48 protein-coding genes and 1 pseudogene (1 of these 49 running past the window's edge) are annotated in these 57671 nt (G+C 57.5%); 21 read left to right on the plus strand and 28 right to left on the minus strand.

The features are described from left to right. Positions 1–112: pseudogene (locus F3I20_RS04565) on the minus strand (IS200/IS605 family transposase); the annotation flags it as partial. Positions 113–292: 180 nt separating this feature from the next. Further along, complete coding sequence (gene dtpA / locus F3I20_RS04570; RefSeq protein ID WP_150016004.1) at positions 293–1774, minus strand: dipeptide/tripeptide permease DtpA; 1482 nt, start codon at positions 1772–1774, stop codon at positions 293–295. A 679-nt stretch (positions 1775–2453) separates the two neighbouring features. Here dtpA and F3I20_RS04575 point away from each other — a divergent pair. Then, positions 2454–3149: a CTP synthase C-terminal region-related (seleno)protein gene (locus tag F3I20_RS04575; protein ID WP_150016005.1), complete on the plus strand. Its 696-nt coding sequence runs from the start codon at positions 2454–2456 to the stop codon at positions 3147–3149. Between the two features lie 40 nt (positions 3150–3189). On the opposite strand, the gene F3I20_RS04580 is transcribed toward F3I20_RS04575, so the two are convergent. The 12 genes from F3I20_RS04580 to ydgT all read right to left on the minus strand — a co-directional run bounded on the left by F3I20_RS04580 (position 3190) and on the right by ydgT (position 14668). Beyond that, positions 3190–4533 (minus strand): enolase C-terminal domain-like protein, encoded by a 1344-nt coding sequence (locus F3I20_RS04580; RefSeq protein WP_150016006.1) that lies wholly within the window; start codon positions 4531–4533, stop codon positions 3190–3192. Beyond that, a complete protein-coding gene (locus F3I20_RS04585; protein ID WP_150016007.1) occupies positions 4511–5854 on the minus strand; it encodes an MFS transporter in 1344 nt (447 codons plus the stop codon). Before F3I20_RS04585 ends, F3I20_RS04580 begins: the two co-directional genes overlap by 23 nt. 243 nt (positions 5855–6097) lie before the next feature. After that, positions 6098–6817 carry an HPP family protein gene (locus F3I20_RS04590; RefSeq protein ID WP_150016008.1) on the minus strand — a complete coding sequence of 240 codons (720 nt, stop codon included), beginning with the start codon at positions 6815–6817 and terminating at the stop codon, positions 6098–6100. A gap of 204 nt (positions 6818–7021) precedes the next feature. Next, positions 7022–7654, minus strand: coding sequence for an endonuclease III (gene nth / locus F3I20_RS04595; protein ID WP_150016009.1), 633 nt, complete (start codon positions 7652–7654; stop codon positions 7022–7024). Beyond that, positions 7651–8355 (minus strand): electron transport complex subunit E, encoded by a 705-nt coding sequence (locus F3I20_RS04600; protein WP_150038710.1) that lies wholly within the window; start codon positions 8353–8355, stop codon positions 7651–7653. Before F3I20_RS04600 ends, nth begins: the two co-directional genes overlap by 4 nt. Continuing rightward, complete coding sequence (rsxG, locus tag F3I20_RS04605; protein WP_150016011.1) at positions 8348–8980, minus strand: electron transport complex subunit RsxG; 633 nt, start codon at positions 8978–8980, stop codon at positions 8348–8350. The genes F3I20_RS04600 and rsxG overlap by 8 nt, the downstream gene beginning before the upstream one ends. Before the next feature lie 3 nt (positions 8981–8983). After that, positions 8984–10042 carry an electron transport complex subunit RsxD gene (gene rsxD, locus F3I20_RS04610; protein ID WP_150038712.1) on the minus strand — a complete coding sequence of 353 codons (1059 nt, stop codon included), beginning with the start codon at positions 10040–10042 and terminating at the stop codon, positions 8984–8986. After that, positions 10043–12622, minus strand: coding sequence for an electron transport complex subunit RsxC (gene rsxC, locus F3I20_RS04615; RefSeq protein ID WP_150059910.1), 2580 nt, complete (start codon positions 12620–12622; stop codon positions 10043–10045). Then, positions 12615–13193, minus strand: coding sequence for an electron transport complex subunit RsxB (rsxB, locus tag F3I20_RS04620; RefSeq protein WP_010245386.1), 579 nt, complete (start codon positions 13191–13193; stop codon positions 12615–12617). The genes rsxC and rsxB overlap by 8 nt, the downstream gene beginning before the upstream one ends. Next, positions 13193–13774 carry an electron transport complex subunit RsxA gene (gene rsxA / locus F3I20_RS04625; protein WP_150037153.1) on the minus strand — a complete coding sequence of 194 codons (582 nt, stop codon included), beginning with the start codon at positions 13772–13774 and terminating at the stop codon, positions 13193–13195. The genes rsxB and rsxA overlap by 1 nt, the downstream gene beginning before the upstream one ends. A 123-nt stretch (positions 13775–13897) precedes the next feature. Beyond that, positions 13898–14341 carry a DUF2569 domain-containing protein gene (locus tag F3I20_RS04635; RefSeq protein WP_150009956.1) on the minus strand — a complete coding sequence of 148 codons (444 nt, stop codon included), beginning with the start codon at positions 14339–14341 and terminating at the stop codon, positions 13898–13900. A 111-nt stretch (positions 14342–14452) separates the two neighbouring features. Then, entirely contained in the window at positions 14453–14668 is a 216-nt protein-coding gene (ydgT, locus tag F3I20_RS04640) for a transcription modulator YdgT (protein ID WP_033782999.1), read from the minus strand. Positions 14669–15351: 683 nt separating this feature from the next. On the opposite strand from ydgT, the gene ytfQ reads away from it, so the two are divergent. The 4 genes from ytfQ (at position 15352) to yjfF (ending at position 19897) form a co-directional block, all read left to right on the plus strand. Continuing rightward, complete coding sequence (gene ytfQ / locus F3I20_RS04645) at positions 15352–16308, plus strand: galactofuranose ABC transporter, galactofuranose-binding protein YtfQ (protein ID WP_150009958.1); 957 nt, start codon at positions 15352–15354, stop codon at positions 16306–16308. Between the two features lie 76 nt (positions 16309–16384). After that, positions 16385–17905, plus strand: a complete 1521-nt coding sequence (locus F3I20_RS04650; protein WP_150037152.1) for a sugar ABC transporter ATP-binding protein — start codon at positions 16385–16387, stop codon at positions 17903–17905. Further along, entirely contained in the window at positions 17898–18914 is a 1017-nt protein-coding gene (gene ytfT / locus F3I20_RS04655; protein ID WP_150037151.1) for a galactofuranose ABC transporter, ATP-binding protein YtfT, read from the plus strand. Before F3I20_RS04650 ends, ytfT begins: the two co-directional genes overlap by 8 nt. Continuing rightward, positions 18911–19897, plus strand: a complete 987-nt coding sequence (yjfF, locus tag F3I20_RS04660; protein WP_150009964.1) for a galactofuranose ABC transporter, permease protein YjfF — start codon at positions 18911–18913, stop codon at positions 19895–19897. Before ytfT ends, yjfF begins: the two co-directional genes overlap by 4 nt. 46 nt (positions 19898–19943) lie before the next feature. On the opposite strand, the gene F3I20_RS04665 is transcribed toward yjfF, so the two are convergent. The 3 genes from F3I20_RS04665 to F3I20_RS04675 form a co-directional block, all read right to left on the minus strand. Next, positions 19944–20408, minus strand: coding sequence for a GNAT family N-acetyltransferase (locus F3I20_RS04665; RefSeq protein ID WP_150009966.1), 465 nt, complete (start codon positions 20406–20408; stop codon positions 19944–19946). A 583-nt stretch (positions 20409–20991) separates the two neighbouring features. Beyond that, the gene (araA, locus tag F3I20_RS04670) at positions 20992–22491 is read right to left on the minus strand and encodes an L-arabinose isomerase (RefSeq protein WP_150037150.1); all 1500 of its coding nucleotides are present in this window, start codon (positions 22489–22491) and stop codon (positions 20992–20994) included. A gap of 203 nt (positions 22492–22694) precedes the next feature. After that, positions 22695–24398 carry a ribulokinase gene (locus F3I20_RS04675; RefSeq protein ID WP_150019362.1) on the minus strand — a complete coding sequence of 568 codons (1704 nt, stop codon included), beginning with the start codon at positions 24396–24398 and terminating at the stop codon, positions 22695–22697. Between the two features lie 365 nt (positions 24399–24763). Here F3I20_RS04675 and F3I20_RS04680 point away from each other — a divergent pair, with 365 nt between their 5' ends. From F3I20_RS04680 to F3I20_RS04700, 5 genes are all read left to right on the plus strand, one after another. Next, positions 24764–25747 (plus strand): arabinose ABC transporter substrate-binding protein, encoded by a 984-nt coding sequence (locus F3I20_RS04680; RefSeq protein ID WP_013357782.1) that lies wholly within the window; start codon positions 24764–24766, stop codon positions 25745–25747. Positions 25748–25846: 99 nt separating this feature from the next. Beyond that, on the plus strand, positions 25847–27367 hold the full coding sequence (araG, locus tag F3I20_RS04685; RefSeq protein WP_150009974.1) for an L-arabinose ABC transporter ATP-binding protein AraG: 1521 nt from the start codon (positions 25847–25849) through the stop codon (positions 27365–27367). 12 nt (positions 27368–27379) lie between these two features. Further along, the gene (araH, locus tag F3I20_RS04690; protein WP_013357784.1) at positions 27380–28363 is read left to right on the plus strand and encodes an L-arabinose ABC transporter permease AraH; all 984 of its coding nucleotides are present in this window, start codon (positions 27380–27382) and stop codon (positions 28361–28363) included. A 76-nt stretch (positions 28364–28439) separates the two neighbouring features. Then, positions 28440–29357, plus strand: a complete 918-nt coding sequence (gene araC, locus F3I20_RS04695; RefSeq protein WP_150037149.1) for an arabinose operon transcriptional regulator AraC — start codon at positions 28440–28442, stop codon at positions 29355–29357. A 101-nt stretch (positions 29358–29458) separates the two neighbouring features. Further along, on the plus strand, positions 29459–30505 hold the full coding sequence (locus tag F3I20_RS04700) for an oxidoreductase (protein ID WP_150009978.1): 1047 nt from the start codon (positions 29459–29461) through the stop codon (positions 30503–30505). 373 nt (positions 30506–30878) lie between these two features. Here F3I20_RS04700 and add read toward each other — a convergent pair whose 3' ends face one another. The 3 genes from add to manA all read right to left on the minus strand — a co-directional run bounded on the left by add (position 30879) and on the right by manA (position 34862). Next, on the minus strand, positions 30879–31874 hold the full coding sequence (gene add / locus F3I20_RS04705; RefSeq protein ID WP_033732594.1) for an adenosine deaminase: 996 nt from the start codon (positions 31872–31874) through the stop codon (positions 30879–30881). A gap of 180 nt (positions 31875–32054) precedes the next feature. Beyond that, entirely contained in the window at positions 32055–33554 is a 1500-nt protein-coding gene (locus F3I20_RS04710) for a YdgA family protein (protein ID WP_150019363.1), read from the minus strand. 123 nt (positions 33555–33677) lie between these two features. Continuing rightward, positions 33678–34862, minus strand: coding sequence for a mannose-6-phosphate isomerase (gene manA / locus F3I20_RS04715; RefSeq protein WP_150019364.1), 1185 nt, complete (start codon positions 34860–34862; stop codon positions 33678–33680). Positions 34863–35061: 199 nt separating this feature from the next. Here manA and fumC point away from each other — a divergent pair, with 199 nt between their 5' ends. Beyond that, positions 35062–36459, plus strand: a complete 1398-nt coding sequence (gene fumC / locus F3I20_RS04720) for a class II fumarate hydratase (RefSeq protein ID WP_150009984.1) — start codon at positions 35062–35064, stop codon at positions 36457–36459. 41 nt (positions 36460–36500) lie between these two features. On the opposite strand, the gene tus is transcribed toward fumC, so the two are convergent. Then, complete coding sequence (gene tus / locus F3I20_RS04725) at positions 36501–37430, minus strand: DNA replication terminus site-binding protein (protein WP_150009986.1); 930 nt, start codon at positions 37428–37430, stop codon at positions 36501–36503. A gap of 186 nt (positions 37431–37616) precedes the next feature. On the opposite strand from tus, the gene F3I20_RS04730 reads away from it, so the two are divergent. The 4 genes from F3I20_RS04730 (at position 37617) to F3I20_RS04745 (ending at position 40299) form a co-directional block, all read left to right on the plus strand. Continuing rightward, entirely contained in the window at positions 37617–38816 is a 1200-nt protein-coding gene (locus F3I20_RS04730) for an MFS transporter (RefSeq protein ID WP_190285915.1), read from the plus strand. A gap of 207 nt (positions 38817–39023) precedes the next feature. Then, positions 39024–39518 (plus strand): RrF2 family transcriptional regulator, encoded by a 495-nt coding sequence (locus F3I20_RS04735; RefSeq protein ID WP_150009990.1) that lies wholly within the window; start codon positions 39024–39026, stop codon positions 39516–39518. Between the two features lie 195 nt (positions 39519–39713). Continuing rightward, the gene (locus F3I20_RS04740) at positions 39714–39950 is read left to right on the plus strand and encodes a type II toxin-antitoxin system HicA family toxin (protein WP_150010322.1); all 237 of its coding nucleotides are present in this window, start codon (positions 39714–39716) and stop codon (positions 39948–39950) included. Beyond that, positions 39943–40299 carry a type II toxin-antitoxin system HicB family antitoxin gene (locus tag F3I20_RS04745; protein WP_150010324.1) on the plus strand — a complete coding sequence of 119 codons (357 nt, stop codon included), beginning with the start codon at positions 39943–39945 and terminating at the stop codon, positions 40297–40299. The genes F3I20_RS04740 and F3I20_RS04745 overlap by 8 nt, the downstream gene beginning before the upstream one ends. Before the next feature lie 68 nt (positions 40300–40367). Here F3I20_RS04745 and oqxB read toward each other — a convergent pair whose 3' ends face one another. Both oqxB and F3I20_RS04755 read right to left on the minus strand, forming a co-directional pair. Next, a complete protein-coding gene (gene oqxB / locus F3I20_RS04750) occupies positions 40368–43520 on the minus strand; it encodes a multidrug efflux RND transporter permease subunit OqxB (protein WP_150009992.1) in 3153 nt (1050 codons plus the stop codon). 12 nt (positions 43521–43532) lie between these two features. After that, positions 43533–44687: an efflux RND transporter periplasmic adaptor subunit gene (locus tag F3I20_RS04755; RefSeq protein ID WP_033732608.1), complete on the minus strand. Its 1155-nt coding sequence runs from the start codon at positions 44685–44687 to the stop codon at positions 43533–43535. 301 nt (positions 44688–44988) lie between these two features. On the opposite strand from F3I20_RS04755, the gene F3I20_RS04760 reads away from it, so the two are divergent. The 3 genes from F3I20_RS04760 to F3I20_RS04770 all read left to right on the plus strand — a co-directional run bounded on the left by F3I20_RS04760 (position 44989) and on the right by F3I20_RS04770 (position 46117). After that, on the plus strand, positions 44989–45330 hold the full coding sequence (locus F3I20_RS04760; protein ID WP_013357796.1) for a helix-turn-helix domain-containing protein: 342 nt from the start codon (positions 44989–44991) through the stop codon (positions 45328–45330). An 86-nt stretch (positions 45331–45416) separates the two neighbouring features. Continuing rightward, positions 45417–45851 carry a ribonuclease domain-containing protein gene (locus F3I20_RS04765; protein WP_150009994.1) on the plus strand — a complete coding sequence of 145 codons (435 nt, stop codon included), beginning with the start codon at positions 45417–45419 and terminating at the stop codon, positions 45849–45851. Between the two features lie 2 nt (positions 45852–45853). Beyond that, entirely contained in the window at positions 45854–46117 is a 264-nt protein-coding gene (locus tag F3I20_RS04770; RefSeq protein WP_150009996.1) for a barstar family protein, read from the plus strand. On the opposite strand, the gene F3I20_RS04775 is transcribed toward F3I20_RS04770, so the two are convergent. The 4 genes from F3I20_RS04775 to F3I20_RS04790 all read right to left on the minus strand — a co-directional run bounded on the left by F3I20_RS04775 (position 46114) and on the right by F3I20_RS04790 (position 54181). Beyond that, positions 46114–48480, minus strand: coding sequence for a virulence factor SrfC family protein (locus tag F3I20_RS04775; protein WP_150009998.1), 2367 nt, complete (start codon positions 48478–48480; stop codon positions 46114–46116). The genes F3I20_RS04770 and F3I20_RS04775 overlap by 4 nt on opposite strands. Then, entirely contained in the window at positions 48477–51440 is a 2964-nt protein-coding gene (locus F3I20_RS04780; protein WP_150010000.1) for a virulence factor SrfB, read from the minus strand. Before F3I20_RS04780 ends, F3I20_RS04775 begins: the two co-directional genes overlap by 4 nt. Positions 51441–51442: 2 nt before the next feature. Continuing rightward, on the minus strand, positions 51443–52837 hold the full coding sequence (locus F3I20_RS04785; protein WP_150037148.1) for an SrfA family protein: 1395 nt from the start codon (positions 52835–52837) through the stop codon (positions 51443–51445). 171 nt (positions 52838–53008) lie between these two features. Further along, positions 53009–54181, minus strand: coding sequence for a benzoate/H(+) symporter BenE family transporter (locus F3I20_RS04790; protein ID WP_150010005.1), 1173 nt, complete (start codon positions 54179–54181; stop codon positions 53009–53011). A gap of 122 nt (positions 54182–54303) precedes the next feature. Between F3I20_RS04790 and F3I20_RS04795 the strand changes: the two genes are divergently transcribed. The 3 genes from F3I20_RS04795 to F3I20_RS04805 all read left to right on the plus strand — a co-directional run bounded on the left by F3I20_RS04795 (position 54304) and on the right by F3I20_RS04805 (position 55929). Then, the gene (locus tag F3I20_RS04795) at positions 54304–54861 is read left to right on the plus strand and encodes a helix-turn-helix domain-containing protein (RefSeq protein WP_150010007.1); all 558 of its coding nucleotides are present in this window, start codon (positions 54304–54306) and stop codon (positions 54859–54861) included. Positions 54862–54927: 66 nt separating this feature from the next. Then, positions 54928–55353: a MarR family winged helix-turn-helix transcriptional regulator gene (locus tag F3I20_RS04800; RefSeq protein ID WP_150010009.1), complete on the plus strand. Its 426-nt coding sequence runs from the start codon at positions 54928–54930 to the stop codon at positions 55351–55353. Between the two features lie 15 nt (positions 55354–55368). After that, on the plus strand, positions 55369–55929 hold the full coding sequence (locus F3I20_RS04805) for an isochorismatase family protein (RefSeq protein WP_150010011.1): 561 nt from the start codon (positions 55369–55371) through the stop codon (positions 55927–55929). Between the two features lie 52 nt (positions 55930–55981). Here F3I20_RS04805 and pqqU read toward each other — a convergent pair whose 3' ends face one another. Further along, on the minus strand, positions 55982–57671 hold the 3' portion of the coding sequence (pqqU, locus tag F3I20_RS04810; protein ID WP_190286016.1) for a TonB-dependent receptor PqqU. The gene runs 431 nt beyond the window's last position; 1690 of the gene's 2121 nt are visible here — the last part of the coding sequence; the start codon falls outside the window, past its right edge — the gene reads right to left on this strand; it ends in the stop codon at positions 55982–55984.

A 57671-nucleotide genomic window follows, 5' to 3' on the forward strand; every position in this document is an offset into this window, starting at 1 on the left:
AAACCTCTTTACCAACATTTCCTTTTAATATCCTGAAGCGACACTTTGGCGTCCAGACTATATGGTATTGACAATGCCACAGCACGTGGGAAGCTTTTTGAAACCTGCTCATGTTGAATTTCCTTATCAGTTGTGGGGACAACAGATGAGGAGTTTGACATGGGCAGATCTTTACAGGCAGAGCCAGAACCGAGGCGATAACCACGTCCATAGGACGTGGTTTTAAGTTGGCAATAAAAAAGCCGGGCAGAGCCCGGCTGATTCGTGTCACGGCCGCAATGACGCCTGCACGTTATTTTTCCGTGTCAGGAGCCTGCGCCATACGGTTCAGCACCGGTGCCGTAATCAGCATCAACAAGGCGATAACGGCGGTCACAATACCGATCTGCTGGAATACACGGCTGTAGGTCGCCAGTGAAATCAGCGGGTCGGTCACGTTTTCAGGCACCGCCATCAGGTTAGCCACTTTACCGGCAATGACCGCCGCGCCTGCGGTGGTCAGGAACCACGCGCCCATGATAAAGCCCATCAGACGCTGAGGCACCAGCTGTGCCACCATCGCCAGGCCAAGACCCGCAATCATCAGCTCACCGATACTCTGCAGTGCGTAGCTCAGGATCAGCCAGTTAACAGAAACGATACCGGCATTGCTGGCAAATTTCGCGCCCATCGGCAGTACCAGGAACGCAGCGGAGCAGAGCACCATACCAAAGGCAAACTTGTGCGGCATAGGCAGCTTATCGCCCAGCTTATTATAGAGCGCAGCCAGCAGCGGGCTGGCCAGCATGATCCAGAACGGGTTCAGTGCCTGGAACTGCTCGGGCGCAAAAGTAATGCCGAGAATCGTGTGTTCAACGTTGCGGATAGCAAAGAAGTTGAGTGATGTTGGCATCTGCATATAGAGCACGAAAAACAGAATCGCTTCGACCATCAGCAGGAAGGCCACAATCATTTTACGACGCGCCGCGCCCTGCAGCGAAAACGTCTCTTTAGCAAACACCAGCACGATACCCAGCGCAATGACCGCCAGCACCAGGCGTGCAATGGCCTGATGATGCAGCATCCAGTTTGCCAGCGCTATCAGCACCACGACGCCCACCAGGGTCATCAGCAGTTTTCCAACCTGTAACGGCTCAAAATCGGGTTTAGAACCATAGTCTTTGACCATGTGTTTGCAGAACAGGAAATTAAACAGAGTAATAACCAGACCGATAACGCACAGCGAGAACGCGACGCTGTAACCATATTTCGCCGCTAACCACGGGGTCAGCATCATCGAAAACAGTGAACCGATGTTGATCGACATATAGAACATGGTGAAGGCACCATCAATGCGCGGATCATCTTTTTCATAGCAGGTGGAGAGCAGCGCAGAGGGATTAGCCTTGAACAGGCCGCTACCCACGGCGATGGTCGCCATACCGAGATAGACGATGCCTGCATGGTGACCGGAGAAGGCCACCAGCGCATAACCCAACGCCAGCACCACTACACCCAGGACGATCACGCGTTTGGTACCCAACACCTTATCGCCGAGCCAGCCACCAATGGCCATCAGTCCATACACCAACGCACTGAAAGAGGAAAACAGAGCAATTGAATCCGATTCGGACATACCAAGCTGTTTGACAAGATAAACCGCGATGATGGCTTGCAGACCATAGAAACCAAAACGTTCCCATAACTCAATTGAGAAAATTAAGTAAAACGCCTTTGGCTGTTTAAACGCATTGAGACTGACGGCCTCATCGGTGTGTTTGTTTGCAGTTGACACATATACCTCAGTTTTTTCATACCCTGTTTCGGGACAGCAATTAAGTCCGCGTCATGTGAGTTTTCATGCGCGAGATTGTTATTAGAAGGGAAAAGCGGCGACTAATTTGGCTGATTACGGGCGGCAGGGCAAGAATTTTCTGACAACCTGCCTGAGCTGATAATCCATGGTTAAAAACCTTATAATAAACTGTTGCCCAGATTTAAATATTGATGACAAAGAGCATATCAGTATAAATCAACTGAATGCGAGTGAGGCGCTGGATGAATTTAACATTAACTGCTAATAGAGGGTAATTCAGATGAAACGTTTGCCGCAGATTTAATCGGCAGCATGTACAGGAAGTTTCAGGCCATTAACCAGGCAATATGACGACAAAGTAAACGTAAGGCGTCTCATCTGGCGGCAAAGCATACAATTCCTGAACGAGAGCATAAACCAGCGATTTAATTCAGAAAGCAAAACAAGAAACCGATTGCGTTGCTGCGCAGGAAAGGTGAAAAGCCTGTGGACAGCATAAACCTGCAAAAAATTTTCCGCTGAAGAAAAGGGGAGCAGGCTGTGATGAAGAGATGATGCTTCCTGTACTGAGTAGCAACATTATGACGCGGCTTTCAGGCTGCTCGACTTAAAATTAACATTCCTGTAACCTCTCAATTTCACCGAGAAGGATCTGTTTATGTCGTCCCCCCTGCGTTTATCTCTGGCTGGTGACTACCGCGCGAATGCGGTTGCCCATCAGGCCATACCTCTTGCTCTTGAACGTGCTGCCCGCTGGCTTAACATAACGGTTGAAGCTGAATGGATTGCCAGCGAAAAACTCGCTGAATCCGACCTCAGGCGCAGTGACGCGGTCTGGGTCGTGCCTGGCAGTCCCTACCATAATGATGAGGCCGTTTTTGACACCATTCGCTGGGCGCGGGAAAGTGGAACGCCTTTCCTGGGCTCCTGCGGGGGATTCCAGTATGCGGTCATCGAGTATGCGCGCAATGTACTGGGCTGGCACGATGCGAGTCATGCCGAAACCGACGCCGGCGGGCGCATGGTCATAGCGCCGCTGAGCTGCTCGCTGGTGGAGCAGCGCGGCGCGGTCAGGTTTGAACCCGGTTCACGTATTGCTGCAGCCTACGGCACGCTGGAGAGCGATGAAGGCTATCACTGTAACTTTGGCGTCAACCCGGAATTCAGTGCGGCGCTGGGCGATAACACGCTGCGCATTACTGCCTGGGATGACGCGGGGGACGTACGCGGTGTGGAGCTGCCGGATCATCCTTTCTTTGTTGCCACCCTGTTCCAGTCAGAACGCGCTGCGCTGCAGGAAAAAGATTCTCCTCTGGTGATTGCCTGGATGCAGGCAGCGCTGGCACAACGCTAAAAAGAGAGCAGCCTGTGACACTGTCACAGGCTGCTGTTCTTCAGCGCAGCAGCGCCGGGCGTTTGGCGTTAAACGACCAGTTTTCAATCAGAAACTGCATGCCCAGCGCATCGTTACGGTTTTTATCCGGCAGCGAAGTGTAGAGTGCGTGTGCCGCTTCGACCCGTTTCATATTCAGGGTAATACCCAGCCCTGGCCCCTCTGGCAGTTCCAGATGCCCATCACGAATCTGCGGCGCATGCTGCGTCAGCTGTTGTCCATCCTGCCAGATCCAGTGCGTATCAAAGGCCGTCAGGCGATCGCCGGGTGCAGCCGCCCCCAGATGCGCCACCATCGCCAGTGAGACATCAAAATGATTGTTTGAATGGCAGCCGGTGGTCAGTCCCCACTCCTGACAGAGCTGTGCCACGGTGTGCGCATGGCGCATCGTCCAGAAGTGCGGATCGGCCAGCGGAATGTCGATAGCATTGAGCTGTAACGCATGCTGCAACTGTCGCCAGTCATTGGCGATCATATTCGTGGCGACCGGAATACCGGTGGCCCGTTTAAACTCGGCCAGCGTTTCCCGGCCGGAATAGCCCTGCTCCGCGCCACAGGGATCTTCCAGATAGGGAATGCGGCCCGCCAGCTGTTTACCATAATAAATGGCTTCATCCAGCGACCAGCTGGCGTTGGGGTCGACCGTTACCCGCGCCTGCGGAAAGCGTTGCAGCAGGGCGTTAACCGTCTCTACCTCCACTTCGCCGTGGTGTACGCCGCCCTTGAGTTTGAAGTCGCGGAAGCCATAGCGTTCCGCGGCGGCCTCAGCCAGCCGCACGACGCTTTGCGCATCCATCGCTTTTTCATGGCGCAGTTGCAGCCAGGCATCACCGCCAGCCTGGCCTGCCTGATAGTTCATGCTGGTCAGGTTGCGGTCGGCGATATAGAACAGATAGCCGAGCACCGGCACACGATCGCGCTGCCTGCCGCTGGCAAGTAAATCGGCAACCGGCAGATTGAGGTGCTGGCCCATCAGATCAAGCAGCGCGGCTTCAATCGCCGCGGCGGCGTTGTAGAACTTTTCCGGGTTCATCTGTGGAATGTGGATGTCATCGGTATGCGCGGTCTGCTGATGGCGTGCATCACTGGCAAACAGCGTGGCGATCGTCGCATTCAGCCGCAGCAGCTCGCTGCCCTCAATCTGCGATTGAAAACGTGCCAGCAGCCCCAGCGTCGAAGCGTGACAGGGACTTTCGCCCACGCCGGTACGGCCTGCGGAATCGGTCAGGATTACCAGGATGCGGGTAAAGTAGCAGTTATGCGCGCCACCAATGTTCAGCAGCATGCTGTCATACCCGGCGACCGGCACCACCCGCATTGTTTTAATGACTGGACTGTCTGACATGGTGATTCTCCATAGGGTCAAGGGACGGCGGGGATGGCCTGCGGCGCAGCAGCAGCCACAGCCCGGTCAGTAGCGAGACGCTGGTCAGGGCATAGAGACCGCCGGTAGTGGAGCCGGTCTTCATCTCCAGATAGCCAAACACCGTCGGTGCGAAAAAGCCGCCAAGATTGCCAACAGAATTCACCAGCGCAATGCCCGGTGCGACAATTGAGGCGGGCAGTTCTCCCTGTGGCATCGGCCAGAAAAAGGTGGCGCTGACTTTAGAACCGATACAGGCCACGATCATCGCCAGGAAACCAAACCACGGGGAACCCAGCGTCGCCATATAGGTGCCACAGGCGGCGACCAGCATGGCGACGCCCAGCGCTTTATCGAGTCTGTCGCGGTGGCGGTCTGAAAAGCGGCTCAGCAGGTTGATGGCGATAATGGCGCATAGCCATGGCACAGCGGTGAGCATCCCGATGCCAAAACTGCTGAAGCCCTGAATGCGCTGAATAATCTGAGGCAGCCAGAACACCAGCGTATAACCGGTCATGGTCATGGTGAAGAAGATTGCGCAGAAGAACAGCAGGCTGCGATTGCGTAACAGCGACATTTTGCCCGGCTCGCGATTAAGCGCGTCACGCTGTGTCTCTTCACTATCCAGTTGCTGTACCAGCGCCTGTTTCTCCGCGTCAGTCAGCCAGCGCGCCTGGTCGGGACGTGATACCAGTACCCAGGCGGCGAGGATCCCGACCAGCACCGAGGCACCGCCTTCGAGAAACATCACCCATTTCCAGCCCGCTATCCCCAGAAAGTTGTGCATCATCAGGATGGCACCCGTGATCGGCCCGGAGAAGAGAAAGGCACCAGCCGTGGCGCTCAGCACCATCGCGGTAGCCCGGCCGCGCCAGGCATTCGGTACCCACTGACGGAAATAGAACAGCACGCCGGGAAAGAAGCCCGCTTCGGCGACGCCAAGTAAGAAGCGCAGCAGGTAAAACTGAATGGGCGAGGTGACGAATCCGGTCAGGATCACCACCAATCCCCAGGTCATCATGATGCGTGTCAGCCAGACACGTGCGCCAAAGCGCTTCATCATCAGATTACTCGGTACTTCAAACAGCGCATAACCAATGAAAAAGAGGCCCGCACCCAGACCAAAGGCGGCGGCGCTGATCCCGGCATCGCTGCGTAGCTCGGCTTTGATAAAACCAATATTGGCACGGTCAATCTGATTAATGATCAGCATGACCACCAGCATCGGGATGATATGGATGAAGAATTTTTTGATGGCGGAGGCGATCAGCTCATCGTGCTGCGGGGACAAGGCGCTATCCATCGTGCTTCCTCATAAGAAACGTAAAGAAGAGCAAAGTGTAGAGCGCGGCTAAGACAGGCTCTATGGGCATCCGCCCTGGACCGGATGGGCGTCCGGCCTGGGCGATTTTGTTATCAAGAGGTTACCGGAAAGGCGAGGCGCAGCGGCTGAGCAAAACTGTGGCAGCGATCAACTTCGTGTGTGTCTTTCGGCCACGCGGAGCGTGCCGGCACGACAGGATAAGGTGGTGTCAGCAGGCAGACTTCAGCCGCTGAACTGGCGGCGTTGCGCAATCTCTTCAGCGCGCAGCAGCAGCGCCTGCAAATCATCTTCGTCAATATCCAGCAGTTCCCCACCCTGTAAAGCCTGATGCAGATCGGCACGCGTCAGCGGGACTGGCATGGCAACCGGCTCGGGTTTAATTTCCTGAGGCGCCAGCGGATGAGGGTAGCGACGACCGGCCAGATTATTTAACAGCAGGGCCAGTAGTGCCAGCGTCAGTGAGTTGAGCAGAATCGGCGTCAGGACAAACTGATAACCCAGCTGCTGCACCGACGGCCCGCCCAGAATAGCGGTCAGGGCCACTGCGCCGCCAGGCGGATGCAGACAGCGCAGCTGGAACATCAGCAGGATCGCCACACAGGCCGCGACGCCGCAGGCGATGGCTGGTTCGGGTATCAGCTGGCTGACGGTGACGCCAGCCAGCGCAGACAGGCTGTTGCCACCGACGATTGCCCACGGCTGCGCCAGCGGACTGGCAGGCAAACCAAAGAGCAGGACGGCTGATGCGCCAACCGGGGCGACAAACCAGAGGTTCAGCTCGCCCAGCATCCAGTGGCTCAGCAGGCTGGTCAGCACCAGGCCAATGCCTGCACCCAGTCCGGCAATCACCACATGTTTTTGACTCACCGCTAGCGGATGTGGCCAGAGTCGCGCCAGAAACAGGCGCAGAGGATGCCTTCCGGCAGAAGGGCTTTTCTTCATTACGTTACTCACCGTGTCATAACTTTTTCTTATCGTCAGGGGCGGCGATTTTCCATCATCAACATCGATGTAACAACCCGACAAACTGTGCCGGTATTCAGGCGCGTCAGATAGCGTGGTGAAAAGGGGGGATCGCGCAGGAGAGGTCATGCAGCGGGCACAGGCAGATAATAAAAAACCCGCCACAGCGGGTCAGGTATCAAATCACTCGACTTTGTCGGGATACTCACAGAGATCTTCAATCAGGCAGGCACCGCAGCGCGGTTTACGCGCCACGCAGGTGTAGCGGCCATGCAGAATCAGCCAGTGGTGACAATCGACCTTGTAGGCGGCCGGAACCACCTTCAGCAGCTTCTGTTCCACCTCTTCGACATTCTTACCTGGCGCAAATTTTGTGCGGTTGCTGACGCGAAATATATGGGTATCAACGGCGATCGTCGGCCAGCCAAAGGCGGTATTGAGCACCACATTGGCAGTTTTACGGCCAACGCCGGGCAGGGCTTCCAGCGCCGCACGATCTTCCGGCACTTCGCCGTTGTGCTGCTCCAGCAGAATGCGGCAGGTCTTAATCACATTCTCCGCTTTGCTATTAAACAGGCCGATGGTTTTGATGTACTCCTTTACGCCATCCACACCCAGCGCCAGCATCGCGGCGGGCGTGTTGGCCACCGGATAGAGCTTCGCGGTGGCTTTGTTCACGCTGACATCGGTCGCCTGCGCCGAGAGCAGCACCGCAATCAGCAGCTCAAACGGCGATCTGAAGTTCAGCTCGGTGGTCGGATGCGGATTGTTCTGCTGCAGCCGATGGAGAATTTCGGTGCGTTTGGTCTGATTCACACTGGCTTCCCGACAACGTTCTGAGGTGCCGCGGTTTCAGCCGCCTGAGCACGCAGCGCTGCACGCTGTTTCATCTTCTGGTCAATCAGATATTTGCCCGCCAGCATCATGCCCAGGCCGATAAACGCGCCAGGCGGCAGCATCGCCAGCAGCATCGGCGAATCGAAATGAACCACTTCGATACGCAGCGATTTCGCCCACGGACCAAGCAGCTGATCGGCACCGTTAAACAACGTGCCGCTGCCGATAATTTCACGTAGCGAACCCAGCACCACCATGGCGCAGGTCGCGCCCATGCCGATGGCAAAACCATCCAGTGCGGCAAGTGGAATGCTGCTCTTAGAGGCGACAGCTTCAGCACGGCCAACCACGATGCAGTTGGTCACAATCAGCGGGATAAAAATCCCCAGCGACTGATAGAGACCGTAGGCATAGGCGTTGATCAGCATCTGCACGCAGCTCACCACCGAGGCGATGATCATGACATAAATCGGGATACGGATTTCCGACGGCACCCAGCGGCGCGAGGCGGAAATAAAACTGTTGGTCAGGGTCAGCACCAGCGTGGTCGCCAGCCCCAGACCGAGCGCATTGGTGGCCGTTGCGGTAACCGCCAGCAGCGGACAGAGGCCCAGCAGCTGTACCAGTGCCGAGTTGTTTTTCCACAGTCCACCAACCAGCAGACTTTTAGCTTCACTCATTTGTGTCTCCACATGCTGGTAACGAAGAGAGTCTCTCCGGAAGCGTTTTCATCAACAGCGCGGTGCGTTTCGTCGCATTGACCACCGCGCGTGGGGTAATGGTGGCACCGGTAAACTGATCGAAGTCGCCGCCATCTTTTTTAACCGCAAAGGCTCTATCCGCCGGACCCTGCACCACTTTGCCATTAAAGCTGTTGATCCAGTCAGAGATGCGCAGTTCGATTTTATCGCCCAGGCCAGGCGTTTCATGGTGTTCAATCACCCGCACGCCCAGTACTTTACCCTGGAAATCAGCACCGACCAGCATCTGGATCGCACCAGAATAGCCGTCAGGCGCGGTTGTCTCCAGTGCAGCCGCGACCGGCTGGCCACCTTTACGCGCCAGGAAAAGATGATGCGGCGCACTGTTGCCCAGTGCTGCATCCGTGACAACGTAACAATCCTGCTGGATGTTATTGTCATAAAGCTCAACAGGCACCACCTGATCCAGCAGATTTTTCTGCTGTAACTGAGTCTGATGCTCTACCGTTGGTTTGGTCACCGTATTGATAACTGCCGTAGCGGCCGTGGTAATCGCAGCGAAAATCGCCAGCGTGACGCCATTTTTGCGAATCGTCTCCAGCATCGCTTAATCCTTCTGATGGCCGTAAACGCGCGGCTGGGTGTAGTAATCGATGAGCGGCACGCAAATGTTGGCCAGCAGCACAGCAAACGCCACGCCGTCAGGATAGCCGCCAAAGCTGCGGATCAGCCAGACCAGCAGTCCGATCAGCGCGCCATACACCAGACGACCTCGATTAGTGGTCGACGCGGTTACCGGGTCGGTGGCAATAAAGAACGCGCCCAGCATGGTGGCCCCGGAGAAAAGGTGAATCAGCGGACTATTCAGTGATTCCGGGGAGAAGAACCAGCCCAGCGTGGCGCAGAATGCCAGTGACAGCAGCATGGCGACCGGGATATGCCAGCGAATCGCACTCTTCCACAGCAGGAACAGGCCGCCCGCCAGATAGCCGACGTTAACCCACTGCCAGCCGAGCCCGGCCAGCACGCCGCTGTAAATCGGCTGCGCCAGCAAATGTTCGGCACTGTGACCGGCACGTAAGCCGGTTTTGAAGGTATCCAGCGGGGTCGCCTGGCTGATGCCATCCACACCCATCTGCAACTGCTGCATGGTATCGCCCGCCAGCGTGTGGCCACGGAACACCATGTTCAGACTGTCCATCAGGCCGGGTTTGATCGCCTGTAACGTGTCAGGCGGCAGCCAGCTGGTCATCTGCACCGGGAAGGAGATCAGCAGCACCACATAACCGACCATCGCCGGATTAAACGGGTTCTGGCCCAGTCCGCCATAGAGCTGTTTGGCAATGACCACCGCAAAGAGGGTACCAATCACCACCAGCCACCAGGGTGCCAGCGGCGGCAGGCTGATACCGATCAGGATGGCGGTCAGCAACGCTGAGTTATCCGCCAGCGTGCTGGCGACAGGCGCTTTGCGCAGACGCAGAATCGCTGCCTCGGTCAGCCAGGCGGTAAGGGTCGCCAGTAAGACCTGCAGAACGGTGCCGTAGCCAAAGAAATAACACTGTGCAGCAAAGCCCGGCACCGCGGCCAGCACCACCAGCAACATGATGTTGCCGGTACTGCGGCGGTTATGGGTATAGGGAGAACTTGCAATACGAAAAGCCATTTAATCCTCAAGCGTCGTAGACGACTGCGCTTTACGCGCTTTGGCACGGGCGATGGCGGCGGCAATAGCGGCCTTGCGCGCATCATCGGGTTGATTCAGTTCAGGTGCCTGTTCAGGTTCAGCATTGGCGTTGTTGGCCTGCTCCTGAGCCTGTTCCGCTTTCTCTACCGCAAAGTGTGCGGCGGTGGCGAGCGCGGCGGCGTCACGTGAAGCGGCATCCGCATCACTTTCAGCCTGCGCGGCTCTCTTCGCTTTGGCGCGGGCGATAGCGGCCTGAACCGCGGCTTTACGCGGATCGGTTTCCACGGCGGCGTCCGGTGCGGCGTCAGTAACGCGCTCCGTTACCGCCGGAGTCGTGGCATCAGCGCCTTCAGCCTGCGCGGCTTTCTTCGCTTTGGCGCGGGCGATAGCGGCCTGAACCGCGGCTTTACGCGGATCAGTTTCCACGGCGGCGTCCGGAGCGGCGTCGGTAACGCGCTCCGTTACCGCCGGAGTTGTGGCATCAGCGCCTTCAGCCTGTGCGGCTTTCTTCGCTTTGGCACGGGCGATAGCGGCCTGAACCGCGGCTTTACGCGGATCGGTTTCCACGGCGGCGTCCGGTGCGGCGTCAGTAACGCTCACCGTTACCGCCGGAGTTATGGCATCAGCGCCTTCAGCCTGTGCGGCTTTCTTCGCTTTGGCGCGGGCGATAGCGGCCTGAACCGCGGCTTTACGCGGATCGGTTTCCACGGCGGCGTCCGGTGCGGCGTCAGTAACGCGCTCCGTTACCGCCGGAGTTGTGGCATCAGCGCCTTCAGCCTGTGCGGCTTTCTTCGCTTTGGCGCGGGCGATAGCGGCCTCGACGGCGGCTTTACGCGGATCAACACTGGCGTCAGCAGCCGTATCAGCCGGTGAGACTTTCTTCGCTTTTGCCCTGGCAATCGCGGCTTCAACCGCCGCTTTACGCGGATCGACTGACTGACGCGTCACCGGCTGAGTTTCAGCCTGCGCCTCGGCCTGACGCAGACGCGCCTGCGCATGGCGGGCTTCACGCTGCGCTTCAAGCGTCGCTTCATCCGGTTCAGCGGTCTGACGGGCTTTCACCCGCGCTTTGGCTGCCGCCAGTTCGCTGGTATCGGTGCGGGCCACACGCTGTTTCGCCTCTTCATGACGCGCTTCACGGGCCTGTTTTTCACGCTCCAGACGCGCCTGACGCGCTTCGAAGCGGGCTTTGGCCTCCAGCGTACGTTTCGCTTCCAGATCGATGGCGCGCAGTTCCGCTTTTTCCTGACGGTAATATTGCACCAGCGGGATATTACTCGGGCAGACATAGGCGCAGGCACCGCATTCGATGCAGTCATCAATATGGTGTGCACGCGCTTTATCGTGATCGCCGCCCTGGCTGTACCAGTAAAGCTGCTGCGGCAGCAGCTTAGCCGGACAGGCGTCGGCACAGGCGGAGCAACGAATGCAGGACTGCTCTTCGTCGTTATTACCCATCTCACTGGAAGAGGGCGCAAGAATACAGTTGGTAATCTTCACCACCGGCACATCCAGCGATGGCAGGGTAAAGCCCATCAGCGGACCGCCCATAATCACCATCTGCCGCGGTGCAGGCGTGAAACCCACCTGATGCAGCAGATGGCTGATTGGCGTGCCAAGACGACTCCAGACGTTACGCGGCTGGGCAATCGCCTCGCCAGTCAGCGTCACCACGCGTTCGGTGATCGGTTCACCATTGATAATCGCCCGCTTAACCGCCCAGGCGGTGCCGACGTTCTGCATCAGTACACCAATATCGGTCGAACGCCCGCCATGTGGCACTTCCATGCCGGTCAGAATGCGGGTCAACTGCTTGGCACCGCCGGAAGGATATTTGGTCGGGATCACCCGGATTTGCAGATCGCGCTCGCTACCCAGCGCCTGTTTCAGTGCGGCGATCGCTTCCGGTTTATTATCTTCAATGCCAATCAACACCCGCTCAGCCTGTAATACCCAGGCGAGAATGCGGCTGCCTTCCAGCACTTCGGCGGCATAATCCTGCATCAGGCGATCGTCAGCCGTGATGTAAGGTTCACACTCTGCCGCATTGATAATCAGGGTTTTAACCCCCCGCAGGCCGCCTTTCAGTTTGGTGGCGGTCGGGAAGCCTGCACCGCCCAGACCCGCGATGCCCGCATCATGAATTCGCTGCACGATGTCGGCGCGCGGATGCTGACGGTAGTCTGGCAGCGGATCGAGCGGCATCCAGCGGTCTTCACCATCGGGCGTCAGGAAGATGCAGAGTTCGGACAGACCAGAAGGGTGCGCGGTCATATGCTGACCGATATCCTCAATCACGCCAGAGGTGGGCGCATGGACCGGCAGCATACGGCCGGTACCAAAGGTCAGGGGCTGACCGCGCAGCACCTTATCGCCAGGCGCAACGCAGATCTCACCTTCATGGCCGATATGCTGTTTTAACGGAATAACAAAACGGTCCGGCAATGGCAGTTCGCTGAGCGGCGTGCCGTTGGACTGGGTTTTCATTTCTGGCGGATGAATACCGCCCTGAAAATCCCAGACCTTCTCTTTTTTCAGGAGGTTAAACAGATTAAGCATGAGTTTCTACCGGGATCACCCGTACAGGAATGGTATTCAAATCCCACTTCCAGTTAGCTGGCGTGGTGGCGACCGGACGCATTTCAATACAGTCAGTCGGGCAGGGCGCGACACAGAGATCGCAGCCGGTGCAGACATCGCTCAGCACGGTGTGCATGGCGCGGGTTGCGCCGACAATCGCATCCACCGGACAGGCCTGAATACATTTGGTGCAGCCAATGCAGTTGGCTTCATCGATGAACGCCACGGTGCGCACCGGCTCTTTTGCTGTTTCATCGCCATCAATCGGCTGCGGTTCAACGTTAAGCAGCGCAGCCAGCTTGAGCATGGTTTGCTCCCCGCCCGGCGCGCATTTATTGATTGCTTCTCCGTTGTTACCGACCGCATCGGCATAGGGGCGGCAGCCCGGATAGCCGCACTGACCACACTGGCTCTGTGGCAGAATGGCATCAATCTGCTCAACGATAGGGTCTTCTTCGACCTCAAAACGGCGCGAGGCGTAACCCAGCAGAGCGCCGAACACCAGGCTCAGGGCACTTAATACGGCTACAGCAATCCAGATCGCGGTCATCAGAATTTCACCAGACCGCTGAAGCCCATAAACGCCAGCGCCATCAGGCCTGCGGTAATCAGGGCAATGGAGTTGCCTTTGAACGGGGCAGGCACGTTGGCCAGCACCAGTCGCTCACGCATCCCGGCGAACAACACCATGACCAGCGAGAAGCCGATAGAGGCACTGAATCCATACAGCGCAGCCTGCATAAAGGTGTGGTTAAGGTTAACGCTCAGCAGAGGCACACCCAGCACCGCACAGTTGGTGGTGATCAGCGGCAGGAAGATACCCAGCAGACGATAGAGCGACGGACTGGTTTTACGCACCACCATTTCGGTGAACTGCACGACGACAGCGATCACCAGGATATAGGCCATGGTGCGCAGATAGATCAGATCCAGCGGCAACAGGATCAGGTGGTTAACCAGCCAAGCGCAGATAGAGGCCAGCGTAATCACGAATGTCGTGGCGAGGCCCATGCCAATCGCCGTTTCCAGTTTTTTGGAAACGCCCATAAAAGGACAGAGGCCGAGAAACTTCACTAAGACGAAGTTATTCACCAGCACGGTGCCAACAAAGAGAAGCAGATAATCGGTCATTTTTTCGCCTGGGAGCCGGAAAGCGGCTTATTATCATTGATAGCGCGGCGTATCTCAATATCCGCGCCTCCTGCAAGGCGGCAGACAGCACTCAGAATTAAATTCCTGACATAACTCACAGCGTTACGGCGCGATAAAGGTGGCTTTAACCCGCTTTGAACGTTTGAAATAGGGCACAAATACCGCCGCCGCAAGCAGTGACAGCAGTAACGTCTGAAGGGCACGGCTATCGGCAACCGGCGTAAAAGCGAAGGTTTTCAGCGCCAGCAGCACGGTGATCAGCAGCCAGAGCAGATAGTGGCGCGGCAAACGGCGGGAGCGTTTAAAGAAAAGCCAGCTGATCCAGAGGCTGTAGGCCCAGACCGCCACGGCGGTAAGCAGCGAAATAGCCCAGTAAGAGAGGAGTGTGCTGCCGTGTGAAAACAGCGCCACACGCCATTCCGGATTAAAGAGAGGGGTCAGATACATCGCCAGCACCAGAACGGTGGTTAACAGGGTCATTATCAGCCAGGCCAGCGGCAGCAAAAGCCAGCCACCAATTCGCGGCGCAGCAACCTGTTCATTCATCGTGGTTATTCCTGTCTCGGGGGAGTCGAAGCGCAGCAGGATAACATGTCCAGAGGGGCACGCCCATCCGGACAAGGTCAGAGGTAAAGAGAGCGATTAACCAGCCGGAAATCAGACCACGTAGCGCCACACCGTTTTAGGGACACAGCCAAGATCATATAACCGTCCGCCAGAAACCAGCTCGGCACGACGATGATCGGCAGCCCGATACATATTGATGATTTCCATATCATTTGTAAGGGAGTAGTTAAGGTGATCGAAAAGCTTTTCCAGACTGTCTGAATTATTTACTTTGCGGAATTTAAGCAGGTAATCGTGCGCAGTCATCATTGCCATAACAGATAGAAGTACAAAGGAGTGCTCAGTATAGGGGGCAAGCCAGGGCTGTCCAGATCGAGCCGGTTAAAAAAAACGAAAATCAGACTAAAGCACCTTACCAGCGATTAAAAGTCCAAATCTGCTATTTTTATGGCAGTCAGTGCCAGCCTGCCCGCACGATGATAGTAAATAGGGCATTGGCTCACAGAAATCCCTGCCGGAATGCATCGTTGAACGCGTATTTTAAATATTATTTTACATTCCTTCAGGCCAGCCAATGCATCAACGCCTCCTTTCTGACAATTTCGGGCAGAAGAATTAATCCTTTTTAAACCACGCGCATAGAAACGTTTCGCGCCCATTCAGCACGCGCAAACGACTGTGCGGGCAATCACAAATCCCATTTTTTGTTCAACGCAGGCCGGATAACCCATTTAGTACGCCTGTCTGTAATCGTTTCCAGTGGCGTTAAGCATAAGCGATTCTGTTTATTACAATTATTTAACGAAGATTGTTTTATTACTCAGCCGTTTTATCCATAACGCCGTAGCCAGCGAACCCGTACTGCTGCACGTAAGCCCTTTAAATTGCTCTGTTTTGTGAAGTATGTCGCCATTATGCACGCTTTTTTAGTCCAGTCTAAGCAGGCTCTCTACCCTAAACAGCAAACGCCTTTCAGAGGATTAAAAACTATGTGGAAACGTTTACTTCTGACCACGCTGGTCAGCGCCGCGTTAACCGGACCGGTGCTCGCTGCAGATATGACGGTCGGCTTCTCGCAGGTAGGTTCGGAGTCTGGCTGGCGTTCGGCAGAGACCAGCGTGGCGAAAAGCGAAGCCAAAAAACGCGGAATCACCCTGAAAATCGCCGACGGGCAGCAGAAACAAGAGAATCAGATTAAGGCAGTACGTTCGTTTATAGCGCAGGGCGTTGATGCCATTTTCATCGCGCCAGTCGTACAGACCGGCTGGGAGCCGGTTCTGGAAGAAGCTAAAGACGCCAAAATCCCGGTTTACCTGCTGGACCGCGCCATCGTGGTCAAAGACAAATCGCTCTATCAGGCCGTAGTGACGGCGGACAACGTGCTGGAAGGCAAACTGATTGGCGACTGGCTGGTGAAAACCGTGGGCGACAAGCAGTGTAATGTGGTGGAACTGCAGGGTACCGTCGGTGCCAGCGTCGCGATCGATCGTAAGAAAGGCTTTGCTGAAGCGATCAGCAACCATCCAAACATTAAAGTGATCCGCTCGCAGTCCGGTGACTTTACCCGCAGTAAGGGCAAAGAGGTGATGGAGAGCTTTATCAAGGCTGAGAACAACGGCAAAAACATCTGCATGGTTTACGCGCATAACGATGATATGGCGATCGGTGCTATTCAGGCGATTAAAGAAGCTGGCCTGAAACCGGGCAAAGACATTCTGACCGGCTCGATTGATGGTGTACCGGATATCTATAAAGCGATGCTGGCAGGGGAAGCCAACGCCAACGTAGAGCTGACACCGAACATGGCGGGTCCGGCGTTTGATGCGCTGGAGAAATTCAAAAAAGATGGCACGCTGCCGCCAAAAGTCATCAAAACCGAGTCGAAGCTGTTCCTGCCTGCTGACGCGCAGGCGGAGCTGGATAAGAAAAAGGGTATGGGTTACTGATCCACAGACCCGTCCCAGACCAGCCGCAGACCGCCTCTCGGGGCGGTTTTTCATGACGTAAGGCGGAGTGAGCAGAATGACGACGCAAAATGATACACCGCTGTTATCCATCAGCGGCGTCAGCAAAGGGTTTCCCGGCGTTAAAGCGCTGAGTAATGTTTCCTTTGATATTCGCAAAGGGGAGATCATGGCGCTGCTGGGGGAAAACGGTGCGGGGAAATCGACCCTGATAAAGGTACTGACCGGTGTTTACAGCCGTGATACCGGGACGATTAACCTCAATGGTGAGCCGATTACCCCGCATAACACCGCGCAGGCGCAGGAGATGGGCATCGGCACCGTTTATCAGGAAGTGAATATGCTGCCGAACATGTCGGTGGCAGATAACCTCTATATTGGTCGTGAGCCGCGTCGCTTTGGCATGATCGACCGTCGCCGCATGGTGCGTGATGCCGATGCGCTGATGCGGAACTACGGTTTTTCGCTCGATGTGACGCGCCCGCTGGGACACTACTCGGTGGCGATGCAGCAGATTGTTGCCATCTGCCGCGCGGTGGATCTTTCGGCACAGGTGCTGATCCTCGATGAGCCGACAGCCAGCCTGGATGCCAGCGAAGTCGAAATGCTGTTTACCCTGATGGCGCAGTTAAAAGCCAAAGGGATGAGCCTGATTTTTGTGACCCACTTTCTCGACCAGGTGTACCGCATTACTGACCGGATTACCGTGCTGCGTAACGGGCAGTTTATCGCCACCCGTGATACCGCCACGCTGTCGCAGATTGAACTGATTAAGCTGATGCTGGGTCGTGAACTGCTGGAGACGGCATTACAGCGTCAGGGCAGCACGCTGCGCAGTAATCAGCCAGTGGTGTCGTTTGAAGATTACGGCAGGAAGGGCACCATCGAACCCTTTAACCTGGCGGTGCGTCCCGGTGAGGTTGTGGGACTTGCTGGTCTGTTAGGTTCTGGCCGCACAGAGACCGCTGAAGTGCTGTTTGGTATTCGTCGGGCCGATCGCGGGACCGCGAAGATCAAAGGCAAAGTGCAGAAGATTACCAACCCGGCGATAGCCTCGCAGCTCGGCATGGGTTTTTGCCCGGAGGATCGGAAGACGGACGGGATTATTGGCGCAGCCTCTGTTCGCGAAAATATTATTCTGGCGTTGCAGGCGCAGCGCGGCTGGTTAAGGCCGATTAAGAAGCGCGAGCAGCAGGTGATTGCCGATCGTTTTATTAAGAGTCTGGGCATTCGCACGCCGCACGCAGAGCAGCCGGTGGAACTGTTATCGGGCGGCAACCAGCAGAAGGTGCTGTTGTCGCGCTGGCTGGTGACTAAACCGCAGTTTTTGATTCTCGACGAACCGACGCGCGGCATTGATGTAGGCGCACACGCCGAGATTATCCGTTTAATTGAATCCCTTTGCGCCGATGGTCTGGCGCTGCTGGTGATCTCCTCTGAACTCGAAGAGCTGGTCGGTTATGCCGATCGGGTGTTGATCATGCGCGATCTGAAGCAGGTGGCCGAAATTCCGCTGGAGCAGCTTTCGGTGGCGTCGATCGTCAATGCTATCGCTGACGGAGGGGCAAAACATGCCTGATTCCTCTATGACAACTGAAAAAATGCCACGTCGTAAGCTGAAGTTCCCGCCAGGGATGCCGCAAATCGCCGCGCTGATGCTGGTGCTGCTGATCGACAGTCTGGTAGCCAATAACTTTTTTGCCGTACACCTGCAGGATGGCCGTCTGTTCGGCAGCCCGATCGATATTCTTAACCGTGCGGCCCCGGTTGCCCTGCTGGCAATTGGCATGACGCTGGTGATTGCCACCGGCGGCATCGATCTTTCCGTCGGGGCGGTGATGGCGATAGCGGGCGCGACTGCCGCCACACTGACCGTCGCCGGACACGGTGTGCCGTTTATTATTCTCTGCACGCTGGGAACCGGTTTAGCCTGTGGGTTATGGAATGGGGTGCTGGTGGCGCTGCTGCGTATTCAGCCATTTGTTGCCACGCTGATTCTGATGGTCGCCGGGCGCGGTATCGCTCAGCTGATTACGCAGGGGCAGATTGTGACGTTCGACAGTGACAGTCTCGGCTGGTTTGGTAACGGCTCGCTGTGGATGTTACCGGTGCCGGTCTGGATCACGCTGGTGGTGGCGCTGGCCGTCTGGCTGCTGACGCGCAAGACCGCGCTGGGTCTGTTTATCGAAGCCGTGGGGATTAATCTGCGCGCGGCCCGCAACGCGGGCGTGACCGGCTGGCTGGTGGTGATGTCGACTTATGCGATCAGTGGCGTCTGTGCCGCCGTTGCGGGTCTGATTGTCACGGCGGATATTCGCGGGGCGGATGCCAATAACGCCGGTTTGTGGCTGGAGCTGGATGCGATTCTCGCCGTGGTGATTGGTGGCGCATCGCTGATGGGTGGCCGCTTTAATCTGGTGTTGTCGCTGATTGGCGCGCTGATTATTCAGTCGATGAATACCGGGATTCTGCTCTCCGGCTTCCCGCCGGAGCTGAATCAGGTGGTGAAAGCGGTGGTGGTGATGTGTGTGCTGTTGCTGCAGTCACCGCGGTTTATTGCGATGTTGAAACGGAGACGCCCGACATGATTAAACGTCATCTTCCGCTGATGATCACCTTGCTGGTGTTTGTGGCGGGTTACCTGTTTTGTCTGAGTCAGTTCCCGGGCTTTGCTTCAACCCGGGTCATCTGCAATATCCTGACCGATAACGCCTTCCTCGGGATTATCGCCGTCGGCATGACCTTTGTGATTTTGTCGGGTGGTATCGATCTGTCTGTCGGCGCGGTGATCGCCTTTACCGGCGTTTTTCTGGCGCGGGCAATTGGTGATTTTCATATCGATCCGTTGCTGGCGTTTGCACTGATTCTGTCACTGGGTGCGCTGTTCGGTGCCATGATGGGCTGGCTGATTGATGCCCTGAAGATCCCGGCCTTTATTATTACGCTGGCGGGGATGTTTTTCCTGCGCGGCTGTTCTTATCTGGTGTCCGAGAATTCGATTCCCATCGATCATCCGTTTTACACCCTGCTGTCCAGCCTGGCGTGGAAAGTGCCGGGCGGAGGGCGTCTTAGTCTGCTGGCGGTGATTATGCTGGTGGTGGTGTTGGGCGGGATTATTCTGGCGCACCGCACGCGGTTTGGTAACCGGGTTTACGCCATCGGCGGCAATATGACGTCGGCTCAGTTGATGGGGGTTTCAACCCGAGCCACCACCATTAAGATTTATATGCTTTCCACCACGCTGGCGACGCTGGCGGGCATCGTGTTCTCGATCTATACCTCGGCAGGTTATGCGCTGGCCGGGTTGGGTGTGGAGCTGGATGCAATTGCGTCGGTGGTGATCGGCGGCACGCTGCTGTCGGGTGGTGTGGGGACGGTGCTGGGCACGCTGTTTGGTGTGCTGATTCAGGGGCTGATCCAGACCTGGATTAATTTCGACGGCACGCTGAGTTCGTGGTGGACCAAGATCGCCATCGGGGTCCTGCTGTTTGCGTTTATCGCGTTGCAGCGGTTGCTGACGGTAATCTGGGATCGTCAGCAGAACGCGCCGGTTAAACGCATCCCTACCTGAGTACTGAGTATCCTGGATAAAGGCGGCTCTCAGGAGCCGCCTTTTACTACGCCAGATGCAACACCATCACCGTGACGTCTTCACCCGCTATGTGCCGCTGTTCGACCACCCGCCATCCTGAACGCTGATAGTATGCCTGTTGATCGGGTGTATAGAGCCAGAGCTCGCCAATCTGCTGGTGTTTTGCCCGGGCAATCGCCCGCTGGATCAAGGCTTTCGCCACGCCCTGGCCCCGGAATTTCTTATCCGTCACCACTTCGCCAATCCAGTATTCCCGTGCCGCGATGTCGTCCAGTTCATAACGGATGACGCTACAGGTCGCGATAACCGTTTCGCCGTCCGATGTGGCGACGAGGGTAAATTCTGCCCAGGCGGTCTGATTCCGTTTAGTTAAACGCGTAAGTATAGTGGGCTGATGCGACCATGCAGGAAGATGTGACCATTCGGTGTGCAGCAGTTGTGCGGTTTGTGAGGCGTAGTCAGGATGCTGGTTCAGATCGGCAATTTGCATGGCGCTTTCACCTTGTTTTATCAGGTATGTAGCAATACAGGCTGATGGAGGAAAGTTCAAGATGATGAAAGAGTAGGGTTATAGCAAAGACTAAAACGCTCTTTTGTATGTCCGTAAAAACAATCGCTATGGGATTTGGGTGCAAGGTCAGGAATGGTATGCCTGATCGCAAAGAATTCCCGCATCCATGCGGATCGGCCGCGCCATCCCTGGCGCGGACGCTTTGCTCTTCAGGCATACCATTCCTTCCCGATTGGGCTTAATCATTGCTGTAAAAGGCAGTGCGAAATTGAAAGAGTGGAGTGCACAGTTGCAGCGAAATGGGACTTTCGCAGTAGGGGCTTTTATTACATGCTGAGCTTTTGAATATTCGCAAAAATGCAAAATTAAGGAGGGGATGGCGGGCAGTGGAGTAAAGCGTCCGCCGCATGGATGCGGCGGCAGAGCCTACAGGGATGTATTTACGGCGTCTTTACGCAACGCCCGCCATTTCCGACTGAATTGCACTGATTCTCAACCAAACGGCGCTTTGCCTTTCCTGAAACTATCTTTTAAAGAGTCCTAAAGTGCCAATGATCGCTAATTAACGTTTTAACCGGTAATAAGCTTCATTCCAGCGCAGCGCGTCTTTAAACGCAGGCAAGGTGGTGTGCTCATCAATCACCAGCACTTCGATATCGTTCATCTCACCGTACAGATACATATCGTCGAGCGTCAGCGCCTGACTGAACACCGTATGGTGCGCACCGCCGCCCAGAATCCACGCTTCGGAAGCGGTCGCCAGTGAAGGCTGCGCTTTCCACAGTGCGCGGGCAACCGGCAACTTCGGCAGCGGTTTCGGCTGCTCGATAGCATCTACCACGTTAACCAGCAGACGGAAACGGTCACCCATATCGATTACGCTGGCGTTAACCGCACGGCCCGCTGGCGTGGAGAAAATCATCCGCGCCGGGTCGGCTTTATCGCCAATGCCGAGGAACTGCACATCAATCAACGGTTTCTCTTCAATGGCGATCGACGGACAGACTTCCAGCATGTGTGAGCCAAGCACCAGATCGTTGCCCGGTGAAAAGTGATAGGTGTAATCCTCCATAAATGAAGTACCACCTTTACGGTCGCCAGCCAGCACTTTGAAAATGCGCAGCAGCGCAGCGGTCTTCCAGTCACCTTCGCCGGCGAAACCATAACCCTGACCCATCAGACGCTGAACCGCCAGACCGGGCAACTGCGTCATGCCGTGCAGCGTCTGGAAGTTAGTGGTAAAGGCGTGGCAGCCTTCCGCGTCCAGGAAACGCTTCAGGCCCAGCTCGATGCGCGCGGCATCCAGCACGTTCTGACGTTTTTCGCCGCCAGATGAAGCAACATCGGTAAAGCGATACAGGCTTTCATATTCGTCGATCAGTGCATTCACGTCGCCATCGCTGACGCCATTGATCACCTCAACCAGATCGCCCACGCCCCAGCCATTCACTGAATAGCCGAACTGAATCTGTGCGGCAACCTTATCACCTTCGGTCACGGCCACTTCACGCATGTTGTCGCCAAAACGGGCGACTTTCAGCTGCTGGCTGGCCTGTTTTGCCAGCGCTGCACGCATCCAGTTCCCCAGACGCTGCTGACTGGCGCTGTCTTTCCAGTGACCGGTCACCACGCTGTGCTGGAGGCCCATGCGCGCCCCGATGAAACCGAACTCACGGCCGCCGTGCGCGGTCTGGTTCAGGTTCATAAAGTCCATGTCCATGCTGTCCCATGGGATCTCCGCATTGAACTGGGTATGGAATTGCAGCAGCGGCTTATTCAGCACGCTCAGACCGCCAATCCACATTTTGGCCGGAGAAAAGGTGTGCAGCCAGGTAATGATCCCGACGCACTGCTTGTCATAGTTGGCGTCGCGGCACAGGGCCAGGGCTTCATCCGGTGACTTCACCAGCGGTTTCAACTCCAGATGCACGGGTAAGCCGGCCTGATTCAACCCTTCGACGACCTGACGTGCATTCTGTTCAACCTGGCGTAACGTCTCCGGCCCGTAGAGGTGCTGCGTGCCGATGACAAACCACACGCTGTAGTTGTTTGACTGTTCCATAAAACCACTCCTTTACTTTGAGCCGACCTTAGTGGGCTAATTTATTTGTCAGTCTGAACCCGGGCAGTGCTCACACAGGCTGCTTTAGCAACCCGAACGCCCTGAAGTGCGACCCTGAAGGACCGAGCACCGCGAGTAATCCTCACGTACTCCGTGTACGCCTGCTTGTTCCGCGCTGTCCGTGTCCAGACTGCCTGCAACAATTACGCCTGTTGGGCCAGGCGCGTAGCGGAAGCGGGGCGGGCGGCGTATTGCGGTTCTGCCGTCACGCACCATTGTTGATAGCGTTGATAAAGTTGTTGATAGCGGGCGACGCGCGCCGGATCAGGCTGCAGCGTCACGGCAATCGGACTGGCCATGACCTGCTGTGCATCCGGGACGCTGGCGTGAACGCCGGCGGCGACGGCGGCGAAAATGGCTGCACCCAGCGCACAGCACTCGTCAGAAGCGACGATATCCAGTGGCCGGTTCATCACATCGCAGCAGGTCTGCATAATTGCCGGGGATTTCCGCGCGATGCCACCGAGTGTCAGAATGCTCTCTACCGGGATCTGCTGCTGCTCGAAGCACTCCATGATGGCGCGTGCGCCAAACGCGGTTGCCGCGACCAGACCACCAAACAGCGCGGGGGCATCGGTGCCCAGATTCAGGTCAGTAATCACCCCTTTCAGCCGCTGATTGGCGTTTGGCGTGCGCCGACCGTTAAACCAGTCCAGCACCACCGGCAGATGGTCGAGTTGCGGATTGGCAGCCCAGGCCTCGGTCAGATCTTTAATCAGATTCTTTTGCATCTCCGCCAGCTGAGGCTTCAGCTCAGGATGCTGCTGCGCCGCCAGCTGTAACGGCCAGCCCAGTAAACGGCTGAACCAGGCGTAGATATCACCAAAGGCAGACTGACCCGCCTCCAGTCCGATAGCACCTGGCATGACGCTGCCATCGACCTGACCACAGATGCCTTTGATATCGCGATCGCCGACTTTATCTGCGTCAGCAATCAGGATGTCGCAGGTGGATGTGCCGATCACTTTCACCAGGGTATAGGGTTTAGCTCCGCCACCGACTGCGCCCATATGGCAGTCAAACGCGCCACCGGAGAGCGTGACGGTTTGCGTCAGGCCCAGACGCTGTGCCCACTCCGGGCTGAGCGTGCCAACCGGCAGATCGGCGGTCCAGGTATCCCTGAACAGCGGCGAGTCGAGCTGCTGGGTTAACAGCGGGTCGAGTGCATTAAGGAAATCAACATCGGGCAGGCCGTTCCAGTCGCCGTGCCACAGCGCTTTATGCCCGGCCGCACAGCGACCACGGCGCAGCTTATCTGGCGCGGTCGTGCCGCTTAACAGGGCAGGTATCCAATCGCACAGCTCGACCCAGGAGACCGCGGCCTCACGCACTGCCGCATCTTCACGCGACACGTGCAGAATCTTCGCCCAGAACCACTCCGAGGAGTAAATGCCGCCGATATAGCGGCTGTAATCCTGGAAGCGGCCGCTGTGACACAGCTGATTGATCTCTTCTGCTTCTTCTATCGCCGTGTGATCTTTCCACAACACAAACATCGCGTTGGGGTTCTCCGCGAACTCCGGGCGCAGCGCCAGCACGTTGCCGTCGCGGTCAATTGGCGCCGGGGTTGAGCCGGTGCTGTCAACGCCAATGCCGACCACGGCGGCGCGTTGATCGTCGCTCAGTGCATTCAGCACGCCGAGCAGCGCCTGCTCCATCGCGTCGATGTAATCCTGTGGATGGTGACGAAAACGGTTAGTGTGCGGATCGCTGTATAAGCCCTGCTGCCAGCGCGGATAGCTGCACACCGCACTCTGCAGCTCTTTGCCGCGATGACAATCTACGGCCAGCGCACGCACCGAATCACTACCAAAGTCCAGCCCAAGGGTGATGGCTCCAGCACGCATCGGAATCTCCTGTCGTTAGTTAACTCCTGTATCCTGGGTTCGGCGCGCCAAATCAGTTAGTCATGACTGGCTGACAATATGCACTTTCCTGCCATCGGCAGTGATTTTGTGATCCATTGCAAAAGTTAATCTCCGGTTAAATTTGCTGAATATATGGATCATTTTGTCGTGATTTTAAGATGTGATACCGCTCTACATTTTTCTCCGCTAATACCGCTAAAACTAGCCCAGCGTCTGGACAGGCTGACAACACATAGCAACCTAACGCACTGATTTATGGCTGTACCCTCAAAACAAGACCAACTGGTAGCGCTTACACCGATTCGTTATGAGCAGCGAAAAATAACCTGGTACCGGAGAGCATCATGCATAAATTCACTAAAGCATTCGCGGCCATCGGCCTGGCAGCGGTTATGTCACAATCCGCTATCGCCGAGACCATGAAGCTGGGTTTTTTGGTCAAGCAACCCGAGGAACCCTGGTTCCAGACTGAATGGAAATTCGCCGACAAAGCGGGCAAAGATCTTGGCTTTGATGTCATCAAAATTGCCGTGCCGGATGGTGAAAAAACCCTGAATGCCATCGACAGCCTGGCGGCGAATGGCGCGAAAGGTTTTGTTATCTGTACCCCCGATCCGAAACTCGGCTCGGCCATCATGGCGAAAGCACGTGGCTACGGTCTGAAAGTCATCGCCGTGGATGACCAGTTCGTGACTGCCAAAGGCAAGCCAATGGACACCGTGCCGCTGGTGATGATGGCGGCCACCAAAATTGGTGAGCGCCAGGGCCAGGAACTCTATAAAGAGATGCAGAAACGCGGCTGGGATGTGAAAACCACCGGCGTGATGGCGATTACCGCGAATGAACTTGATACCGCACGTCGTCGTACCGGCGGCTCAATGGACGCGATCAAAGCTGCAGGCTTCCCGGCAGCGCAGATCTACCAGGTGCCAACCAAATCTAACGATATCCCAGGCGCGTTTGACGCCGGTAACTCCCTGCTGGTTCAGCATCCTGAAGTTAAACACTGGCTGGTTGTCGGCATGAACGACAATACCGTGCTGGGCGGCGTGCGTGCCACCGAAGGTCAGGGCTTTAAAGCGGCTGACGTCATCGGTATCGGTATCAACGGCGTGGATGCCATCAGTGAACTGTCGAAAGACAAGGCGACCGGCTTCTACGGTTCGCTGCTGCCAAGCCCGGATATCCACGGCTACAAAAGCAGCCAGATGCTCTACAACTGGGTCAGCAAAGGTGAAGAGCCACCGAAATTCACCGAAGTCACCGATGTGGTGCTGATCACCCGTGACAACTTCAAAACTGAGCTGGCGAAAAAAGGACTGATGTAACTCTGAGCCTGTCGGGCTGTCCGCAGCCTGGCATCCTTAATAGCCGATTTCGCGCCGCCCGCCCTGACAGGCCGGTGGCGCGAAAGAGTGAGGATCAACATGAACACTGATTCAGCATTTCTGTCGTTTCATGGCATCAGTAAAACCTTTCCTGGCGTGAAAGCGTTGCAGGATATCTCCTTCGACTGCCGGGGCGGTGAAGTCCATGCGTTGATGGGCGAAAACGGCGCAGGCAAATCGACGCTGTTAAAAATACTCAGCGGCAGTTATCAGCCGAGCGGCGGTGAGATTCGTATTAAAGGCAAGCCGATGAGCTTTCAGCGCACCACAGATGCGCTTGACGCGGGCGTCGCCATTATTTACCAGGAACTGCATCTGGTACCGGAAATGAGCGTGGCGGAGAACATCTATCTCGGTCAGATTCCGCACAAGCACGGGCTGGTCAATCGTAAGCTGATGCGCTTTGAGGCGGGCGTGCAGCTGAAAAATCTCGGCATGGATATCGATCCTGATATGCCGCTGAAATACCTGTCGCTGGGACAGTGGCAGATGGTTGAGATTGCCAAAGCGCTGGCGCGCAACGCGCGCATTATCGCCTTTGATGAGCCAACCAGCTCCCTGTCGGCGCGAGAAATCGACAACCTGTTCCGCGTCATCCGCCAGCTCCGCGAGGAGGGCCGGGTGGTGCTCTACGTTTCTCACCGCATGGAGGAGATCTTTGCCCTCAGCGATGCCATCACCGTCTTCAAAGATGGTCGCTACGTGCGAACCTTTACTGATATGGCCAACACTCATCATGACGATCTGGTGCAGGCGATGGTGGGACGTAACCTGGGTGATATTTATGGCTACTCACCGCGAGCCAAAGGCGACGTGCGGCTGGAGCTGGACAAGGTTGAAGCGAAGGGCGTGCGGACGCCGATTTCGCTGAAAGTTCATGCTGGTGAAATCGTCGGGCTGTTTGGCCTGGTCGGAGCCGGACGCAGTGAACTGCTGAAAGGATTATTTGGTGGCACGCGGCTGCGTGGCGGTCAGGTGATCCTGGACGGCAAACCGCTGCCGCTGCGTGAACCCATCGATGCTATTCGTGCGGGCATCATGCTCTGCCCGGAAGACCGCAAAGCCGAAGGCATTATTCCCGTGCACTCGGTGCGCGACAACATCAACATCAGCGCCCGTCGTCATAATCTTACCGCCGGGTGCCTGATTAAAAACGGCTGGGAAAACAAAAACGCCGACAGCCATATCCGCTCGCTGAACATCAAAACGCCCAGCGCCGATCAGCTGATCATGAACCTCTCCGGCGGTAACCAACAGAAGGCGATTCTGGGACGCTGGCTCTCCGAAGATATGAAAGTGATCCTGCTGGATGAGCCAACGCGCGGTATCGATGTCGGTGCCAAACATGAAATTTATAACCTGATTTATCAGCTGGCAAACCGGGGCATTGCGGTGCTGTTCGCCTCCAGCGATTTACCGGAAGTGATGGGCCTGGCCGATCGCATCGTGGTGATGCGTGAAGGTGCCATTGCCGGTGAACTGCTGCACGACGACGCCACGGAGCAGCAGACGCTGAGCCTGGCGATGCCCAAAACCACTCAAGCGGCCGCCGTGGCCTGACAGGAGATCATCATGGCTTCATCCACGACCTCAAATACGCCGCAGCCTGCTTCACGCGGCGGCCTGCAGTTAGGTCGCATCTGGGACAACTTCGGCATGCTGGTTGTCTTTGCACTGCTGTTTATTGTCTGTGCGATTTTTGTGCCGAACTTCGGCTCGTTTATCAATATGAAAGGCTTAGGGCTGGCGATGTCGATGTCCGGCATGGTCGCCTGCGGCATGCTGTTCTGTCTGGCCTCCGGGGATTTCGACCTGTCGGTCGCCTCGGTTATCGCCTGTGCGGGTGTGGTGACCGCCGTGGTGATTAACATGACCGAAAGCCTGTGGATTGGCGTGGCAGCCGGTCTGGTGCTGGGTATGATCACCGGCTTTATCAACGGCTTTGTGATTGCCCGACTCAAGATCAATGCGCTGATCACCACGCTGGCGACCATGCAGATCGTGCGCGGCCTGGCCTATATCTTCTCTGACGGTAAAGCGGTCGGGATTGAAGATGAGCGCTTCTTTGAACTGGGCTTTGCCAACTGGCTTGGCGTGCCTGCACCCATCTGGCTGACGCTGGCGACCATGCTGATCTTCGGCTTCCTGCTTAACAAAACCACCTTTGGCCGTAATACCCTGGCGATTGGCGGCAATGAAGAGGCCGCACGACTGGCCGGTGTGCCGGTGGTGCGAACCCGTATCATCATCTTCATTCTTTCCGGCCTGGTGTCGGCGGCGGCAGGCATCATTCTGGCGTCGCGTATGACCAGCGGTCAGCCCATGACCTCCATCGGCTATGAGCTGGTGGTGATTTCTGCCTGCGTACTGGGCGGCGTGTCACTGAAGGGCGGCATCGGCAAGATCTCCTACGTGGTGGCAGGGGTGTTAATTCTCGGCACCGTCGAGAATGCGATGAATTTATTGAATATCTCGCCATTCTCACAGTATGTGGTGCGCGGTCTGATACTGTTAGCTGCGGTGATATTTGACCGTTACAAACAGAAAAAAGCCTGATTGCGCGAGCCGTTGGCCCGCAGACGCTGACGCCTCTGCGGGCTATCTGAACAATAACAGACTGAGTGAGGACGCTATGTATCACCGCGAATTACCGGCCGGGCAGCAAAACCCCTTGTTGCCGGGCTATTCATTCAATGCCTGGCTGGTGGCGGGGCTGACGCCCATCACCGCTGATGGCCCGCTCGATTTCTTTATCGATCGCCCACACGGCATGAAAGGTTACATTCTGAACCTCACCATCAAAGGTAAAGGGCGGGTATTCGACGGCGAGCGGGCATTTGACTGCGAGCCCGGCGAAATGCTGCTGTTTCAGCCAAAAACCGCGCACTATTATGGGCGAGCGCCGGACAGCCCGCAGTGGTTCCACCGCTGGGTCTATTTCCGTCCACGCGCCTACTGGCACGACTGGCTGCGCTGGCAGGATGAGCAGGAGGGCGTAGGACGACTGCTGCTGCCGGAATCGCTGCGTGGCGAGTTCGACCGATTGTTTGCCAGTATCGAACAGACCCACAACTCGGGCCGCCGCTTTGCGGAAGAGCTGGCGATGAACCTGCTGGAGCGGCTGCTGCTGCGCGCCGTTGAAGAAGATCCGCGCAGCCATCAGTTAATCCGCGATCCGCGCGTCATCGAAGCCTGTCAGTATGTCACTAATCATCTTGCCAGCGAGGTCAGGATTGAAGAGGTGGCGCGCCACGTCTGTCTGTCACCGTCGCGGCTGGCGCACCTTTTTCGCGAGCAGATGGGGGTGAACCTGCTGCGCTGGCGCGAAGATCAGCGCGTTATCCGCGCGAAACTGCTGCTGCAAACCACCCAGGAACCCATCGCGTCGGTCGGGCGTGAAGTGGGTTACGACGACCAGCTTTATTTCTCACGCGTCTTTCGCAAGCGTGTTGGCGTCAGTCCCAGCGACTTCCGCCGCCGCAATCAGGATGCGCACGACAGCCTGGCGGCGCAGACAGCCTGGCCCCTGGCGCGAAGTGCTATCTCTTAGTTTTTTCGGGGGATTCCGCCTTGTTCTCACCTGGTTAATAGTCTTAAATCAATCAGGTTATCAACTAAGAGCCTGCCAGGCAGGCTCTGAGAGGAATCCAAATGAGCGATAAATTACGTGTTGGTCTGATCGGCTACGGCTTTGCCAGTAAAACGTTTCATGCCCCGCTGATTGCGGGAACGCCGGACGTCGAACTGGCCGCCATTTCCAGTAGCGACGCCAGCAAAGTCCACGCCGACTGGCCCGCCGTGAAGGTGGTGGCCGATCCTCAGGCGTTGCTGGACGATCCGACTCTGCAATTGATTGTTATTCCTACCCCCAACGATACGCACTTCCCGCTGGCTAAAGCGGCGCTGAATGCCGGTAAACATGTGGTGGTCGATAAGCCGTTTACCGTGACGTTGTCACAGGCACGTGAGCTGGATGCGCTGGCTAAAGCCAAAGGGCTGCTGCTGTCGGTATTCCATAACCGCCGCTGGGACAGTGACTTCCTGACGCTTAAATCCCTGCTTGAAGCTGGCTCACTCGGTGAAGTGCGCTATTTCGAATCGCATTTTGATCGCTTTCGTCTGGAAGTGCGCAATCGCTGGCGTGAAATGAAGGGCGCAGGCAGCGGGATCTGGTATGACCTGGGACCGCATCTGTTGGACCAGGCGCTTCAGCTGTTTGGCCCACCGGTCGCCATCCATGTTGACCTGGCCGAAATGCGTCCGGGCGCGCAGACTACTGACTACTTCCACGCCACGCTGACTTATCCGCAGCGCCGCGTCGTGCTGCACGCCAGCATGCTGGTGGCGGCAGAATCCGCTCGTTACACCGTCCACGGCACGCGCGGCAGTTACGTTAAATATGGTCTGGATCCGCAGGAAGATCGCCTGAAGTCGGGCGACTTCCCGCCGCAGGAGGACTGGGGCTATGACATGCGCGATGGTACGCTGACGCTGGTTGAGGGCGACTCCCTGACCGAAACCACACAGCTGACCCAGCCGGGCAACTATCCGGCTTACTATGCGGGCATCCGCGATGCGATTGCCGGACGCGGTAATAATCCGGTGACGGCGGAAGAGGCGATTCAGGTGATGGAGCTGATTGAGCTGGGTCTGCAATCCGCCGAGAAACGCCAGACGATGTCGCTGAAGCGCGTCTGATTGGTGAGTGTATAATGCAAAAGCAGAACGGGTCGAATATCCGGCCCGTAATGTTCGCGGAATCAGCGGTGAGATCGAGCCAGCGAAGGGAACAGGGTCAGATCGGAAAGTCGCAAAAGCCGCCATCCCTGGCTTGCTCGGCCCGCGCGATTACGCACCTCATCCCTGAGGTGCGCCCGTAGCCGGGCCAACGCGTTGCGTTGTTCAAAAACGCTCCCGGCGTTTTTGTCCCTTGCGCGGGACGCTTTCCTCCTCTGACCCTGTTTCCTGCGCGTTAAGCCTTTGCGTTGCTGTCAGAACTTCCGGGATTGGGTTTTGGCAGCAAAGTATCGGGCCGGATTTCTGGCCCGTTTTTTATTCCTGATGCGGCAGATTACTGCACGCGAGCGCGAATAGCCGCTTTCTCAGCGTCGCTGAGGAAGGCAATCGTCAGACCATTTTCCTGCGCCTGACGGATCTGTGCCGCGCTCAGACCGGCAGCCGGTGCGGCATGATGATATTCATGCGCCAGTTCAATGCCCTGAACCGCGGGATCATCGGTATTGATGGTCGCCAGAATGCCATGCTCAAGGAAGGTCTTCAGCGGATGCTGCGCCAGTGAAGGCACGGTGCTGGTCTGGATGTTGGAGGTCAGGCAGGACTCAATACCAATATGGTGCTCCGCCAGGAAATCCATCAGCGCGCGATCTTCAATCGCTTTTACCCCGTGACCGATACGTTCTGCGCCCAGCTCACGAATCGCCTGCCAGATGCTCTCCGGGCCAGCCGCTTCGCCCGCATGCACGGTAACGCGGAAACCGGCATCGCGCGCCTGGGTAAAGTGACTCAGGAACTCGCTGCCCGGGAAGCCCAGCTCATCACCCGCCAGATCGACTGCGGTAATGTGATCGCGATGAGCCAGTAAACCTTCGAGTTCGGCAAGGCAGGCATCTTCGCCAAAGGTCCGGCTCATAATACCAATCAGACGCACGTCGATATCGTGCTGCTGACGGCCTGCGCGTACGCCGTCAATGACCGCTTCAACCACACCGGCAATGGGCAGGTTGTGGGTCATCGCCATATAACCGGGCGAAAAACGCAGTTCAGCGTAATGAATGCCCGCGCGCGCGGCATCTTCGACATTTTCCTGCGCAATGCGGCGGCAGGCATCCAGATCGCCCAGCACTTTCACGCCCCAGTCGAGTTTCTGCAGGAAGCTCACCAGATCAGGTTCATTCTGGCCAACCTGTACATGCGGACGCAGCGTCTCCAGCGTTGATGCGGGCAGGGCGAGATTAAACTGGCGGCCTAAATCGAGAATGGTTTGTGCACGAATGTTGCCATCAAGGTGGCGGTGAATATCAGTCAGAGGAATTTTAGAATCGATCATGGCGCACTCGCTGAGTTGTCGGTGAAGTGCAGAGCATTATAAAAATATCTTGCGCAACCACGCCAGTTATTTGCGCAACAGCCGCACCGGATGCTGCTTAATTGCCCATAACCGGCGGGCAAATCAGCGGTCAGGCATAAAAAAAGCGACCCGAAGGTCGCCTTTGATGGAAGACAGCGCTTACTGCGGCATGCCTTCGCTGGTCGGCATACCCAGCATGTAGCGGGACATAAACTGTTCCAGCGTCATCTTGTCGCCGTTCATGTTCACCTGACCGTTGGTGTACTGCAGGCTGGTCACGATGTTGTTATCCTGCTGCTGAGTCAGGCGGAACATCTGACCCATCGCCGCCAGACCTTTCACCTGCTGATCCGCCAGCTTCTGTGCGTCATCCGCCTGATACCCCTCAGCCAGACCCACTTTGTGCATGGTTTCAGTCGCCATCGGCATATTGATGACCAGCTTGCTGTCCAGGCTTTTCAGTACCCGATCAACCATAGCGCTCAAAGTCTGGGCTTCACCAGTAACGGCAGAAGGGTCGTTGAAGCTGGCCGTCAGATTAAAGGTGCTTTCACCTTTGTCATTCTTCCAGCTCAGCGGAGCGATGCTGATGGATGGCGAGCCTTTTAGCAGCATCGGCAGATTGGCCATCAGAATCTGATGCACGCCTGCCTGATAGCGGATAGGATCTTCTGCAACGCCAGGCTGGGTCAGCAGTTCCTGCATCTGTTGGTTATAACGATCGGAGAACGCTTTGACCGCCTGCGCATCAAACTGAGACAGCTTCATCTTAAGCGCAGCCTGACCGAAGTCCTGCTTCTGCAGCTGAACGCTTTCCACTTTGTAATCAATATCGCCGCCAATTTTACCGGCGCTGTTGTCGAAAGAGGAGGTGCCTTTCATTTTGTGCAGCGTCAGGGCGTCCTGACCATTAATGCTGGCATTCACCTTCTCAATATCGACCGACTGATCGCCGATGCGCACGCCTTCCGGGCTGAGGTGCGTGTTACCGCTCAGCTTCAGACCATTGACAGTGAACAGTACCGGCTGGCCCATCTCATTTTTACTGGTGAGCGCGAGACTATCCACATCGCTGTCCAGCGACACTTTATCGCCTTTATTATCGGCGCTGACGTTGAAGGTGCCGCCATTAGTGGCAAAACGCTCGCCGGTTTGCGCATTCTGATAGTCAACCGGCAGAACACGAAGTGCGGTATCGGTAGCACCGCTGTAGCCGATGCGGGTGTCGGCGCTAATCAGCGATTTATTGCCGGTCAGCTCAAACAGCTTCTTCACCGCATCGGTGTTAGCCAGTTCGGTATGAACGGATGCCATGCTCGGGATCAGATTGAAATGCTTCAGCTGCGCAAACGGGAAAGGGCCATGATCGATGGTTTCATTCAGGATGATGCTCTGACCCGGCTTCAGCAGCGGATTATCTTCCGTCTGCGAATTGGCCTGAACCACCAGATTCACTTTGCTGCTGAACACGCCGCGCTGATAGTCCTGATAGCTGATCTTCAGTCGACTGTTAGGGGCATAAGCGTTCAGCTGTGCATTGGCGTTCTGCACCAGCTCATCCCTGTGGCTTTCAATTTGCTTGCCGGTGAACCACGCCGCACCCGTCCAGACTACGCCCAGTGCGATGATGACACCTACGGCAACATTGGTCTTTTTCATTGCTGATTCGTCCTTATCCTTGAGTCCGCTTATGCCGCAGGTTAACCCCAGCGACCGAAGAAAAACGCCCGCAGGCGTTTAAAAGCTAATAGGTTGAAATAATAGCAGTTAACAGGGATTCCGTCAGCCGCGCAGCCCTAAGTCGTTAAATACCCGCGCCAGCCGGCCCGCACCGGCGACTGTTACCGGCGATTCGCTGGCGGCAATAAAGCAGGATTCACCCGGTTTCAGCGTCAGTTGCTGGTCGTCTTTGGCGATAACCGCCTGGCCTTCGATGCAGAACAGCAGGGCAGCGCTCTGCTGCGCCAGCGATTGCGGTTCTGCGTTCAGGCTATGGATGGCAAAGGCGAAATCTTCGACCGGAATCGGGAAGCGCAGCGCATGACCCTGTTGCTCTGGCTTCGTCAGCAGCGAGCTGGCAGGCTTCTCCTCAAACTTCAGGTTGGCCATCAGCTCGTCGATATCGATATATTTCGGGGTTAAACCGGCCCGCAATACGTTATCAGAGTTGGCCATCACCTCCAGCGCCACGCCTTTCAGATACGCGTGCGGGGTTTCAGCGTAGAGGAACATCGCCTCGCCGGGCTGCAGGGTGATGACATTCAGCAGCAGCGGTGAAAACAGGCCGCTGTCGTCAGGATACTCTGCCGCAATCATGCGAATGGTTTCCCACGGCTCGCCCTGCTGCGCATCAAGTGCGGATTTCAGCACACCCAGCGCCAGCGATTTCGCCTCGCCCTCCAGTGACAGCAGGGTAGAGAAGAGCGCAGCCAGCGTCTCCTGATCGGGATGCTGCAGAAAATGGGCAATCTGAGGATGTGCGCCCGCGACCGGCTCCAGCAGTGAGACCATCTGCGTCAGCGTGCGAAAACCGTTCATCGCCTGAAAGGGCGTCAGCGCATAGACCAGCTCCGGCTTGTGGTTAGCATCTTTATAGTTGCGCTCGGCTGCTGTCAGCGGGATCCCCGCCGCATTCTCACGGGCAAAGCCCACTTCGGCCGCACGTTTGCTGGGATGGACCTGAATCGACAGGGGCTGATCGGCACACAGCACTTTGAACAGGAAGGGCAGTTCACCAAAGCGCTGTGACACCGCGTCGCCCAGCATCGCGGCGGGCGCGGCATCAATCACGTCGCGTAAGGAACGCTCGCGGCCCTGATCCATCACAGTTGAGGGACTTTTCGGATGTGCGCCCATCCACAGCTCTGCCATCGGCAGACCCTCGGGGTTGGCAATCCCATACAGCTCAGTCAATGCCGTTTTGCTGCCCCATGCGTAATTTTGCAGCGAATTGTTCATTTTTTGCATTGTATAACCCTTTTTCACGGGAAATTATTGCGGCTATTAAAGCAGAAACTACCGGTAAAAATACATATCCAGCGCAAAAGGACGCTAAGCTCTGATAATGTTAAATTATTGTGTATCAGTATCCTGACCGCCGGGTTATCGGATGCGATGACAGAACGGGCGATCATTCTTTTAAAAAACAGGTGAAGGAGACGTATTCATGGCAGCCAATCGCATTGAGAAAGATTCAATGGGCCCCATCGATGTACCGGCAGACAAACTGTGGGGGGCGCAGACGCAGCGTTCACTGGAACACTTCCGTATCTCAACCGAAAAAATGCCGACCGCGCTGGTGCATGCGCTGGCATTGACCAAACGCGCGGCGGCCAGCGTCAACCGCGATCTCGGACTGCTGCCCACTGACCGCGCGGATGCGATTGTCAGCGCGGCGGATGAAGTGCTGGCGGATAAGCATGCGGACGAGTTCCCGCTGGCGATCTGGCAGACCGGCTCCGGCACCCAGACCAACATGAACATGAATGAGGTGCTGGCGAACCGCGCGAGCGAAATCCTCGGCGGGGAGCGTGGGATGTCGCGCCTGGTCCATCCCAACGACGATGTGAACAAGAGCCAGAGCTCCAACGACGTCTTCCCGACGGCGATGCATGTTGCCGCCGTGATCGCGCTGCGCGAACAGTTAATCCCTCAGATTCAGGTACTGAAAAACACGCTGAGCCAGAAGTCTGACGCCTTTAAAGACATCGTTAAGATTGGTCGTACTCACCTGCAGGATGCGACGCCGCTGACGCTGGGCCAGGAGATTTCAGGCTGGGTGGCGATGCTGGAGCATAACCTGAAGCATATCGAACAGAGCATTCCGCACGTGGCGGAACTGGCGCTGGGCGGAACCGCGGTGGGCACCGGTCTGAATACCCATCCTGAATATGCAGTGCGCGTGGCGAAGGCGCTGGCCGATCTGACGCAGCAGCCATTTGTCACCGCACCAAATAAGTTTGAGGCACTGGCAACCTGTGATGCGCTGGTGCATGCGCATGGCGCGCTGAAAGGGCTGGCCGCCTCGCTGATGAAAATCGCCAACGACGTACGCTGGCTCTCTTCCGGCCCGCGTTGCGGCATCGGCGAAATCGCCATTCCGGAAAACGAACCTGGTAGCTCCATTATGCCGGGCAAAGTCAACCCAACGCAGTGTGAAGCGATGACCATGCTTTGCTGTCAGGTGATGGGTAATGACGTGGCGATCAACATGGGCGGCGCGTCGGGTAACTTTGAGCTTAACGTCTTCCGTCCGATGGTGATCCATAACTTCCTGCAATCGATTCGCCTGCTGGCGGACGGCATGGACAGCTTTAACCATCATTGCGCCGTCGGCATTGAGCCGGTGCGTGAGCGCATCGATCAACTGCTCAACGAATCACTGATGCTGGTGACCGCGCTGAACACCCACATCGGCTATGACAAAGCGGCTGAGATTGCCAAGAAGGCACACAAAGAGGGGCTGACGCTGAAGGGTTCGGCGCTGAAGCTGGGCTATCTGACCGAAGAGGAGTTTGATGCCTGGGTCCGTCCGGAAGAGATGGTCGGCAGCATGAAGTCGTAAGGTCAGCCATAAGGAACAGGCCAGCGGATGCTGGCCTTTTTTTATATCGGGCAATCGACCCACAGATGCAGTCGGGGTATCAGCAGATTAAGCGGTTCAGCGGCGGGTTTATGACGATGCGTGATGTTATCGGCATCGTAATTGAGCAACTCGCCCAGCACCGGAACCTGAGTGCGATCACGACAGATCACCAGAATCGGTGACGGGCAGGCCAGCTGGGTCTGCTTTTGTTCATCCGCGCGCCAGACGCGTGCCACCGGCTGGACTTTCACCGGACGCTTGATTTTCAGTCGTGCCGAGGCGGGCAGGGCGCGCACGCTTGCCAGCTCCTCCTGCACTTTTTCCGCCCACTGTTCGCGTGACCAGGGTGCCTTCGCGCGCCCCGACTTCAGACTTTTTTCCAGCTGGGCGATCACCTCTTCGCGCTTGAGATTTTTAATGATGTGCTTGTTGGCCCAGCCAAAACGCAGGCTGTCAGGAGCGCTGAGCAGGGTGATCGTGCGATAGGCATTCAGGGTAATCAGGCCGCGTAAATGCTGGTGGACGAACTCAAAACGCGCTTCGCTCGGCAGGCCCGAGTCCACCGTGATCAACTGCTCCAGCCGGGCTTTCAGCTGGTTGATGAGGTCGACCAGCGAGCCGATCTCCGCTTCGCGCTGTTCATCACATTCGATACAGAGCGCGCCGGGTAAGCGCACGGCTGCCTTGGTGCTCAGCTGTTCAGACTGATGCTGCATAAACAGGCGGCAATAGTGGTCAAGTGCCATCTTCAACGCGCGCTCACCGAGATGCTGCTCAACGGCAATCTGAGTTATCGCTTCATGTTCACGGCCTTTCACCACCGGCGGCAGGCTGAAGACGCGGGCGATGAGCAACGGCTGCGCCTCAATCTGCTGACGGAGCGCGCCCAGCGCCAGTTCCAGGTCGTTTACACACTGATGCATATCAGCCACTAAGTCGTAGCGCGTCATGTTGTGCCTCCATAGTTACAACGTCCACAATGTGGCAGAAGCCTGCCAGGGATGCAAGCTCTTTATAGTTACAACATACTATTATTGTCACAATAAAAATCGTGCGGCCTGCCGGGCGGTCCAGTGAAATGAGCGTCACGCATTCTGGCTTCTGGCAGAACATGTTATAAAAAGGTTCGCCTGCTAATGAAGAGATCGCCTGTGAGTCAGAACAATAAACCCGGTATCGCCGCCATTTTTACTCTGGGCCTGGTGCAGATCCTCTCCTGGGGAGGGTCGTTCTACCTGATGGCGGTGATGGCGAACCCGATTGCAGCTGAGACGGGCTGGTCGCAGCAGTGGATCTACGGCGCGCTCTCGACGGGGATACTGGTGTCAGGCCTGCTGTCACCGCTGGCTGGCAGGCTTATCGCCCGTACCTGTGGTCGTCTGCTGCTGGCGCTGAGCGGTCTGGTAATGGCGGTGGGGCTGGTGATGATGGCGGTCAGCGACTCGCTGCCGCTGTTTCTGTTTGCCTGGGTGATTATCGGCATCGGTATGGCGATGGGCCTTTATGATGCTCTGTTCGCTACACTCGGCACCTGCTATGGCGGTCAGGCGCGTTCAGCGATCACCGGTATTACGCTGATTTCAGGCTTCTGTACCACGCTGGTCTGGCCCGGCACAGCGTTGCTGATTCATGGATTCGGCTGGCGGGATGCGTCACTGATTATTGCGGCAATGATGGTGGTCTGCGTGCTGCCTGCCTATCTGTTTGCTTTACCGGCGAGCCATGCTAAGCCGCCTGCGAAAAGGGTGGTTAGACAGTCTGCTACGCCGGAGATTGAACCTGCGCTGTTCTGGCTGCTGTGCGCCATTTTTACCCTCGCGTCGGTGATCATGACGGCGATTTCCGTGCAGCTTATCGCCCTGTTGCAGGCGAGTGGCCATACGCTGACGTCGGCGCTGGCGATCAGCGCTGTGCTCGGCCCGTGTCAGGTAGGCTCGCGCATCGTCGATATTGTATTCAAACGCAGTCATCCGATCCGCACGACCTTTTTTTCTGTCGGGCTGGTGGCGCTGGGCCTGCTATTGCTGGCACTGTTTCCGCAGATGGCGCTGCTGAGCATGGTCCTGTATGGCGCAGGTAATGGCTTACGCGCCATCGTGCGCGGAACTTTACCGCTGGCGATGGTCAAACCAGAGTCATACGCAATTGTGGTGGGTAAAATGGCCCGCCCGGCGCTAATGGGACAGGCACTGACGCCGCTGATGGGTGGATATGTGTTTGAAAAGATGGGAGCATCGGCGACGCTATGGTTGCTTTGCGCTTTAGCAATCTTTAACGTGGTGCTGGTTATGGCGCTAAAGCAGCGATTACCGGCGGCAGCGGTCACCACCGCATGACCGAACGGCTCACCGTGTCCAGCAGGATAAGGATGAGGAGCAGGGTAAGCACCTTGTGCTATCAGGCCTACGCCTTTGGTGAATACGTGCCTTGTCATTGCCGGCTTGCTTCAAAAAAGCAACAGTGTTTGTTATATTTATTGCTCATTGATTGTTCACTTATGCGGCAATAAAACAATAAGATGCACCGCAACTCAGGATAAAGAAATGCTTGATTACCGCTTCCCGACAGCTTTGCAAATGGTTCTGAGCGTAGCGATGGCGGAGCAAATGGGTAAACGCTCTACCAGCGCGATTCTGGCCTACGGGCTGGAAGCGAATCCCAGTTTCATTCGAAAATTAATGGTCCCGCTGACCCGTGACGGCATTATCGTCTCAACGCTGGGCCGTACCGGTTCGATTCATCTCGGCCGTCCTGCTGCGGAGATTACCCTCAAGGATATCTATGTCTCCGTCATCGAAGACAAAAAGATCTGGGCCGCGCGTCCTGATGTCGCGCCTCGCTGTCTGGTCAGTGCCAACCTCTGCTGGTACTTCAAATCGATAGCCGATGAAGCCGAGCAGGCGTCGCTGGATGTGCTGGCAAAACGCACCGTGGCAGATGCGCTCAACGAGCTGAAGAAACGCGATACCAGTAACTGCACCGCCGTACCGGAACCTGAACCCGAAGAGAGTGAAGAACTCTGCAAAAAAAGCCGCTGATGAGCGGCTTTTTTTATGCGTGTCAAATGCACATTTCTGACCCTTTTTTCACCCAACCTGCCTTTCAGACACCTGTCTCCATTAATCCCCACTTGACCTCTTACTTCAGCAGAATAAAATGACTTCACTGTATGAAGTCGCGGAGATCAGGATGAACGACGCCGTCAGGAACTTAAGGAAAAACAGCGTGAAACGCTGGAGCAGATATTTCAAACGCCGCCGCCGTCCGGCTTAAAATGGCAGGCTGTTGAGTCACTTATCAGGGCACTGGGCGGAGAGATTAAAGAGGGTAGCGGTTCACGGGTGCGTTTTCTTCTCAGAGGAAAAATTGCGCGGTTTCATCGCCCACATCCTTCGCCAGATACTGATAAAGGGGCTGTTGTTAATCTGCGTGAATGGCTGGAAAGTATTGGAGTCGATCCCTATGAATAATCGTTCAAATTCATCAATCACCGTCGCCGGGCAACCCGCAGTTATCACCTATGCTCCCGAAATCAATATGTTCCGTGGACGCTTTACTGGCCTGTCTGGCTATTGTGATTTTGTCTCTGACAGCGTGCAAGGTTTGCATAAAGAAGGGGAAATTTCGCTGCGTGAATACCTGGAAGATTGCGCTGCCTCCGGCATTAATCCCTATGCGGAGCAGGAAAAAATTAAGACCTTCACGCTGCGCTACCCTGAATCGCTGGGCGTGCGGCTGTCGCAGGCTGCGGCCCAAAATGAAACCTCGCTGAATGCGTTTATCATTGAAACGCTGAATGAAAAATTAAGGCAGCGTTAATCAACATGCTGCCAATCTCAGACAAAAAAAGGGGCGATCATCCGATCGCCCCTGTTAACGTTTACGGTTTACGCCGTCACGGTTTCGGCATCTCCTGACCGGCGCGTCACCAGCTTGCGCAGGGCGACGTAGAACACCGGCGTCAGGAAAAGGCCGAACAGCGTCACGCCGAGCATGCCGGAGAAGACGGTAATCCCGGTCACGCCGCGTACTTCTGCACCTGCGCCTTCACCCAGAATCAGCGGTATGGTACCGGCGATAAAGGCGATGGAGGTCATCACAATCGGACGCAGACGCAGGCGACACGCTTCCAGCGCCGCTTCGATAATCCCTTTGCCCTGAATCTCCAGCTCACGCGCAAATTCCACGATAAGAATCGCGTTCTTACAGGCCAGCCCCATCAGCACCACCAGTCCGACCTGTACGAAGACGTTGTTATCACCGCCGGTCAGCCAGACGCCAAACAGCGCAGAAAGCATCGTCATCGGCACAATCAGGATCACCGCCAGCGGCAGCGTCCAGCTCTCATACAGCGCCGCCAGCACCAGAAACGCCAGCAGGACGGCCATCGGGAAGACAATCAGCGCGGTATTGCCCTGGGTTGACTGCTGATAGCTCAGGTCGGTCCACTCGATGTTCATACCGTTAGGCAACAGCTGACCGGACATTGCTTCCAGCTGACTCATCGCCTGCGCCGAAGAGAGCACGCGCGGGTCGGCATCGCCAATCAAATCCGCCGCCGGATAACCGTTATAGCGGATCACCGGGTCGGGACCGTAAGTGGTGGTGATATTAACCATGCTGCCAATCGGCACCATCTCACCGCGATCGTTACGGGTACGCAGGTTAGCAATATCTTCGACACTGTCGCGGAACTCACCATCTGCCTGCGCCATGACCCGCCAGGTGCGACCAAAGCGGTTAAAGTCATTCACGTATGACGAGCCAAGATAGGTCTGCAGCGTGCTGAACAGTGCGGTCAGCGACACGCCCTGGGCTTTGGCTTTATCCCGGTCAACCTGCACATCAAGCTGTGGAACGTTGGCCTGATAGGAGGAGATAGGGAAGTGCATCCCTGGCGTCTGCATTATGCTGCCTGACAGCGTATTAATCGCCGTTTGCAACGCGCCATAGCCCAGGCCGGCACGGTCCTGCACATACAGTGAATAGCCAGAGCCTTGTCCCAGTCCCAGAATCGGCGGCGGCATAATCGAGAAACCAAAGCCCTGCTGGATTTGCGCGATCTTCGCATTGATCTCCGCGTTGATCTCCGCCGCGGTGTGCCTGCGCTCACTGAACGGCTTCAGGCCGAAGAACACCGTGCCGCTGTTCGGGGTATTGGTGAACTGCAGCGCATTCAGGCCGGGGAAGGCCACCGCATAGGCGACGCCTTCGGTCTGCATACCGATTTCGCTCATCTTACGAATCACTTCATCGGTGCGGGCCAGTGAGGAGCCTTCCGGCATCTTCACGCCACCAATCAGATAGAGCTTATCCTGGGTTGGGATAAAGCCACCCGGCACGGTGTGGAACATAAAACCGGCACCAGCCAGCAACAGGATATAAACGCCAAATACCGCGCCACGGCGACGCAGCGTGCGGCCTACCAGCGATTCATAACCGTGCGCGCTGCGCTGGAAGAAGCGGTTAAACGGACGGAACAGCCAGCCGAACAGGGCATCGATGATCCGCGTCAACCGATCTTTCGGCGCGTCATGTCCTTTCAGCAGCATCGCCGCCAGCGCAGGCGAAAGCGTCAGCGAGTTAATCGCCGAGATCACCGTAGAGATCGCGATAGTGGTGGCGAACTGCTTGTAGAACTGCCCGGTCACGCCGGAAAGAAACGCCATCGGCACAAATACGGCGCACAGCACCAGCGCAATGGCGATGATCGGCCCGGAGACCTCGCGCATCGCCTGATGGGCGGCGGCGCGCGGAGACAGCCCCATCTCAATGTTACGTTCGACGTTCTCCACGACCACAATGGCGTCATCTACCACGATACCAATTGCCAGTACCAGCCCAAACAGGCTCAGGGTGTTCAGTGAGAAGCCAAGCAGATAGAGCACGCTAAAGGTACCCACCACCGACACCGGCACCGCCAGCAGCGGAATGATCGAGGCGCGCCAGGTCTGCAGGAACAGAATCACCACCAGCACCACCAGGATCACCGCTTCCAGCAAAGTCTGAACCACGGCCTTAATCGAGTCGCGGACAAACACTGTCGGATCGTAAGGCGCAGCCCATTTCACATCGTTGGGGAAACGGGTTGCCAGCTCATCCATTTTGGCGCGCACCGCATTAGAGAGATCGATGGCGTTGGCACCCGGAGCCTGGAAGATGCCGATTCCGACCGCATCTTTATTATTGAGCTGGGAGCGCAGGGCGTAACTGCCCGATCCCATCTCAATCCGCGCTACATCGCGCAGCCGCACCAGCGAACCATCTTCAGACGTTTTCAGGATGATATCGCCGAACTGCTGCTCGCTCTCCAGTCGCCCCTGGGTGTTGATCGACAGCAGGAAGTCACTCTGCTTTTTCAGCGGCTCTGCGCCCAGCTGACCGGCAGAGACCTGGACGTTCTGCTCCTGCATCGCCGTCACCACGTCAGCGGCGGTCAGGCCACGCGCAGCGACTTTGTTGGGATCAAGCCAGACGCGCATCGCATATTCGCCCGCGCCAAAAATCTGGATCTGACCGACACCCGGCAGGCGCGCCAGCTCATCTTTCACCTTGAGCGTGGCGTAGTTACGCAGGTAGAGCGAATCATAGGTATTGTTGGGTGAGAACATGTGCACGACCAGCGTCAGCGTCGGCGACATCTTCTGGGTGGTAACACCCAACCGACGCACATCTTCCGGCAAACGGGCTTCCGCCTGTGCCACGCGGTTCTGCACCTGCACCTGTGCCTGATCGGGATCGGTGCCCGGACGGAAAGTCACGGTCGTCACCAGCACGCCATCCGAACCGGCCACTGACTTCATGTACATCATGTTTTCGACGCCGTTGATCGCCTCTTCCAGTGGCGTCGCCACGGAATCCGCAATCACTTTCGGGTTAGCGCCTGGATACTCGGCGCGTACCTGCACGCTGGGTGGCACGACGTCGGGGTACTCACTGATTGGCAGCAGCGGGATGGCAATCATGCCGGTGACAAAAATCAGAATCGACAGCACCGCAGCAAAAATAGGCCGGTCGATAAAAAAGCGGGAAAAGTCCATAGCGGCCTCGAATTATTGAGCGGCTGCCGCACGCATGGCGACCTGCTGAGCAGTGACCGGCATGCCGGGCATAAATACTTTTTGCAGACCGGCAATGATGACTTTGTCACCGGCTTGCAGACCCGATTTAACGATACGCAGGCCATCCACCATCGCGCCGGGTTGGATATCGCGCCGCTGTGCTTTACCTTCCCCATCCACCACGTAGACATATTTGCGATCCTGATCGGTCAGGACGGCTTTATCGTCAATCAGCACCGCCTCAAACTGCGCGCTGCCAGGCAGACGCACACGGGCAAACAGCCCCGGCGTGAACTGACGCTGCTGATTGTCGAGCAGGGCGCGCATACGAATGGTGCCGGTACTGGCGGTCAGCTGGTTATCCATGAAGTCGATCCTGCCCTGATGCGGAAAACCCTGTTCGCCGACCAGCCCAATCTCAGCGGGAAGGGCATGGCGCTGCTGGCCCTGACGCGCCATCGCCTGATAGTTGAGGAAGGTGTTTTCATCGACATCGAAGTAGACATACATCTGTTGCTGCGACACCAGCGTGGTCAGCACACTGGCGCTGTCGCCAGCGGTCACCAGGTTACCCGCGGTGATCATCGCCCGGCTGGCGCGACCATCAATCGGTGCGGTAACGCGGGTGAAGTCGAGGTTCAGCTGCGCCATATCGACCGCGGCTTCGGCAGCCAGCACATCGGCCTGCGCCTGGCTGGCAGCAGAGCGACGCTGTTCCCACGCCTCGCGCGAAATCGCCTGCGTGCCAATCAGCTTCTCGCTGCGGCCCGATTCGCTGCGGGCCAGACTGGCCTGACTGCGCGCCCGCGCCAGTTCCGCTTTAGCCTGCTCCAGCGCCGCGCGGTAGCTCCGGTCATCAATGGTAAACAGCACCTGACCTTTTCTGACTTCATCGCCTTCGCGATAGTTAACGGCGTCGATATAGCCCGAGACGCGTGGCCGCAGCTGTACGCTCTGCACCGCTTCCACCCGGCCATTGAAATTGTCCCACTGGCTGACCGGCTTGATCAGCACCGGCGCGGCACTCACCTCCGGCGGTGGCGGTGGGGCATTTTGCGCCACACCTTTATCGCAGCCGCTCAGTTGCGTGATGAGCAGTACCATCCCTAAGAGGGTTAAACCCTGACGAACCCGGTTCGTAATCATTGTTGTTATTCCGCGATAGATATAAAAGACGACCTGCAGGCCAATATTTGCAACTTTTAAGATTGCAATTAATCGCAGGGAGTGTAGGCTTGCGTCGCGGGCAACTGCAAGAATAACAGATACACTTTATGTGCGGTTTTAGGCAGAGCGATGAAAGCCTGACCAGTTGCGCTAAAACCCTATAAACAGTGCGGCATTTAATGTACTAATAAAACTTGCATTAAATGGCATAGTCAGCCACCCTTAAGTGTAACTGCAACTGATACTAATACTTTTCGCTACAGCGACGGGAGAGACTGGAATGATGAGTGACGCCTTTATTCACGATTTAATCGACTGGATTGATAACAACATTGAAGCACGCCTGGACCTGGATACGGTTTCAGAACGCGCGGGTTACTCCAAATGGCACCTGCAGCGTATGTTCAAAGAACATACCGGTTACCCACTGGGTGAATACATTCGGGTTAAGAAGCTGAAGAAATCAGCCGATCGTCTGACCAGCACCGATGAACCGATTCTCAATGTGGCGATCTCGTTAGGGTTCGACTCCCAACAGTCCTTTAACCGCAGCTTCAAACGTCAGTATGGTGTCGCGCCGGGTGCATGGCGTCGTCACAGCGGGGAATCGCACGCCGCATAACCTCGCCAGGGCCAGCTTGTCTGGCCCGCGCTTTTCTCCGCGCGCAAAACTGGTATCATCTGCGTCCTGTTGTCTGGGATGCCATCATGTCAAAAAAACTCTGGATTGGACTTTTCCTTGTCCTCGCGGCCTGTTTCTACGGCCTTAAACCTTATCTGAACACCGTTTCAGCCCCTGCCGAGGCGGATATCGCCACCCTGACTGACGCCCATACCGTGGCGCGCTGGGTGTTGCAGCATCAGCAATTACCGGACTACTACCTCACTAAAAGTGATGCGCGTAAGCGTGGCTGGAATCCGGCCAAAGGGAATCTGTGCGAGGTGCTGCCGGGCAGAGCTATCGGCGGCGATCGCTTTTCCAACCGTGAAAAGCGTCTGCCAGCACGTGCGGGCCGTCAGTGGTATGAAGCGGATGTGAATTATCGCTGCGGTCACCGCGACGCCGACCGCCTGGTTTACTCCTCTGACGGGCTGGTATTCCTCTCCACCGATCACTACCGCAGCTTCAGACAGGTGCCCTGATCATGCTTAACCTGACCTTTGACCTGCGTCAGCTCACTACGCGTGCGGCCTTTTATCAGCAGTTTGCTGAGCAGAGCGGCTGCCCGCAGAGCTTCGGACATAATCTGGATGCATTGTGGGACTGGCTGACGGGCGGGATGGCGCTGCCTGCCACGATGTGGCTGCAGCACTATGCTGCGCATGAAGCGGATTTAGCGCCGGTGCTGGCGCTGCTGGAAGAGGCGGCGCAGTCGCTGGAGGGCGAACTGCGCCTGATTATTGATTAAGTGCGCAGGGGCTTAAGGAGCGCAATCAGCGCTTCGCGGGCCGCCAGCGGCAGATCGCCGCCGCCGGTGTAACCATTGTTCTCAATGATCACCTGATTCAGCCCCACCAGCCAGTCGTAGATATAGTATGCGGTGTGGTTGGCCGGCGCAGCAGAGAGTTTGGTCAGGCGCTGACCGGCACTGAAGCTGACGCTGGGTGCCGGAGGACGGGAGAAAATCACCTGCCCCCGGTTAACCCGGCTGGCCGGACGTTCCGATTCAGGCCGCTGTAAAAAGCCGAGCCAGGCCACAAAATCCCCCAGCACCGTCATCGCCCGCGTCACCTGACGATCGGCGCGGGATTCATGGCTGACGCTCTGGGTATCCGGCTCATGCAGCGCCTGCTGCAGCTTCTGCGCGATATCGGTGCGGAATCCGGCCGTGATCAGCTCCTCTACCAGCCACTCCATCGTCGCTTTGTCGACGTTCAGCAACGCCAGCAGGCTGCGATTCTCGGGTAGCTGACGCAGATGATCCAGCCACAGCAGCAGCACCTGACGCGGATACTGCTGAGTGCTTTGCAGACTCTGACGCGACTGAACCGGCGCTTCCGCCGGACTTTCGCTGAACAGGTCAAATTCAAACCCGATACCAAACTGATTTTCCGGTGCCTGAATCGTGGCCGGTTTACTGCCTGGCTGGGCCGACTGATTGAGCCAGAGCTGGCGCAGCGCTTCACGCGGCGGCTGCAGGCGCTCCAGCAGCTCGCCATGCAGGCCGGTGCGATGCTGTAAACACTTCAGCAGCGTGTCGGCGATATTCTGTTTGCGTGCCGCCTGCTCCGGGCTGGCACCCGCTTCGGTCCAGGGCAACAGACGTCGCTCCACCACGGTGTGCTGGATCTGCGCCAGCTGAGCCAGCAGCATGTCGCGACGGGCTTCCGGCTGCATCTCTTCCAGCAACCAGTTCGCCATGCGATCGACGCCTGCGCGATCCAGTGCCAGCATCGATCCCCAGTGTTGCCCCGGCTGTCCCATCTGACGCTGAACGGCTTCATCGACGTTGACCTGCTGATGACGGGCATCGAACGGGGTAATCGCCCAAATCAGACGCGGTTTCTCTGCGGAGTCCTGGGCAGGCTGGTGACGCTGCCATTCGCGCAGCGTTTCGCTGGCAAGGTCAGCATCCTGACGCTGGCTGGCGGCGGTGCAGACCAGCAGCAGATCAATAGCCTGCCGCGCGGCATAGAAGCCGGGCAGCAGGGCGCGTTTCTGTTCCAGCAGCAGTGCACGCAGCGGATCCTGCTGCTGCAGGCGCTGACGATCTTCCTGCGTAGCCGCATCACTGGGCTGACCCGGCGCGGGCAGCTCCAGCATATCGGCATCATCATAAAGCGCGGTTCGCGGTGTGGAGCTCAGCGGGACCAGTACCTCCAGCGTCAGCAGCGCCAGTAATCCCAGCGGCACGTTCTGCGCCTTGCCGATGCGATTACCGTTCATCGGGCAGACTTCCACTGACTGCTGCTGATCCTGTTCACTGCCTGGCACAATCAGCTGCTCGGCGGGCAGCAGTGATGCGTTGGTCAGCAGGCTCAGCGGCGCGAGTACCCGGCTGCTGTTACGCAGCTGATGACGCAGGTGCAGCAGGGTACGCAGCATCTCATTCAGGTCAGGCTGAGCAGGCCACAGCAGTGAAAAGAGCTGCACCCGGTCGTCAACGCTGAGCCAGGGTGCCAGCTCAACGGCCTGCGGCCAGAAATGGCGATCCAGCCGCGCATCGTGATGCGGGCGACGGCGGCACCAGGACCAGAGCGTCACCAGCGCGTCGCCTTCCAGACCGGCCAGCGGCGTGGTGAGACGATGACGCTGCAGGCGCTGCAGGGTGCTGTCGATTTGTGTGGTGTCGGGCGTGGACGCTCTGGCACAGGCGACCATCAACCGCACCAGTTCCGCTTCGCTCAGCAGCGTCAGTTCAACCGGCCATTCGCCAGACAGCGGCTCGCGCTGATGGCTGAAGCGGGTGGCGGTCGCAAAATCGAGGTTGCCGGGATTGATATGCTGGAACCAGCTCAGCTGTTTATCGCCCATCCGGGTCACTAACTGGCCCTGGGCATCGGCCACCATTTCGTTCAGCAGCCAGGCTTTACCCGCCTGTGACTGGCCAAACAGCGCCAGCGTGACCGGACGCGCGACCTGCTGCGCCAGCGCCTGAGTCTGCACGCGCGCCTGGCGCAGTTGCAGCGTCAGGGTTTCGGCTTCCAGCGCCAGACGCGGCGACTGCTCACGGGTGGTCTCAATCCAGTTCAGACTGTTATTCAGTGCGTCCTGCAACAGGCTAAGACGTTTTGCCAGCGTTTGTGGCTGACGGGGTTTTAACGCTTTCATCGTTTACACACGCTCCCGCTGTCAATCCAGTATTGCGCATTGGCATTGCCGGTTGCTGACAGGGTGTTCAGCTTCAGACTTAACTGCTCCAGCGGCACGCGGGTACCATCGTCCAGGCGCGCATCGCTCAGCACCAGACTTTCCGGGCCGGCGGCGTCGGGACCGGCTTTGACAGCCAGACGAATGCGCAGCACGCTTTCACCGGCCACTTTGCGCGCCAGCGTAGCGTCGTTCAGCGTCAGGCTGTAGAGCGGCGAGGCGGGCCAGCGTTCATTGTCCAGTTGACGGAAACCGAGACAGACGTTGCCGCGAATACGGAAACTGCTTTTTTTATCCAGCGCATAGCCGGGATCGTCGAGGTCAATTTCGCTGTAGCAGAGGTTCTCGTCTGTCAGCGCCTGGTTTTCATCGAGCATACCAAGGTAGCGGATGGTCGAATAGGGTTCAAAATCGCCCGCGCGGAACCAGAAGCTGCTGAGGCGCAGATCCAGCGCCAGCAGGCAGAGCATCGCGCCGACCGCCGCAGTCGATTTCGGGTTATCGATGCGGCCATGTTTGTTAAACGGATACCAGTCGCTGGTGTGATAGCCCTCCAGCGACAGAATACGGCTGCCCGGCAGCGGCTGCAGATGGCGTACCAGCGCCTGAATACCCGGAAAGCGCGACGGGCGTCCGGTCAGTAGCAGCACGTCACACTGATAGAGCGACACCACTTCACACATGGAACGCAGCGCCGGAATAATAGCCATGCGGTGCTGCATAAATTCGCCGTGCAGCTGCGACAGGCTCACCACCAGCGGCACCTGCAGCAGGTCAAAGCGGCTGTTACCGCCCAGTTCGCGCTGAATTTCGCCGTTAACAAACGCCAGCACCGCCTCGCCCGGTGGCTGATCGACCAGCTCACCAAACAGCGCATTTATCTCCGCATGGCTCTCCAGCGGATCCCAGTTTTCGTAACGCTCAAGCACCGCCTGCGCCAGCGGAATAAACAGCTGTAAGGTGACCTGCTGACGCAGCGTCGCCTGACCGTCCATGCGGCTGTCGTGACCAAACAGCTTGTTCATCAGCGGTTCTGCCAGGGTCAGACCCGCTTTCTGCAGATGCTGTTGCAGCGCCGGTAAAATCCACAGCTGAATCACATCCAGCAGGATGTCGTCGCCCGCCACTTTGAAACCTTCACGGAACAGCAGCCGTGGCGTGATTTTGACGTTGTTGCCCTGACCATCATCCAGACGATACTGGGTGATGGCGAGGTCGGTGGTGCCGCCGCCGATATCAATCGAGGCGATCCGCAGGCTTTTGCCTGGCAGTTCGTCGGCCTCACGCGGACGATCGGGACGGACCATGCTGCTGAAAAAGTCTTCGGCGCGACCGGCAAAGTTGACCTGGGTTTCATTGAACAGCCAGACCATCTGACCACAGGTCGCTTCATCCCACTCCATCTGCACATCCGGCAGCGGTTTCGGGTTCTGACGCGGCAGAGAAGGTGACAGGTCATCGTCGTCCGCCAGCCAGCCCTCGGCTTTCCAGACCAGCGCCAGCGCTTCCTGCATCCGGCGGCGGAAAATTTCCCGCTCCGGCTTCGGCATCGCTGACGGCAGCGTCAGGATCACATGGCGCAGCTGACGCGGCGCGTGGCTCTGCGGCATCCGCTGACGCTGTGCTGCACTGTTCATCTGCATCAGCGCCTGTGCCAGCAGCTCACACAGCATAAAGGTCATCAGCGAACTGCGGCTGTAGTGCGGTGAAAAGACCGGCAGACGATCGTCGGGTGCCAGTGAAGAGAGCGGCTGGCCTTCGTCGTTCAGCAGAGCGGTAAAGGGGGCAGCATAGGCCAGGGGTTCAGCCTGATCGCCAGGCGTGTTAAAACGCCAGCCTGGCTGATAGCGGGCTTCATCCCACAGGTAACGACGCGGACTGGAGAGGCCGGTGCTGCCTTCCAGACCCACACGCTGCAGGGCCAGACGGCTTGCTTCACGTCCGACGCGCGTCAGTGACGGCCACATAAAGGCCTGCTCACGACCGCTCTCCAGCGAGAAGTTCGCTTTACCGAAACGCGCCTCAGCAAACTCCAGACGGCTGTCAAACAGCTCATTGTAAACCTGATGCGGCTGGGAGAGATCGCGCAGCTGCAGCTCATAGGTCTGCTTCAGGCCGTTGCTCTCTTCCGGGTGATCTTCCACCAGAATGCCGCAGGTATGGGAGTTGCCGACATCCAGAATGATATCGACGTTGACCGCCGGAGTCTGCAGCGTGGCGGCCTGGATGTAGATCTCGCTGAGGTCGAGCTGCTCGCCCAGCAATTCCAGCAGATTGAGGTAGTGCGCCTGATACTCAAACTCGCGCAGGGCCTGATTAATCGCCTGTTCACGGCGATCGGAAACGCGGTCGGTAAAAGATTCGCGCAGCCAGCCGTCAACCCAGGTCAGGTCAAGAAAATCACCCAGCTCGTAGTTGTGCCAGGCCAGCGCAAAGGTCACGCCGTTCTGCGCATCGGCAGTGCTAAGGCCGAGCTGTTCGCCGCCATCCTGTTCCGCGACACAGCGGGTATCAAAGGCCAGGGTGACGCGATGGGTATTGCCTGCCGCATCGGGCGCGGGCAGGGCCACCAGACGCATCCGCGCCCAGTTTTCCGGGCCGCCGATGAAACGACGACCGCTGGCGCAGCGCAGCATCGGCAGCGGCAGCCAGCAGGCCGCCAGAAGAGTGAGTGAGTCTGCCAGGGCGATATCGGACTCCGGGCGCACGACTTCAGCAGCACCCCCATCTTCCGGGTAGAGCAGGAATTTACCGCTGTTGCCATCGACGTTCAGGCGCAGCAGCGGGCCGTTAGCGGTCTGGCGCACAAACTGCCGACGCGCCTGGGTAGCTGAGAGTTGCAGGCCAAAATCCAGAAACTGCACACCGCTGTTTTCAATCAGCGAAATTTTTTGTTTGTCATCGATCAGGGGAGCCAGCATCGTTATTTACTCTCACGCTTAATCGTCATCGGGAAGACCCGGTCTTCAGCATACTGTGCTTCACACACGGCGGCACCCATACTCGCATGGCAGACCAGCAGCGGCATACGGTAGCGCGAATTGTTCTGGCACTTCGCCGTGTAGCGGCTCTCAATCACCATGTTACCGGCGCTGGTCATGGCGGCGCTGACATCCGCTTTACAGGTGGTATTACCCTGGGCAACCTGCACGGTGCCTTTGCCATTTTTAAACTGGAAGCGCATCACCGGCGGCTTACCGGTCGGCGTTGGCATCTGGTCGATAGTCACACGCCAGCGGCCATCAATCACCTGTACCTGACCTTCGCGCACGGCGTCCGGCGTGACAATCAAATCATCAGGTTTAGCCGGAACCGGCGGGGTGACCACACTGGCAAGGGTAGCAGATGAAGCGGCAGGTGCGGCTTCGGTCGTGCCAGCGCTGGCTGGTTTTTGCGGCTGTGACTCGGGTTGTTTCTCCGCTGTTGCTGTCTCCGCCGGTGTCGTCGCTGACGGTGTAGCAACAGGTGTGTTCGCCGCCTGGGTCTGATTCGCCACAGGTGTCGGAGTAGAAACCGCGGCGGGCGCTGAAACAGCCGCAGGGGGGGCGGCTGGCTTTGTTGATGCCACCGGTGTGGCGACAGGTTCAGGACGATGCAGCAGCACGGCCACCGTCACGGCGGCAGCAATCGCCACTGGCGGGACCAGATACCAGACGCGGAAACGGCGGCGAGCCGCCACAGGTGCAACCGGCTCTGGCTCAACGGCTGCCACGACCGGCAGCGGCTCATCTTCAGGTTCAGGTGCAGGTTCAGCGACGATGACCGGCTCGACGGCAACCGGTGCGGCAGGTAGCTCAGGCAGCGGTTCAACCAGCGCCACCGGCAGATTCTCCTCCAGCGTGTCGCGCAGGCAGGCCAGCGCATCGTCGCGGCTGCGCGCCTGAGCATCGACAAAGCCCCAGAAAGTAATAACCGGTTTGCCATCAACCAGATAAACATACTGCTGATCGGGGAATTGCAGGGTTTTGCTCAGCAGCGCACCAAACAGCCGCATCGACGGGTTCTCTGCCGCGCGCGCGCGTGTACTGAGATCCTGCATATCCTGCTGGCAGGCGGTGAGCTGCTGCAGCGCCGCCCGACGTTCATGATCGCTGGCACCCAGCCAGGATTTCACCCGGCCGCTGAAAGGGGCATACCAGTCGAGGCGATCGCCCCGTTCATTGGCCTGAGGAATGGCCAGGCAATCTGCCAGTGCGCTCTGACGGCGCAGGCGCAGGGTTTCACGAATTTGCAGTGCCGAGGCGTAGACCGGCTGGCCATTTTCACCTAATGCCAGAACTGCATCTAAATTACCGCTGCGCAGAAAAGTTTTTGCCACCTGTTGGGCCCTTATCGGTCGTTGTCTGAGGCAGAAAATCGCGTGTTATCGACGATTAGGTTGATTTTACGCGGGGCAATGACAAATCAAACGGCAGAAAAGGAGGCAAATCCAGTGTTTTTTTCAGCGGCGGGCGGAAAAAAAACCGATATTTCAGCAGCTATCACGCAATCAGGTGGTTTTATGCACCAGCACCAGGTGAGCGATAACGCCACCGATCAGTCCCCAGAAGGCCGGGCCAATGCCCAGTAAAGAGACGCCTGATGCGGTGATCAGAAACGTGATCAGGGCGCTGTCGCGTTCGGCAGGCACATCGAGTGCGCGATGCAGACTGCCGGCCAGCGTGGCCAGCAGAGCCAGACCCGCCAGCGCCTCAATCAGCACGGCGGGCAGGGCACTGAACAGCACCGCGATCAGCGCACCGGACGCGCCCGCCAGCAGATAGAACACCCCGGCCAGCACCGCTGCCCGCCAGCGTTGCTGGGGATTTGCATCGACTTCATCGCTCATGCAGATCGCCGCCGTAATCGCCGCGACGCAGACCGAAAAGCCGCCAAACGGCGACAACAGCAGCGCCGTAACACCGGTCCAGCTCATCAGAGAAGAGACCGGCGGACGGTAACCGTGCGCCTGTAACGTCGCGATGCCGGGGGCATTCTGCGACGCCATGGTCACCAGAAAATAGGGCACGCCGATCCCCAGCAGCGTGGTCAGGGTAAAGTGCGGCATTACCGGCTCGGGCAGCGCCAGCATCATCGACTGTGGCGGAAAGTGGATGGCGTGCTGGGCCAGTGCCACGGCAATCCCCACCATCAGCGTCACCAGAATGGCATACCGTGCCAGCCAGCGACGGGCCAGCAGCCAGGCGAGACACATGCTGCCACACAGCACAACGTTGTTCTGCAAATCGGCAAAGGTCTGCAACCCAAAGCGCAGCAGAATGCCCGCCAGCATTGCCGCCGCCAGCGAGGCGGGAATATGGTTCATCAGCCGGGCAAACAGGCCAGTGACGCCGCACACCACAATCAGCAGATTGGCGAAAACAAACACGCCCACCGCCTCATTCAGCGTAACGCCGTGAAAGCTGGTCGCCAGCAGCGCGGCACCCGGCGTGGACCAGGCGGCCAGCACGGGCATGCGGTAGCGCAGTGAAAGACCCAGCGAGACAATCCCCTGCGCAAGACCCAGCACTGACAGCCAGCCACCAATCTGTGCCGGCGAGGCACCCGCCGCCTGAAACATCTGATAAATAATCGCGCCGCTGCTGCTGTAGCCCACCAGCACAGCAACAAAGCCGGAGACCAGCATCGGCAGGGTAAAACGGGACTGTTCGGCTCTCGTCATGGTCAGGCTCATCATAAAGTGTGCGTTATAGCGCACATGTTCGCATAGTGCGCTATAACGCACAAGTGTTACACTGTCGGCATAACGTCACCAGCCAGGGTGACGAGAACACAGGAGAAAAAATGGCAGATTTTCAGCAACACCTGAGCGATGCGCTCAGACAGTTGCGCCAGGCCAATGGCTGGAGCCTCACGCTGACGGCGGAGCGAACCGGCGTCAGTAAAGCGATGCTGGGGCAGATTGAGCGGGGTGAATCCAGTCCGACGGTGGCAACGCTGTGGAAGATTGCTACCGGGTTCAACGTTCCCTTTTCCTTTTTTATCGACGGGAGCGCGTTACCTTCTGGCACCCTACCGGGATTCAGTCAGCCCAATGCTGATATGTCGGTGCGCTCCGTGCTGCCCTACGATCCGCAACTGCGATTTGATCTGCTGGCGGTGGAGCTGGCCGCAGGCGCGCAGAGCCATTCCTCGCCACATGAAGCGGGCTGCGTGGAACAGGTGGTGGTTATTGAGGGTGAACTGTTGCTGGGGGTCAACGATCGCTGGCGGCGTCTGCTAAAAGGCGAGGCGTTTCAGTTCAGCGCCGACGTGCCGCACAGCTACCGCAACCCGCTCAGCACGCCGCTGCGCTTTCACAGCCTGATTCACTATCTGCAACGCCCGGACGTTACAAATTGATACCGGAGCAAACTACACAGTTTACCTTCGTATCTTTATACTTTCGCTTATCGATGGAGACGGGAAATGCGCGATCTGACTGAATCTGCTGCTACGCTGCGCATGCTGGTGGGCAAGCTGGGCCGCCGGTTGCGCGAGTCAGCACCGCCTGGGGAACTCACCTGGTCGCAGGTGGCGGTGCTGGGGCATCTGGTGCGCGATGGGGCGATGACGGTGACGCAACTGGCCGCCGCCGAGGGCGTACGCACCCAGTCGATGGGGGCGACCGTCGCCGGATTAGTGGCGGCAGAACTGATAACGGGCGAGCCCGATCCCCATGATGGCCGTAAAACACGCTATCTGCCCACCGCGTCGAGCCTGGCGGTGATTACGTCGAGTCGCGCAATGCGCGATGACTGGCTGGTCCGGACGCTGGACGCGCGGCTCAGCCCGGCAGAGCAGCAGCAACTGACCGACGTTCTCCCTCTGCTGCAACGACTCACTGACTATTAAATCCGAGGATCCAACATGGCTGTAACCACACTTGATGCAAAAACTGCGCTGATTGTTATCGACCTGCAACACGGCATTGTCGCGCTGCCGCTGGTCCATGAGCCGCAGCCGGTGATTGAACGCTGTGCCGGTCTGGCTGAGGCATTTCGCGCGCACGACCTGCCGGTGGTGCTGGTTAACGTGGCCGGTGGGGCACCTGGCCGTAACGAGCAGGCGCGTCACAGCGGCGACCTGCCTGCCGACTGGGCCACGCTGGTGCCGGCGATGACGCCGCAGCAGAATGATCTCACCATCACCAAGAAAACCTGGGGCGCGTTTCATAACACGGCGCTGCATGAGGAACTGCAAAAGCGCGGCATCACTCAGGTGGTAATTTGCGGTATCGCGACCAGCATCGGCGTGGAGTCAACGGCACGTCAGGCGTATGAATTGGGTTACAACGTCACCTTAGCAACAGATGCGATGACCGATCTCAATATGGATACGCACAACAACAGTGTGACGTTGATCTTCCCGCGCCTGGGTGAAACCGGCAGCTGTGAAGATATTGTGGCGCAGCTGAAATCCCGCGCCTGATAAGCGTATGACGGTATGATCCGGGCCACGGCAAGGGTGGCCCGGATGGTTTTTAGCGGAAGGCGTAACCCAGCGTTAAGCCAACGCTATAGTTACGGCCCGGCGCAGATTCGAAGTAGCGACCATTGCTTTCGTTCACAATTACTGAACCCACGTAGTGCCGGTCAAACAGGTTATCGACCCGGCCAAACAGATCCAGCGTCCAGTTTTCCACCAGCCACTTATAGCCGCTGTTAACCGCCGCCACGGTGTAAGACGGGGTATTCACGTTGTTCTGATCGTCAGCGGCGATCTGGCTCAGATAACGCACTTCACTGCCTGCATAAAAGCCCTGTTCCGGCAGATAGCCGAGTCCGGCATAAGCCATATGGCGGGCAATGCCCGGAATGCGGTTGCCGTCACAGCTGTCACTGCCGCAGGCGTTGCTGCGATAGCGCGCATCCAGCAGGGTATAGGCCATTTTCAGCCGCCAGTCCCACCCAAACTGCTGATCCAGACTTAATTCCAGACCGCGTCGGCGGGTCTGACCGGCATTTTTATAGGTAGTCCGTCCGCCGCTGCTGGCATCCGCCACAATCTCATCGCGGGTATCTGTCTGGAACAGCGCCGCGCTGACCAGGCCATTGCCGATGCGTTTTTTGCTGCCGATCTCCAGCGTGTCGCTGGTGGCCGGTTTCAGCCCCAGGTTCAGGCCGTTCGCGCCATCCGAGCGGTAAGAGAGCTCATTAATGGTCGGGGTTTCAAAGCCGCGACCGGCGGAGATCCACGCGTTCCAGCTCGGGTCAAAAGCGTACTTCAGCGCGGCAGCGGGCAGCCATTTGTGATAACGCGCCTCGCCGCTGTCGTCGCCGTTATCGGGCCGGATATAGAAGTCATTGGAGTCAAAGTTGACGGTGCTGAAGCGCACGCCTGCATCCAGCGACAGTTTATCGGTGAGCTGCCAGTTGGTCTGCACATAAGGATCGAGCGTCCACATCAGGTTGCGCTCGTTGCGGCGCAGATTGCCCTGTTCGCCCAGCTGCGTGACGCCGTTGCTGACGGTGTAGTTTTCATAGCCCTTGCGGCGCTCGGTCATGGTTTCGTAGGCGAGGCCACCGGTCACCGCCACCGGCATCGACAGCAGCGTGTCGCGATGGGTCCAGCGGGTATCGACGCCCTGATAGTGGCGGGTCAGGTCGATCACGCCTCCTGGATGGGACGGATTACGCTGAACGGCGGCGGGAATGGACTGGAACTGCGTGGTTTCGCGCACTCCTGCATAGAGCATTACGCTGAGGTCATCGTTTTCACTCATCTGGCGCTGATAACGCAGGCCGCCCTGGGTCTGATCCACCGTTTTACGGGTGTTGTAGAGAGTAACGTTGCTGACCACCTGGCGCGGATTGTCACGCCACTGTGCCTCGGTTAAGCCGCCGGGATCCTGGGCGTCGATGTGCACGCTGTTAAACAGTAGCGTTAGCGTGCTGACATCATCGATGCGCACGCCGAGCCGGGCGTTGCCGAGGTTCTTCTGCGCAGAACTGTGATCGCGATAACCGTGGGTGGTAAAGCGGGAAGCGGAGACGGTGTAATTCACATCGCCGGCGTGCGTGCCGTCACCGGTTGCGCCGCTGGCTTTAACGCTGTTGCGCCAGCTGCCGTAACTGCCGTACCAGCTGCTGGCTTCCAGCGTGGTCGGCTGCTGACCCTGCCGGGTGGTCACATTGATCACGCCGCCCGAGGCATTGCCGTAGAGCGCAGAA

The sequence above is a fragment of the Candidatus Pantoea gossypiicola genome, assembly GCF_008632075.1.
Lineage (GTDB): Bacteria > Pseudomonadota > Gammaproteobacteria > Enterobacterales > Enterobacteriaceae > Pantoea > Pantoea gossypiicola.

Excerpts from the sequence above, each read along its gene's own strand:
- F3I20_RS04575 (WP_150016005.1), top strand. The coding sequence starts at position 2,454 with ATGTCGTCCCCCCTGCGTTTATCTCTGGCTGGTGACTACCGCGCGAAT.
- araH (WP_013357784.1), top strand. The coding sequence starts at position 27,380 with ATGGCTTCATCCACGACCTCAAATACGCCGCAGCCTGCTTCACGCGGC.
- F3I20_RS04805 (WP_150010011.1), top strand. The coding sequence starts at position 55,369 with ATGGCTGTAACCACACTTGATGCAAAAACTGCGCTGATTGTTATCGAC.
- F3I20_RS04665 (WP_150009966.1), bottom strand. The coding sequence starts at position 20,408 with ATGCAAATTGCCGATCTGAACCAGCATCCTGACTACGCCTCACAAACC.
- rsxC (WP_150059910.1), bottom strand. The coding sequence starts at position 12,622 with ATGCTTAATCTGTTTAACCTCCTGAAAAAAGAGAAGGTCTGGGATTTT.
- F3I20_RS04700 (WP_150009978.1), top strand. The coding sequence starts at position 29,459 with ATGAGCGATAAATTACGTGTTGGTCTGATCGGCTACGGCTTTGCCAGT.
- F3I20_RS04745 (WP_150010324.1), top strand. The coding sequence starts at position 39,943 with ATGAATAATCGTTCAAATTCATCAATCACCGTCGCCGGGCAACCCGCA.
- F3I20_RS04650 (WP_150037152.1), top strand. The coding sequence starts at position 16,385 with ATGACGACGCAAAATGATACACCGCTGTTATCCATCAGCGGCGTCAGC.
- tus (WP_150009986.1), bottom strand. The coding sequence starts at position 37,430 with ATGACGCGCTACGACTTAGTGGCTGATATGCATCAGTGTGTAAACGAC.
- F3I20_RS04790 (WP_150010005.1), bottom strand. The coding sequence starts at position 54,181 with ATGACGAGAGCCGAACAGTCCCGTTTTACCCTGCCGATGCTGGTCTCC.
- araG (WP_150009974.1), top strand. The coding sequence starts at position 25,847 with ATGAACACTGATTCAGCATTTCTGTCGTTTCATGGCATCAGTAAAACC.
- F3I20_RS04590 (WP_150016008.1), bottom strand. The coding sequence starts at position 6,817 with ATGAAGAAAAGCCCTTCTGCCGGAAGGCATCCTCTGCGCCTGTTTCTG.
- F3I20_RS04635 (WP_150009956.1), bottom strand. The coding sequence starts at position 14,341 with ATGAATGAACAGGTTGCTGCGCCGCGAATTGGTGGCTGGCTTTTGCTG.
- F3I20_RS04600 (WP_150038710.1), bottom strand. The coding sequence starts at position 8,355 with ATGAGTGAAGCTAAAAGTCTGCTGGTTGGTGGACTGTGGAAAAACAAC.
- fumC (WP_150009984.1), top strand. The coding sequence starts at position 35,062 with ATGGCAGCCAATCGCATTGAGAAAGATTCAATGGGCCCCATCGATGTA.
- F3I20_RS04800 (WP_150010009.1), top strand. The coding sequence starts at position 54,928 with ATGCGCGATCTGACTGAATCTGCTGCTACGCTGCGCATGCTGGTGGGC.
- F3I20_RS04735 (WP_150009990.1), top strand. The coding sequence starts at position 39,024 with ATGCTTGATTACCGCTTCCCGACAGCTTTGCAAATGGTTCTGAGCGTA.
- F3I20_RS04710 (WP_150019363.1), bottom strand. The coding sequence starts at position 33,554 with ATGAAAAAGACCAATGTTGCCGTAGGTGTCATCATCGCACTGGGCGTA.
- oqxB (WP_150009992.1), bottom strand. The coding sequence starts at position 43,520 with ATGGACTTTTCCCGCTTTTTTATCGACCGGCCTATTTTTGCTGCGGTG.
- F3I20_RS04585 (WP_150016007.1), bottom strand. The coding sequence starts at position 5,854 with ATGGATAGCGCCTTGTCCCCGCAGCACGATGAGCTGATCGCCTCCGCC.
- add (WP_033732594.1), bottom strand. The coding sequence starts at position 31,874 with ATGATCGATTCTAAAATTCCTCTGACTGATATTCACCGCCACCTTGAT.
- rsxB (WP_010245386.1), bottom strand. The coding sequence starts at position 13,193 with ATGACCGCGATCTGGATTGCTGTAGCCGTATTAAGTGCCCTGAGCCTG.
- yjfF (WP_150009964.1), top strand. The coding sequence starts at position 18,911 with ATGATTAAACGTCATCTTCCGCTGATGATCACCTTGCTGGTGTTTGTG.
- F3I20_RS04760 (WP_013357796.1), top strand. The coding sequence starts at position 44,989 with ATGATGAGTGACGCCTTTATTCACGATTTAATCGACTGGATTGATAAC.
- F3I20_RS04675 (WP_150019362.1), bottom strand. The coding sequence starts at position 24,398 with ATGCGTGCTGGAGCCATCACCCTTGGGCTGGACTTTGGTAGTGATTCG.
- araA (WP_150037150.1), bottom strand. The coding sequence starts at position 22,491 with ATGGAACAGTCAAACAACTACAGCGTGTGGTTTGTCATCGGCACGCAG.
- F3I20_RS04795 (WP_150010007.1), top strand. The coding sequence starts at position 54,304 with ATGGCAGATTTTCAGCAACACCTGAGCGATGCGCTCAGACAGTTGCGC.
- F3I20_RS04780 (WP_150010000.1), bottom strand. The coding sequence starts at position 51,440 with ATGCTGGCTCCCCTGATCGATGACAAACAAAAAATTTCGCTGATTGAA.
- F3I20_RS04770 (WP_150009996.1), top strand. The coding sequence starts at position 45,854 with ATGCTTAACCTGACCTTTGACCTGCGTCAGCTCACTACGCGTGCGGCC.
- rsxA (WP_150037153.1), bottom strand. The coding sequence starts at position 13,774 with ATGACCGATTATCTGCTTCTCTTTGTTGGCACCGTGCTGGTGAATAAC.
- F3I20_RS04755 (WP_033732608.1), bottom strand. The coding sequence starts at position 44,687 with ATGATTACGAACCGGGTTCGTCAGGGTTTAACCCTCTTAGGGATGGTA.
- manA (WP_150019364.1), bottom strand. The coding sequence starts at position 34,862 with ATGCAAAAAATGAACAATTCGCTGCAAAATTACGCATGGGGCAGCAAA.
- rsxD (WP_150038712.1), bottom strand. The coding sequence starts at position 10,042 with ATGGCTTTTCGTATTGCAAGTTCTCCCTATACCCATAACCGCCGCAGT.
- F3I20_RS04775 (WP_150009998.1), bottom strand. The coding sequence starts at position 48,480 with ATGAAAGCGTTAAAACCCCGTCAGCCACAAACGCTGGCAAAACGTCTT.
- ytfT (WP_150037151.1), top strand. The coding sequence starts at position 17,898 with ATGCCTGATTCCTCTATGACAACTGAAAAAATGCCACGTCGTAAGCTG.
- ytfQ (WP_150009958.1), top strand. The coding sequence starts at position 15,352 with ATGTGGAAACGTTTACTTCTGACCACGCTGGTCAGCGCCGCGTTAACC.
- araC (WP_150037149.1), top strand. The coding sequence starts at position 28,440 with ATGTATCACCGCGAATTACCGGCCGGGCAGCAAAACCCCTTGTTGCCG.
- rsxG (WP_150016011.1), bottom strand. The coding sequence starts at position 8,980 with ATGCTGGAGACGATTCGCAAAAATGGCGTCACGCTGGCGATTTTCGCT.
- ydgT (WP_033782999.1), bottom strand. The coding sequence starts at position 14,668 with ATGACTGCGCACGATTACCTGCTTAAATTCCGCAAAGTAAATAATTCA.
- F3I20_RS04680 (WP_013357782.1), top strand. The coding sequence starts at position 24,764 with ATGCATAAATTCACTAAAGCATTCGCGGCCATCGGCCTGGCAGCGGTT.
- F3I20_RS04580 (WP_150016006.1), bottom strand. The coding sequence starts at position 4,533 with ATGTCAGACAGTCCAGTCATTAAAACAATGCGGGTGGTGCCGGTCGCC.
- F3I20_RS04730 (WP_190285915.1), top strand. The coding sequence starts at position 37,617 with ATGAAGAGATCGCCTGTGAGTCAGAACAATAAACCCGGTATCGCCGCC.
- F3I20_RS04765 (WP_150009994.1), top strand. The coding sequence starts at position 45,417 with ATGTCAAAAAAACTCTGGATTGGACTTTTCCTTGTCCTCGCGGCCTGT.